Source organism: Shewanella khirikhana (assembly GCF_003957745.1).
Lineage (GTDB): Bacteria > Pseudomonadota > Gammaproteobacteria > Enterobacterales > Shewanellaceae > Shewanella > Shewanella khirikhana.
The window spans coordinates 806,217-863,887 of record NZ_CP020373.1 but is presented as its reverse complement, the minus strand read 5'-3'; the positions used below and the strand labels follow the sequence as shown (position 1 = coordinate 863,887).

General features: G+C 55.5%; 46 protein-coding genes and 1 riboswitch (2 of these 47 cut by a window edge). Of the genes, 15 read left to right on the top strand and 31 right to left on the bottom strand.

Annotated elements, in window-relative coordinates; translation table 11 throughout:
- The 5 genes from oleC to STH12_RS03670 all read right to left on the bottom strand — a co-directional run.
- On the bottom strand, positions 1-209 hold the start of the coding sequence (gene oleC, locus STH12_RS03690; RefSeq protein ID WP_126166309.1) for an olefin beta-lactone synthetase. 1,483 nt of this gene lie to the left of the window's left edge; only the first 209 of its 1,692 coding nucleotides appear in the window; the start codon lies at positions 207-209; the stop codon falls past the left edge of the window.
- Positions 206-1,114 carry an alpha/beta fold hydrolase gene (locus STH12_RS03685; protein WP_126169404.1) on the bottom strand — a complete coding sequence of 303 codons (909 nt, stop codon included), beginning with the start codon at positions 1,112-1,114 and terminating at the stop codon, positions 206-208. The genes oleC and STH12_RS03685 overlap by 4 nt, the downstream gene beginning before the upstream one ends.
- A gap of 14 nt (positions 1,115-1,128) precedes the next feature.
- Complete coding sequence (locus tag STH12_RS03680) at positions 1,129-2,178, bottom strand: 3-oxoacyl-ACP synthase III (RefSeq protein ID WP_126166308.1); 1,050 nt, start codon at positions 2,176-2,178, stop codon at positions 1,129-1,131.
- 695 nt (positions 2,179-2,873) lie between these two features.
- Positions 2,874-4,196 (bottom strand): methyltransferase, encoded by a 1,323-nt coding sequence (locus STH12_RS03675; RefSeq protein ID WP_237158737.1) that lies wholly within the window; start codon positions 4,194-4,196, stop codon positions 2,874-2,876.
- A 109-nt stretch (positions 4,197-4,305) separates the two neighbouring features.
- Complete coding sequence (locus STH12_RS03670; protein WP_126166307.1) at positions 4,306-5,463, bottom strand: chemotaxis protein; 1,158 nt, start codon at positions 5,461-5,463, stop codon at positions 4,306-4,308.
- Between the two features lie 156 nt (positions 5,464-5,619).
- Here STH12_RS03670 and STH12_RS03665 point away from each other — a divergent pair, with 156 nt between their 5' ends.
- The gene (locus tag STH12_RS03665) at positions 5,620-5,847 is read left to right on the top strand and encodes a DUF1289 domain-containing protein (protein ID WP_126169402.1); all 228 of its coding nucleotides are present in this window, start codon (positions 5,620-5,622) and stop codon (positions 5,845-5,847) included.
- An 18-nt stretch (positions 5,848-5,865) separates the two neighbouring features.
- Here STH12_RS03665 and bla read toward each other — a convergent pair whose 3' ends face one another.
- The 4 genes from bla to STH12_RS03645 all read right to left on the bottom strand — a co-directional run bounded on the left by bla (position 5,866) and on the right by STH12_RS03645 (position 10,783).
- A complete protein-coding gene (gene bla, locus STH12_RS03660; protein ID WP_126166306.1) occupies positions 5,866-6,597 on the bottom strand; it encodes a subclass B1 metallo-beta-lactamase in 732 nt (243 codons plus the stop codon).
- Positions 6,598-6,675: 78 nt separating this feature from the next.
- A complete protein-coding gene (locus STH12_RS03655) occupies positions 6,676-8,193 on the bottom strand; it encodes a peptide MFS transporter (RefSeq protein WP_126166305.1) in 1,518 nt (505 codons plus the stop codon).
- Between the two features lie 150 nt (positions 8,194-8,343).
- Entirely contained in the window at positions 8,344-8,700 is a 357-nt protein-coding gene (locus tag STH12_RS03650) for a YajD family HNH nuclease (protein WP_126166304.1), read from the bottom strand.
- An 88-nt stretch (positions 8,701-8,788) separates the two neighbouring features.
- Complete coding sequence (locus STH12_RS03645) at positions 8,789-10,783, bottom strand: BCCT family transporter (RefSeq protein ID WP_126166303.1); 1,995 nt, start codon at positions 10,781-10,783, stop codon at positions 8,789-8,791.
- 510 nt (positions 10,784-11,293) lie between these two features.
- Here STH12_RS03645 and STH12_RS03640 point away from each other — a divergent pair.
- Complete coding sequence (locus tag STH12_RS03640) at positions 11,294-12,661, top strand: glutamine synthetase family protein (RefSeq protein WP_126166302.1); 1,368 nt, start codon at positions 11,294-11,296, stop codon at positions 12,659-12,661.
- 57 nt (positions 12,662-12,718) lie between these two features.
- On the opposite strand, the gene STH12_RS03635 is transcribed toward STH12_RS03640, so the two are convergent.
- On the bottom strand, positions 12,719-13,297 hold the full coding sequence (locus STH12_RS03635; RefSeq protein ID WP_126166301.1) for a thymidine kinase: 579 nt from the start codon (positions 13,295-13,297) through the stop codon (positions 12,719-12,721).
- Between the two features lie 153 nt (positions 13,298-13,450).
- Here STH12_RS03635 and STH12_RS03630 point away from each other — a divergent pair, with 153 nt between their 5' ends.
- Positions 13,451-15,607 carry a M3 family metallopeptidase gene (locus STH12_RS03630; protein WP_126166300.1) on the top strand — a complete coding sequence of 719 codons (2,157 nt, stop codon included), beginning with the start codon at positions 13,451-13,453 and terminating at the stop codon, positions 15,605-15,607.
- 140 nt (positions 15,608-15,747) lie between these two features.
- Here the strand turns inward: STH12_RS03630 and STH12_RS03625 are convergent, their stop codons facing one another.
- The 3 genes from STH12_RS03625 to STH12_RS03615 form a co-directional block, all read right to left on the bottom strand.
- Positions 15,748-17,310: a Na+/H+ antiporter NhaC family protein gene (locus STH12_RS03625; RefSeq protein ID WP_126166299.1), complete on the bottom strand. Its 1,563-nt coding sequence runs from the start codon at positions 17,308-17,310 to the stop codon at positions 15,748-15,750.
- A 77-nt stretch (positions 17,311-17,387) separates the two neighbouring features.
- Positions 17,388-17,587, bottom strand: a riboswitch (Lysine riboswitch).
- Between the two features lie 87 nt (positions 17,588-17,674).
- Positions 17,675-18,598 (bottom strand): electron transfer flavoprotein subunit alpha/FixB family protein, encoded by a 924-nt coding sequence (locus STH12_RS03620; RefSeq protein WP_126166298.1) that lies wholly within the window; start codon positions 18,596-18,598, stop codon positions 17,675-17,677.
- Position 18,599: 1 nt separating this feature from the next.
- Positions 18,600-19,349 carry an electron transfer flavoprotein subunit beta/FixA family protein gene (locus tag STH12_RS03615; RefSeq protein WP_126166297.1) on the bottom strand — a complete coding sequence of 250 codons (750 nt, stop codon included), beginning with the start codon at positions 19,347-19,349 and terminating at the stop codon, positions 18,600-18,602.
- 947 nt (positions 19,350-20,296) lie between these two features.
- On the opposite strand from STH12_RS03615, the gene STH12_RS03610 reads away from it, so the two are divergent.
- The 11 genes from STH12_RS03610 (at position 20,297) to STH12_RS03555 (ending at position 33,001) form a co-directional block, all read left to right on the top strand.
- A complete protein-coding gene (locus STH12_RS03610) occupies positions 20,297-20,692 on the top strand; it encodes an H-NS histone family protein (RefSeq protein ID WP_126166296.1) in 396 nt (131 codons plus the stop codon).
- Between the two features lie 146 nt (positions 20,693-20,838).
- On the top strand, positions 20,839-21,105 hold the full coding sequence (locus STH12_RS03605; RefSeq protein WP_126166295.1) for a hypothetical protein: 267 nt from the start codon (positions 20,839-20,841) through the stop codon (positions 21,103-21,105).
- Between the two features lie 50 nt (positions 21,106-21,155).
- On the top strand, positions 21,156-22,253 hold the full coding sequence (locus STH12_RS03600) for an ISAs1 family transposase (RefSeq protein ID WP_126166131.1): 1,098 nt from the start codon (positions 21,156-21,158) through the stop codon (positions 22,251-22,253).
- Between the two features lie 46 nt (positions 22,254-22,299).
- Entirely contained in the window at positions 22,300-25,107 is a 2,808-nt protein-coding gene (locus STH12_RS03595) for an amidohydrolase family protein (RefSeq protein ID WP_126166294.1), read from the top strand.
- Positions 25,104-26,363, top strand: a complete 1,260-nt coding sequence (locus STH12_RS03590) for an amidohydrolase family protein (protein ID WP_126166293.1) — start codon at positions 25,104-25,106, stop codon at positions 26,361-26,363. Before STH12_RS03595 ends, STH12_RS03590 begins: the two co-directional genes overlap by 4 nt.
- Positions 26,364-26,518: 155 nt before the next feature.
- Positions 26,519-26,914 (top strand): Rcs stress response system protein RcsF, encoded by a 396-nt coding sequence (gene rcsF / locus STH12_RS03585; protein WP_126166292.1) that lies wholly within the window; start codon positions 26,519-26,521, stop codon positions 26,912-26,914.
- 3 nt (positions 26,915-26,917) lie between these two features.
- The gene (tsaA, locus tag STH12_RS03580; protein ID WP_237158734.1) at positions 26,918-27,730 is read left to right on the top strand and encodes a tRNA (N6-threonylcarbamoyladenosine(37)-N6)-methyltransferase TrmO; all 813 of its coding nucleotides are present in this window, start codon (positions 26,918-26,920) and stop codon (positions 27,728-27,730) included.
- Positions 27,720-28,334 (top strand): acyltransferase, encoded by a 615-nt coding sequence (locus STH12_RS03575; RefSeq protein WP_126166291.1) that lies wholly within the window; start codon positions 27,720-27,722, stop codon positions 28,332-28,334. Before tsaA ends, STH12_RS03575 begins: the two co-directional genes overlap by 11 nt.
- A 16-nt stretch (positions 28,335-28,350) precedes the next feature.
- On the top strand, positions 28,351-29,664 hold the full coding sequence (locus STH12_RS03570) for a GGDEF domain-containing protein (RefSeq protein WP_126166290.1): 1,314 nt from the start codon (positions 28,351-28,353) through the stop codon (positions 29,662-29,664).
- 370 nt (positions 29,665-30,034) lie between these two features.
- Entirely contained in the window at positions 30,035-31,753 is a 1,719-nt protein-coding gene (locus tag STH12_RS03560) for a proline--tRNA ligase (RefSeq protein ID WP_126166289.1), read from the top strand.
- 123 nt (positions 31,754-31,876) lie between these two features.
- A complete protein-coding gene (locus STH12_RS03555; RefSeq protein ID WP_126166288.1) occupies positions 31,877-33,001 on the top strand; it encodes a patatin-like phospholipase family protein in 1,125 nt (374 codons plus the stop codon).
- Positions 33,002-33,029: 28 nt separating this feature from the next.
- On the opposite strand, the gene STH12_RS03550 is transcribed toward STH12_RS03555, so the two are convergent.
- Positions 33,030-34,136 (bottom strand): hypothetical protein, encoded by a 1,107-nt coding sequence (locus STH12_RS03550; protein ID WP_126166287.1) that lies wholly within the window; start codon positions 34,134-34,136, stop codon positions 33,030-33,032.
- Positions 34,137-34,207: 71 nt separating this feature from the next.
- Entirely contained in the window at positions 34,208-36,154 is a 1,947-nt protein-coding gene (locus STH12_RS03545) for a monovalent cation:proton antiporter family protein (RefSeq protein WP_126166286.1), read from the bottom strand.
- Between the two features lie 160 nt (positions 36,155-36,314).
- Between STH12_RS03545 and dgcS the strand changes: the two genes are divergently transcribed.
- A complete protein-coding gene (gene dgcS / locus STH12_RS03540; RefSeq protein ID WP_126166285.1) occupies positions 36,315-37,223 on the top strand; it encodes a diguanylate cyclase DgcS in 909 nt (302 codons plus the stop codon).
- A 70-nt stretch (positions 37,224-37,293) separates the two neighbouring features.
- On the opposite strand, the gene tilS is transcribed toward dgcS, so the two are convergent.
- From tilS to uppS, 16 genes are all read right to left on the bottom strand, one after another.
- Positions 37,294-38,766, bottom strand: a complete 1,473-nt coding sequence (tilS, locus tag STH12_RS03535; RefSeq protein WP_126166284.1) for a tRNA lysidine(34) synthetase TilS — start codon at positions 38,764-38,766, stop codon at positions 37,294-37,296.
- Positions 38,766-42,239, bottom strand: a complete 3,474-nt coding sequence (gene dnaE, locus STH12_RS03530; RefSeq protein WP_126166283.1) for a DNA polymerase III subunit alpha — start codon at positions 42,237-42,239, stop codon at positions 38,766-38,768. Before dnaE ends, tilS begins: the two co-directional genes overlap by 1 nt.
- Positions 42,240-42,378: 139 nt before the next feature.
- Complete coding sequence (locus tag STH12_RS21405; protein ID WP_164551135.1) at positions 42,379-42,531, bottom strand: hypothetical protein; 153 nt, start codon at positions 42,529-42,531, stop codon at positions 42,379-42,381.
- 86 nt (positions 42,532-42,617) lie between these two features.
- The gene (locus STH12_RS03525; protein ID WP_126166282.1) at positions 42,618-43,064 is read right to left on the bottom strand and encodes a hypothetical protein; all 447 of its coding nucleotides are present in this window, start codon (positions 43,062-43,064) and stop codon (positions 42,618-42,620) included.
- 23 nt (positions 43,065-43,087) lie between these two features.
- Positions 43,088-45,913, bottom strand: coding sequence for an ankyrin repeat domain-containing protein (locus STH12_RS03520; RefSeq protein WP_126166281.1), 2,826 nt, complete (start codon positions 45,911-45,913; stop codon positions 43,088-43,090).
- Positions 45,914-46,516: 603 nt separating this feature from the next.
- On the bottom strand, positions 46,517-47,155 hold the full coding sequence (rnhB, locus tag STH12_RS03515) for a ribonuclease HII (protein ID WP_126166280.1): 639 nt from the start codon (positions 47,153-47,155) through the stop codon (positions 46,517-46,519).
- A 26-nt stretch (positions 47,156-47,181) separates the two neighbouring features.
- Positions 47,182-48,333, bottom strand: a complete 1,152-nt coding sequence (gene lpxB, locus STH12_RS03510) for a lipid-A-disaccharide synthase (RefSeq protein WP_126166279.1) — start codon at positions 48,331-48,333, stop codon at positions 47,182-47,184.
- Positions 48,334-48,367: 34 nt separating this feature from the next.
- Positions 48,368-49,141, bottom strand: coding sequence for an acyl-ACP--UDP-N-acetylglucosamine O-acyltransferase (gene lpxA / locus STH12_RS03505; RefSeq protein ID WP_126166278.1), 774 nt, complete (start codon positions 49,139-49,141; stop codon positions 48,368-48,370).
- Positions 49,138-49,599, bottom strand: a complete 462-nt coding sequence (gene fabZ, locus STH12_RS03500) for a 3-hydroxyacyl-ACP dehydratase FabZ (RefSeq protein ID WP_126166277.1) — start codon at positions 49,597-49,599, stop codon at positions 49,138-49,140. The genes lpxA and fabZ overlap by 4 nt, the downstream gene beginning before the upstream one ends.
- 44 nt (positions 49,600-49,643) lie before the next feature.
- Positions 49,644-50,669, bottom strand: a complete 1,026-nt coding sequence (lpxD, locus tag STH12_RS03495) for a UDP-3-O-(3-hydroxymyristoyl)glucosamine N-acyltransferase (protein ID WP_126166276.1) — start codon at positions 50,667-50,669, stop codon at positions 49,644-49,646.
- A gap of 3 nt (positions 50,670-50,672) precedes the next feature.
- Positions 50,673-51,170 (bottom strand): OmpH/Skp family outer membrane protein, encoded by a 498-nt coding sequence (locus STH12_RS03490; protein ID WP_126169401.1) that lies wholly within the window; start codon positions 51,168-51,170, stop codon positions 50,673-50,675.
- A 62-nt stretch (positions 51,171-51,232) separates the two neighbouring features.
- A complete protein-coding gene (bamA, locus tag STH12_RS03485) occupies positions 51,233-53,716 on the bottom strand; it encodes an outer membrane protein assembly factor BamA (protein ID WP_126166275.1) in 2,484 nt (827 codons plus the stop codon).
- A gap of 31 nt (positions 53,717-53,747) precedes the next feature.
- Entirely contained in the window at positions 53,748-55,118 is a 1,371-nt protein-coding gene (gene rseP, locus STH12_RS03480) for a sigma E protease regulator RseP (RefSeq protein ID WP_126166274.1), read from the bottom strand.
- Between the two features lie 27 nt (positions 55,119-55,145).
- Positions 55,146-56,333, bottom strand: a complete 1,188-nt coding sequence (gene ispC / locus STH12_RS03475; protein ID WP_126166273.1) for a 1-deoxy-D-xylulose-5-phosphate reductoisomerase — start codon at positions 56,331-56,333, stop codon at positions 55,146-55,148.
- A 2-nt stretch (positions 56,334-56,335) separates the two neighbouring features.
- Positions 56,336-57,193, bottom strand: a complete 858-nt coding sequence (locus STH12_RS03470) for a phosphatidate cytidylyltransferase (protein ID WP_126166272.1) — start codon at positions 57,191-57,193, stop codon at positions 56,336-56,338.
- 24 nt (positions 57,194-57,217) lie between these two features.
- Positions 57,218-57,671: the 3' portion of a polyprenyl diphosphate synthase gene (gene uppS / locus STH12_RS03465; protein WP_126166271.1), read on the bottom strand. It continues 347 nt past the right edge of the window; the window shows 454 of its 801 coding nt (coding positions 348-801); its start codon lies off the right edge, out of view; its stop codon occupies positions 57,218-57,220.

Below are 57,671 nucleotides of genomic sequence, written 5' to 3'. Positions count from 1 at the left end.
TTGTCACCGGCCTTGAGTCCGGCGCTCAGCAGGCCATGGGCAATGGCATCGCTGCGACGATTCAGCTCACCGAGACTGAGCTCATCGTAGCAAAGCTCGCCTATGCCTCTGGGTGGCTTTCCAAATCTGTGCCTTTGCACCGCAACGGCCAGCCCTTCTGGGCGCTCGGTCGCGGCTGTGAGCAAGTGACGGCACAGATTGGCACTCATGATGCCAGCGCCTCGCGGGCGGATGAACGGTCAATAAACTGCTGAATATGGCCAATAACTTCATCGGCCGCATCTTCGAGGATGTAATGGCCGCAGTCGGCAAAGGCGTATACCTCTGCCTTGGGCAGTTTTTGCTGCCATACCTCAAGGAAGTGTTTATCAAACACAAAATCCTCAAGGCCCCAGCAAATCAGGGTCGGCACTTCGGTGAAACCGTCGAGACTGGCTTCAATCCGGCTGACCTCAGCGTAGGCTTTATCGCTTGGCTGCAGCGGAATATCCTGCACAAAACGCAGGGTGGAAATCCGATTCGCCCAGCTGTTGAAAGGCGATACGTAGGCTTTTCTCAGCGGCGCCGACATGGGGTTTCGCTTGCAGCCAATCACAGACGCCAGACCGGCAAAGGCGTTAAAGCCCCGCACCAGCACAGTGCCCAGCCAGGTATTGCGGCAAATTTTAAGCCGCAGTGGCAACGGCTTGCTGGTTGGCAGATGAAATGCGGCGGTATTTAATATCACCAATCTTTCAATGGCCTGCGGATATTTGGATGCCCAGCCCATGCCAATCATCCCGCCCCAGTCGTGTACCACCAGGGTCACTTTCTCATTCACCCCAAGGTGAGCCAGCAGCGCCTCCAAATCGGCAATACGGCTGGTGAGGGTGTAATCGTATTGGCTGTCATCGGGCTTATCCGACAATCCGCAGCCCACGTTATCCATGGCAATGCAGCGGTACTCGCCCTTGAGCGCGCTTATCAGCTTGCGGTAGTACAAGGTCCAACTGGGGTTGCCATGAACCATTACCACAGTGCCCTTTGGCGCGGCAGGCGCTTCATCCACATAGTGAATATTCTGGCCCTTGTGGCGGAAATACTGCCGCTTGAACGGCAGCAGGGTGTCCAGCATTAATTCGTTACTCATTACCAGCGCAGCCCCAACATCATGCAGTTAAGGCCTGAGCCTATGCCAAGAAAACTCACCTGATCCCCGGGGCGCAAAAAGCCCTGATCGTGGGCCATGGCCGCCGATACCGGCAGCGAAACCGTGCCCATATTGCCAAGTTCGGCAAAGGTAGGAAATTCTTTCTCTTCAGGTATTTGCAGCGCAGCAAGCACCTGTTTGCGGTTGGCGGCGCCCACCTGATGACAGATAACTTTATCGACCTGGCTTGCCAGCCATTCGCGCTGCCCGAGGAAGTGCTGCCAGGTTTGCTTGGCTAGCTCCACCCCTTCTTTGAGCAGGGTTACGGCGTCGGTGCGCATAAACTCGCGGTAGATGCGATGTCCGGCTTCCTGCAAGCCCCACTGACACAGCTGATGATGCTCCGGTGCGGTCAATTGACTTGCGCCCAGCAGCTGATGATTGCGCTCGGTGGCCAGCTTGAAACTGCCATCGGTGAGCAGCACTGCCACAGCGCCTGAACCGCCGGTGAGCGTGGCCAGCGACTGGGCAAAATTCTGCATGGTTGGCTCGGCCAGCATACGGTCGATGGTCACATCGACGATATCACGGGCCGATTCACAGGACACCACCAAGCCGGCGCGGATTTGGCCAAGCTCGATGCGGTTGGCAATGTCGAGAATGCCCGACAGCACCCCAAGACAGGCATTGGAAATATCGTAGATAGCACTGTCGCGCCCCACCCCCAGCGCTGCTGCAATACGGCAGGCGGTGGCCGGTTCGTGCTGATCGCGGCACACCCCGGTATAGACCACGGCGCCCAAATCGCTGGCACTGAGGCCGGTCTCAGTGAGGGCCTTTTGGGCTGCGCTGATAGCGCCGTCAGACAACCTGTGACCCAGCGGCCACCAGCGGCGCTCGCGAATACCGGTCAGGGCAGCCAGCTGTCCCATAGGAATACGAAACTTTTGATACAGGGGAGCGAGACGCTGCTCAAGTTCAGAGCTCGACACGACAACAGGGGCCAGTTCGTAGGCCATGCTGTTGATAAATACTCGGGAATATTTCATTCAGTTCTAATTATCTGGGATGCAAAGCACTCGCGGCCGCTTGCCAAAACGGCCTGACAATAGAGGAAGGTGCGAATAAGCCCCGTGCTTACTCTGCGTGGACTAACCACCAATGCAAGCCCACGAATGAACCGCTTATGCGAAGACTCATTCGCACCTTCCCAAAGGTGCCATTATCCAGAGAAATGCAGGTCAAGCCAACCAAAATACTCAACTAATAGCCCCGGACAGGCGCTCATCCGACCCCTTAGCTGTAAAAGGGCCGGGCATGAAAGCGGCTATTCAAACAGTGCTGCCTGAACTGGGCCTGAGAATTTGCCCGATTGGCAGGAATTTCAAATCAAGTGTGCAGAAAACCCGCGTCACCTTTGATAGACCCAAGCACAGGCCATTGACCAGCAAAGAGCGTTAGGGAAGGTGCGAACAAGTCTTCGCACAGCTCTGGCTTTGATAGCAGCGACAGTTCAAGGCATTCAACTGAGGGCATGCCGAGGCCTGCTGCAGTTGAATAACGCTGAAATGGTGTTGCTATCAAAGCCCCGTAGGGCGTGGCTTACAGCGGTATCTGCTGCGTTACCTGCTTTTGAAATCAAAAAAGAAGTGCGAAGGACCAGAGCCATTCGCTGCGAACTGTGTCTTGCATTTATCCACTATAAGCTCACGCAGAGCAAGCACGGGGCTTATTCGCATCTTCCTTAGCGACGCGCTTCAATCAGCGCATTGCGGGGAGTCACTTGCGGCGCACAAAACGCACTGAGACTGACGCGGTAACCGGCCTCCAGCAAAAAGGCCGCCCGATCCAGCAACAAAAACTGCTCAATCAAAGGCCGGAACAAATGCGCGGCCAAATCCAGCCTGCGGGTGAGCTGCTGGCGTTTAAGCCCCAGGGCAAGCCAGGGCTCGGCGTTAAACTCAGCAGGCAGTGTCAGACCGCGGTAATCGGCGGCCCAGTTGCAAAAGTCGGCAAAGCTGCCGGACAGCTGGCTTTGGCGAATCGATGGCAGCGGCAGGTACTCGTCTTGATTGCGAAGGGTGCGCTGCAGGCTGTCAAACCCCAGGCGCCAGCTTACTTCCTTGAGACGGTCAGCGTTGGCCTTCTCCCCCGCCACCAGTGAGTGATTCAAAGGCAATTGCAGGGCCTGGCGCGACAAGCAAAGGCCGGTTTTCCGGCCAGCTGCACTGATGCAGCTATAATCGCCGCTGGCGAAAAGATGATAACAGCAAGGGGAAATACTGATGGCCTCAGTACCAGCGGCCACCGCCTTTCGCATCAGCGTCAGATGCAGCTCGCCGCAGGCATGGAGCGCCAGTGCATGCTGCTCTGCCTCGAGCACATCGGCGCTGTCGCTGAAGGCATCGGCGCACACAAAGCGCTGCTTCACGCCGCGCTTGTCGGCCTCAATACTGCCGGCATCACACAAAGGCTGCTGCCACTCAAGGCTTAATACCGGCATTTGGGTCACAGCGCCCATCAGGCGGCCAAGATGGCCCTTACCGGCGCACCACTCAAACACAGGCAAGGCGGGGCTGCTCGCGGCCGCAATGGCCACAAAACGGGATATTTGCTCCCATTTGCGCCCTTTTATGCCAGCGGCAAACCGGCTTAACGTCTGCGCTGGCAGCAAGGTTTCCGGATGATAACGGGCATTGTCACCCAGGCTGTCCAGCGGATTGGCAGGCAGTGTCCAGTCAAACAGTGACTTAGACCAGACCAGCTCGCCACGCCGAGCCAAGTCGGCTTCCAGCGCTGGCCAAAGCAGCGCACACAAGGTGCGCTGATCTCTATCCAGTGGCTCTATGTGGTCATCGTCGATGGCCCAAAGCACGTGGGCAAGCGCGGGGAAATCGCTCTCCCAGGGCAGGTCTACACACTCGAAAGTACGCAGGTCCCATAGGCTTCGGCCCTGCTCAAGGGTGCTCGCCAGCGACTCAAGTCTGTGTAAAACATCCGCCAGTTCAAGCGCTGGGCTGGTATCTGAGGTCGACTGAGATGTTTGCTGCGAAGACGATGGCGACACGAAAGACCCCTGACAAAAGACTAAAAAAATGGCCTCCACAGAGTGAAGGCCGCTTCATTATACGTGGCTTTAGGCACTGTTCCCACACACAAGGGACAGCCTGGCTTTTTTAGACCGTTTGCGCCTTTTTAAGTGCCATCCGCTTACCCAGCCACACTCCCAGCCCCAGGGGGGCGAAAAACACCACCAGCAAAAACAGTACTATGTACAAAATGAGGCTTTTGAGGGTTTGCGTCAGCTGCTCAAACACCACTTCCACCGCTTTTTGGGTAATGACTTCCAAATCTTTAGCGGCATTGGCGCGCTCGCGGGCCACCATCGCCTCCAGCGCTTCCCGCTCGCGGGCGACCATGGCTTCCAGGGCAACCCGCTCCTCGGAGAGTCTGGCAAGTTTCTCATCTGTGCCAGCGCCCAGCTTTTCCAGCAGTGGCTCCAGCTCCTTGCGCATATCCACGGCAAGCTGCGCCATCATCTCGGGGCTTTGGGCCATCAACGCCTGAAAACGGGCGGCAGTGTCGGCCATTTCACGCAGGGTGCGCTCAATTTCTTTTGGGTCGACACTGGAGTGCATGGCAAAAAGTTCTGCCTTCCAGCCTAAAATTTTCGGCGTTTGACTGCTGATGGCTGCGAGGCGATCGGAAATGTCACTGGCAACTTCAGGCGCTGAGCCAAAGGTGGTCACCGCATCGCTTTCATCTATGCCGCGAAAGGCCAGCCAGTCTGCAAAGGCGCTTTTGCGACCAAAGCCGATATCGGTGAAGGGATTGGTGGCAACATACTGGCTGACAAAGGCACTGTCTTTGCTGAAATCGCCGCTTTTGGCGAAACGTTTTACCCGCTCGGTAAATTCAGCTTCCAGCGCTCGGGCGGCCTCCAGTGCCAAACCCTGACGCTCACCAAACAGTGTCTGCCCGGCGCCGGTCTCAAAGAAGGCACGCATTTGGGCGGTATAGACCCAGGTGTCTATCATGGACGCCACCGGCGATGCCTGATACAGGGTGGTCTGCAGCCCCTGCTCGGCATAAATCTTCCACATCAGCGCGTTGGCCTTGATGCGGTCATCATCCTGCTCCAGCATGATGGCATCGGCGCCACTTTCCACCTGCTGATAAAAGCTGCCGGCAAAATCACGGGTAAACACCCGCATATTCAGTTGCTCCTTGGGCAGCGGCACCACGCCGCTTTCCAGTTTGACTTCCAGCAGCGAACAGCCGCCAAGCAGCACCAATAAGGTCGTGGCCAACAAGGCTGTGAGTCTGTGTTTCATGCAGTGTCGCTCCTTTTACTCTGTTGAGCGCAATTGTACCAGCGGCAAACCAGCGTGACCTATCGGCCAAAGTGATAGAGATCATAAGTTGGGGAAATGCCCACTGAGATGCTAGACTCTGCGTCCAGTTTTTAACCCGTTAGGAGAATGTCTGTGATCCAATCCCCCTGCGTCGCCCGCTGCGGCCTGAACGATGAGGATTACTGCATGGGTTGTCTGCGCCATATCGATGAAATTGTCGGATGGTCCCAGGCGAGTGATGAGCGCAAGCTGGAGATCCTGGCCAGTCTGCCTGCCCGCAAAAAAGCCCTCGAGGGTGAAAATAATCAGCCACTGAGCAGAGCCAAGTGGCTGGAATCAGAAGCCCGGCTGGGACTCGATTAGTCAAACCGACAACCCGGTTTATTGCGCCTTCAGCGCCGCCTCGGCCAGCGCCCGGGTGTGCTCAAGCAGATGCTTATCCCCCAGCGCGCCGTGGCCTGGCACCACAGTGTTCACCTCAGAGAACTTCGCTATCACCCGCGACATGGACTCAGGCCAGGCCTGCAGCGAGCCGTCGCCATAAAATCCCATCGACTGAGTTGACGCTTCCCGCACCAGACAGCCGCCAAACAGCAGTTTTTGGTCAGGAAGGTACACCACCAGATTATCGTTCGCATGACCCGCGCCCGGATAAAACACCTCAATCTTATTGCCGAAGAACTGTATCTCGTCGCCACTGAATGTCTGGGTCGCCAGGGTCTTTTGATGTTGCTTCAACATCGCCTGGGTCGCCTCTGAGCTCAGGGTAGGAATACCCGCTTTCTCATACACGCCAAAACTGCCGGCTCTGTCTTCGTGCCAATGGGTGGCGAGCACGCCTTTAATGGTTAAGCCCTGCGCGTTAGCCCACACCAGCATCGCCTCGGCGTCGGCATCGCTCCAGGGCGTATCCACCACAAAGGCGTCTTTGCCATTCACCAAAATAAGGCCATTGGCCGACACCTTGCCCCAGCCTTCCACGGTTTTCTCACTCTGGTGCAGATAGAGGTTTTCAGACAACGAGGTGATTTCAAGTGCTGCAGCCTCAAAAGACAACAAGGCCATGGGCGAAAAAAATAAGGCGGCAGCGACGACACTTGAGCGAAAAGACATAGATGGCTCCTACAAAAATAAAAGCGCCAGCATGATGCCGGCGCTCGTTAATGACACTAAATCAGCAGCTTGAACAGGTCAACTATCCTGCGCTGCGGTATTGTGACTGTGGTGGGTTTCGGTCAGACGACGCATCAGCGGCAACACTGCCAGCGCAATCAGGGTGCAACCCAGTGCAGCAAAACCCAGCTTATTAAACAGGTTGGTGTAAATAGGCAAGGTCTCCAGCGGATCGGTAATGCCCTGAGGCACACTGGCGAAGTTGGCCACCACACCGCCGAGATACTGGGAAATGCCCGAGGCCACAAAGTAAGCGCCCATCATAAAGCCGCCCATGCGCTCGGGCACATAGCGGGCAATCATCGCGAGCCCCAAACCGCTCACCAAAAGCTCGCCCAGTGAGTAGGAGCCATAGCCCCAAATCATCACCCAGCTTGAGGTTTTGCCATTCACGGCAAACTCACCGGCAATACCGTAAATAAAGAAGCCCGCCGCCACCACCGCAAAGCCGAGGGCAAATTTGGCAGCGATTGAGATGTCTTTGTTATTTTTTCCGCCCCAGGCATACACCCAGGCAAGGATTGGGCTCAGCACCATGATCCAGATAGGATTAAGGGCCTGGAACTGGGCGGGTGACCAGGTCCACAAATGGGTGCCAGCCACCACAAAGTCCCAATCCACGTTGCGCAGAGCAAAGAGCGCCAGCGAGGTCGACATCTGCTGATAGAAGATAAAGAAAAACACCGTTTGCAGGGTAAGCACCAGCGCCGCAATCAGCCCTGCGCGCTCACTCTCTTCACTGGTACGGATAAGGTGAACAAATATCCCCAGCACCACCACACCGGCGCCATACACGAACACCCGCGCCACGTCTTCAAATTCGAGGATAATGGCCGATGCCACCACCGCCAGCAGCGAGCAGCCGAGCACCGCCATCAGCTTGCGCTTGTCCACCGGCAGCTGATCCGGCTCTGAGCCGTATTCATCGAGGGTGTGGCGCATCACCATATAGTTGGCGATACCGACAATCAGGCCCACAAAACACACGGCAAAGGCCGCGTGCCAACCGAAGCCATCGCCATAGTTGGCGTTAACATAATCCTTAATCCAGGGCGTGAGCAGCATCGAGAAGGTGGAACCCACATTCACAGCCATGTAGTAGATGGTAAAGGCGCTGTCGATTTTGGAGTCATCGCCTTCATAAATCTTGCGCACCAGGTTACCGGCATTGGGTTTGAACAGGCCGTTACCGACGACGATAACCCCGAGGGCCGAAAACAAAAACCAGGTGTTGTCGGTGGGCACCGCCATCAGGGCATAGCCCAGGGTCAGCACCCCGGCGCCCAATAGCATGGTGCGCTTGGTGCCCAGCACCTTGTCACCGACCCACCCCCCAATGGCGGGCGAGACATAAATCAGCGCGGCACAGGCACTCCAGACCAGATTGGCCCGGCTGTCCTCAAACCCGAGGCGCTGCACCATAAAGTACACAATCAGTGCCTGCATACCGTAGAAGCCAAAGCGCTCCCACAGCTCAATCAGCGACACAGTCATAAAAGAACGGGTCTTGGAGACCGGCAGATTCCCTGTTGTCATTGCAATGTTCCCATCTTGATTATTGTTATGATCCAGCCCGAGTATAGGGGGATGGCGAACACAAACCAATCAGATTTTGCAGACAATTTATACAGATGCCATACAATAAAAAAGGCGCCGTCAAGCGCCTTTTCCAACCAGCCAGGCTGGCTATTTTTTGTTACCCATCAGGGCTTTGAGATCGGCAAACGGATTGTAGGTCGCCGACTCCTGTTTGGCCTCCTGGGTGCTGCCGTAACGAATAAGCTCTTCAAAGCGTGAGTGCTCATTGTCGTGGCAGTACAGGCATAAGAGTTCCCAGTTGGAACCATCCGACGGGTTATTGTCGTGGTTGTGGTCCCTGTGATGCACCGTCAGTTCAGACAGATTCTTATGGGTAAATTCCCTGGCACAGCGGCCACACACCCAGGGGTAGAGCTTAAGCGCCCGCTCCCGGTAACCACCTTCACGTTTTTCACGGTACTCGCGCTCTGCGGCCAATACCTTATCGAGTTTACTCTGGGTCATATCAGGTCCAAAACGGCCGCTTCACGGCCAATCACGCACACACTTGAGATAATGGCCGCAGCATAACGCGCAGCGGCACGGGGCGCAATCAGCTGTCTTCGCTCACCGATTCACTGACCGACAAGTGCAGGTAGTGCAGGTATTTTTCATACTGGGTCACGGCGTCGGCCTGCAATTGCTCAACTGTGTAACCAAGCACATCATAGTGCTGGCCACCGTGCTCAAGGAACACTTCCACCCGGTGGAACACCTCTTCACCATCGTCGCCAGCCTCGCCTTCTTCGGCGCCGGGCATGGCTACCTTGCTGTATTGCCTGAGCCTTAAGCCATAGACGAAGTCCGGATGCTCATCGCTGGCAATCACCAGCCGCACTCTGTCTTCAAGTTCCATTACCCTGGCATTGACGCCCTCAGCCACCAGGGCTTCGGCCACTTGCCCCAGCGCCTCTTTGGCCGGTCCGCGCAAAAAGGCATTGGCATCATGGGCCGAGGGCTGCGCCACCAGTACCTTCAAGCGTTCGCGCCAGTCCACGTTGGCTTTGGCGTATTGCACACTGGTGTGGTGCAGCTGCACGCTGGAGAGCTTAAGCCAATCATCCTGCAGTGCTTTAAAAAGCCCAAGACAAATCAGTAGCATCACCAACAAAAACGGCATGGCACTGGCAATGGCGGCCGTTTGCAGCGCCTGCAAACCACCGGCAAGCAGCAGCACAGAAGCAACCACGCCCTGCATCAGCGCCCAAAAAATCCGCTGCCACACAGGCGCCGACATATCGCCGCCGGAAGTGAGATTATCAATCACCAAACTGCCGGAATCGGACGAAGTGACAAAGAAGGTCACCACCAGACACAGAGCCACCGCCGACAGCAGGGAGGTCAGCGGTAATTGCTGGAAGAACACAAACAGCGCCACCGATACATCACTTGAAACGGCCTCGGCCAGCACAGTGTTGCCCTGATGCAGGATCTGGTCGATGGCCGAGTTGCCAAACACCGTCATCCACAAAAAAGTAAAGCCGCTCGGCATGAACAGTACCCCCAGCAGAAACTCGCGAATGGTGCGGCCACGGGATACCCGGGCAATAAAGGTGCCCACAAAAGGCGACCAGGAAATCCACCAGCCCCAGTACAGCAAGGTCCAGCCGCCCAGCCAGTCGTTTTTCTGCTGATAGGCATAAAGGTTAAATGTTTTACCAACAATATCAGAGAAGTAAGCGCCGGTGTTTTGCACAAAGGCCTGCAGCAGCGCCACCGTCGGCCCCACCAGCAGCACTACCAACATCAGCACCACCGCCAACAGCAGATTGAGTTCGCTGAGCCGCTTAACCCCTTTATCGAGTCCGGAAAACACCGAGACAGTGGCAATCAGGGTGATGACCACAATCAGCCCCACCTGCAAGCGGGTGTCGATGGGCACACTATCACCGAAGAGGAAGTTAAGCCCGGCATTTACCTGCAGCACCCCAAACCCCAGCGACGTGGCCACCCCGAACATGGTGCCAAGCACCGCAAAGGCGTCCACCGCATGGCCGATGGGGCCGTAAATACGCTCTCCAATCAAGGGGTAAAGCGCACTTCGAGGCAGCAGCGGCAACTTGTGCCTATAGGCAAAGTAGGCAAGGCTCAGGGCCACCACCGCATAGATGGCCCAGGCATGAATTCCCCAGTGGAAGAAGGTGATTTTCATCGCTTCTTTGGCCGCCTCAATGGACTCAGGCGTGGCGTCCGGCGGTGCTATCAGGTGCATCACGGGCTCCGCCACCCCAAAGAACATCAGGCCTATGCCCATACCTGCCGAAAACAGCATGGCAATCCAGCTCTTGTAGCTGTAGTCGGGCTCGGCATGATCGGGGCCAAGTTTGATATCCCCGAAGCGACTTACCATCACAAAAACGATAAAAACCAGGAAGATGGCCACGCCCATTACGTAGAGCCAACCCGCTTTGAGTTCCAGCCAGTGTTGCACGGCACCAAACCATTGCTGTGCCTGCTCTGGCCAGATGGCGCCGAGCGCCACCAACAGGGTGATAAGAAAGAGAGAGCCGAAGAAAACCGGCGGATTAATACTGCGTTTGAATGTCATATTCAGTCCCTTGGCTAAGGAAGGTGCGAACAAGTCCTCGCACGGCTCTGGCATATCAGTGGCGACAGCTTAGGGCAGCCAACTTCAGCAGGCAAAGCCCCGCATCTATCCCTTGGCATGGGCACCACCGACATGGGCAACACCAGCACAGGACGTATTCGCGCCTTCTCCATGGCAGAGCTCTGCCTAAGATGCCGCTGATAGAAACAGCTGCAAATGATGGCCAGACCCTGCACAGATGGCTACAGAGGCGATACAGCATAACACAAACACACCTTAATTTGCGGGAAACACCCGATTTTCAAAGCAATTCCGCCTTGTTGATGAGAGCTCAGACGCCCCAAGCCCGGCAGGTCGACAGGGTGCAATTATCGCCATCGCTGCCCATTGACTTTCGATACAGAGGCAAGAAATACTGTCAAATAAATAAAACAATACGTTCAATATCAATCCAAGTTTGTGGGAGTTCTGTGGTATCCCCGGCTGGGTTCCAGTCAATCCGAGGCCGCTATGCCCTTTGCCAAACCACAGGAAGCGATAGACTTTCTGGATAAACATCCCCAGGTTCAGCACGTTGAAGTCTTTATCATTGACCCCAACGGCATCCCTCGCGGCAAACTGCTGCACCGGGAGGAAGTCTTATCCATGTATCAACATGGCCGCCCCTTGCCAAGCACCATTCTGGGGCTGACCGTCCAGGGGGATGATGTGGAAGATACCGGGCTGGTGTGGGAAGTGGGCGATGCCGACTGTGCTGCTTTTCCCCTCGAAGGCAGTCTGTTGTTGCAGCCCTGGCGCACCCAACCCACAGCGCAAATTCAGCTTGCCATGCACCCTCAAGCCGGTATGCCTGCGGCAGTGGCCGATCCGCGCCTGGTACTCTCCCGGGTGACTGAGGCGCTGAATGCCGATGGTCTTTACCCGGTTATGGCAGCCGAGATGGAGTTTTTCCTGCTGGATCAAAGATTCGATACCAACGGCCGCCCGCAGCCAGCGATGCAACGCGATGGTCATCGCCCCAGCCAAACCCAGGTGTATGGCGTTTTGGAGCTGGAGCAGTTACAGCCCTTTCTCGATGACCTGTACCACGCCTGTGAGGTGCAGGGCATTCCCGCCCGCACCGCCATTTCTGAATATGCGCCGGGTCAGGTGGAAATTACCCTCGAGCACAGATTTGATGTGTTAAAGGCCATGGACGAAGCGGTGCGCTACAAGCGACTGGTGAAGGGCGTGGCCGCAAAACATGGATTACAGGCCTGCTTTATGGCCAAACCCTTTGGCGAACTTGCCGGCAACGGCATGCATATGCACGTCAGCATGGCCGATGCCGATGGCAATAACCTGTTCGCCAGCGAATCGCCCGAGGGTACGCCGCTGTTAACTCAGTCCATCGCCGGTATGATGGCGACCCTGGAAGATGCCCAGCTGCTGTTTTGCCCCAATGCCAACTCTTTTCGCCGCTTTCAAAGTGCAAGCTACGCCCCCATCGCCAAGACCTGGGGCGTGAACAATCGCACCGTGTCCTTCCGGGTTCCCGGCGGCCCGGCGGCAAGTCGCCATGTGGAACATCGCATCTGCGGCGCAGACGCCAATCCTTACCTGGCGGCAGCGGCAATTTTGGCGGCATGCCATCATGGTATTCGCCATCAGTTGTCACCGGGTCAGGCCATTGTCGGAAATGGTTATCAGGGCGAGCACCAGACCCTGCCCACCGACTGGTTGTCGGCGCTCTGCAATTTTGAGCGCTCCGGGTGGATGAAGTCCGTCCTGGGTGAGGATTTCCACCGGATATACGCCAAAATAAAACGCGCTGAGTATCAGCAGTTTATGGCAGAAGTTGGCCAGCAGGACTGGCAGTGGTACTTAACCCACGCCTGATAATGGCTACCTAAAAAGCAAAAAGCGCCCTCGGGCGCTTTTTTGTTGGGGGCTGTGTCAGTCCCACACCAGTTCGCTGAAGTGTTTGCGGCACATGGACTCGTAACTCTCGTTGCCACCAATGGCCACCTGGGCGCCGTCACGCACCGGATTACCTGCGCCATCCCGGCGCACCACCATATTGGCCTTACGGCCACAAAAACAAATGGTTTTCAGCTCCACCAGCTTATCGGCCCAGGCCAGCAGATACTGGCTGCCGATAAAAAGCTCACCACGAAAATCGCTGCGAAGGCCATAACAGAGCACAGGGATATCGAGCTTATCCACCACATCGGTAAGCTGACGCACCTGGGTTTTAGATAAAAACTGGCTCTCGTCCACCAACACGCAGTGCAGTTGCTGCTGACTGTGGTGAGTGGCAATCAAATCCATCAGGTTATCTTCACTGCCAAACACGGTGGCGTCGGCCTTAATGCCGATACGCGAGGCCACCTTGCCCACGCCATATCTATCGTCGATGGCGGCGGTCAGCACCAGGGTATTCATGCCCCGTTCGCGGTAGTTGTAAGAAGACTGAAGCAGCGAGGTGGATTTGCCGGCATTCATTGCCGAGTAATAAAAATAGAGCTGAGCCAACGCGAAGATCCCCTGATAAAAATGCCGGGCTATCTTAGCGCAGCCCCAGCCCCAGTGCCAGTTCCGACAACAATTCAGACTTATTTAAGGCCGCCTCGTTAGCCTAGCCAGTCATCAAAAAACCACAATCACAACAACAAGCAGGAAGAAACCATGCATAAAAGCCTTATCGCCCTTGCCGTAGGCGGCGCGCTCTTGTTGGGCGGCTGCGCCCTTGGTCCATCCGAGAGCGGCGTAAACAATGGCGATGTAGCCACTGCTGTAGCAGGTATCAGTGCCGACAACCCCTTCTTCGCGCCAAGCGCATTGCAATATCAGGCGCCCGATTTTGCCGCCATCAAGGACAGCCATTTCGAACCAGCACTGCTCCAGGGCATTGCCGAGCACAAGGCAGAGATCCTGGCCATTGCCAACAATCCTGAGCCCGCCAGCTTTGAAAACACCCTGGTAGCCATGGAAAAAAGTGGCGCCCTGCTGACCCGCACTTCCAAGGTGTTCTATAACCTGGCGGGCACCGACTCCAACCCTACCCTGCGTGCACTGCAGGCCAAGATGGCGCCCTTAATGTCGGCTCACTCTGACGACATCAACCTGAACCCGACTCTGTTTGCCCGCATCGAAAGCCTGTACAACCAGCGCAATGATCTTGGGCTGACCAAAGAAGAAGTGCGCCTGATTGAGGTTTACCATCAGCGCTTTGTGATGGCCGGCGCCAAGCTTACCGAAGCGCAGAAGACCCAAATCCGTGCCCTGAACGAAGAGCACTCCAAGCTGACCGACGAATTCCAGCAGCGCCTGCGTCGCCTGACCAAGGAAATCGCCGTGGTTGTTGACAGCGAAGCCGAGCTGGCCGGTCTGTCTGACAGCGCTATTCGTATGGCTGCCGCCGATGCCAAGGCCGCAGGCCATGACGGCAAATTCCTGCTGTCTATCACCAACACCACCCGTCAGCCAGTGCTGGCACAGCTTGAAAACCGCGAGCTGCGTAAGCGGGTATTCGAAGCCTCTGCCAACCGTGGCCTTGGAGGCGAGAACGAAACAGCCTCTCTGGTTGCCCGTCTGGCACAGCTTCGCGCCGAGCGCGCTGCCCTGCTGGGCTTTGACAACTGGGCCAGCTACCGTCTGGCGCCGCAAATGGCCGGCAGCCCTGAAGCCGTATATGAGCTCTTTGGTACCATGGTGCCAAAAGTCGTGGCCAACACCCGCAAAGAAGCCGCCGACATTCAGGCGATGATTGATAAAACCGGTGGCAATTTCGAGCTCAAGCCATGGGACTGGGCCTTCTACGCCGAAAAGGTGCGTCAGGAAAAGTACTCTCTGGATGAAGAGAGCCTCAAGCCTTACTTCGAATTCAACCGTGTGCTGGAAGATGGCGTGTTCTACACCATCAAGGAACTGTATGGCCTGACCATGACGCCGCGCCCCGATCTGCCGGTGTACCACCCGGACGTGAAGGCCTATGAAATGTTTGATGAAGACGGCACCAGCCTGGCCATCTTCTACGCCGACTACTTTGCCCGCGACGGCAAACGTGGCGGCGCCTGGAAGAGCTCCTTCGTGGACCAATCCGGCCTGCTGGGTAACAAGCCAGTGGTGGTGAACGTGATGAACATCAAGAAGGCACCAGACGGCGAGCCGACCTTTGTCAGCTACGATGAAGTGACCACCATGTTCCACGAAATGGGTCACGGCACCCACGGCATGTTGTCCAAGGTGAAATACCCAACGCTGGCGGGCACCAAGGTTTCCCGCGACTTCGTTGAGTTCCCCTCCACCTTCGAAGAAGACTGGGCTGCCCATCCCAAGGTACTGGCCAACTACGCCCGTCACTACCAGAGCGGTGAGCCACTGCCCAAGCCATTGCTGGACAAACTACTCAAGTCCCGCAGCTTCAACCAGGGCTTCGACACCCTGGAGTACATGGCCGCGGCCCTGGTGGATTTGGAATGGCACTCACTGAAAGCCGGTGACAGCCTCAAAGATGTTGCCAGCTTTGAAGCCGCAGCGCTCAAGAAGCACGGTGTGGACATTGAAGCCGTGCCGCCACGTTACCGCTCAACCTACTTCGCCCACGCCTTCCCGGGCGGCTACAGCGCCAGTTACTACGCCTACATGTGGTCTGAAATTCTGGCTGCCGACGCCTATGCCTACGTGCAAACCCAGGGCGGCCTGAACCGTGAAATTGGTATGAAGTACCGCAAGGCCATCCGTGAAGTGGGCAACAGCGTGCCGCCGATGGAAGCCTACATCAACTTCCGTGGTCAGGAACCGACCACCGACGGTCTGCTGGAGCGCCGTGGCCTGAAGTAAGCCGTGGCCTCAAATAAGCAACCTGAAATAAGCAGCGGCCTGATATAGGCCGCGCTTTGGTAAGCAAAAGCTCAGCCACAAAAAAGCCGCTCAATTGAGCGGCTTTTCTATTGTTAAACGTCTTGTAAACTCAGCGAGGCTCAGCCCTTCCCGGCCTTGATTTTAAGACCTATCACCGCCAGCACAAAGAGGACTGAAGTGGTGCCAAATCCAGCCCACACCGACTCGGTAAAGCCCATCACCGTATAGCCCACCAAGCTGATGGCCGCCACAATCAGCGCATAGGGCAGCTGAGTCACCACATGGTCGATATGGTGGCAGCTGGCGCCGGTGGACGACAAAATGGTGGTATCAGAAATGGGCGAGCAGTGGTCACCGAATACGGCACCTGCCAGCACAGCAGCGAGCATCGGCAACATCATGGCAGTGTGGCTGCCCATGGCCATGTCGGCGGCAATCGGCAACATAATGCCGAAGGTGCCCCAGCTGGTGCCTGTGGCAAAGGCGGTAAGCCCGGCGAGGATAAACATCACCGCTGGCAGCAGCGCAAAGGGAATATTGCCGCTGGCAAGACTCGCCATAAACTTGCCGGTTTCCAGCTCGCCGATAATACCGGCAATGGTCCAGGCAAACAGCAGGATATAGATGGCAGGCACCATGGAGCGGGCGCCCTGGGTCAGTGCCGTGATAATCAGCTTGCTCTCAACCTTTTGCATCATGGCCTGCACCAGAGTTACCCCCAGGCCCACCAGCGCACCGAAGAACAGCGAACCGCCCACATCAGTTTTCTCAAAGGCGCCAATCAGCGAAAACGGCAGCTTTTCGTCAGCAAGCGCCGAGGCGCCGCTTTGGATCATAAAGAACAGGGTGGCAAATACCAGGGTGCCAATGGGCACGAACAAACCCGCGATACGGCCGCTATCGGCCTCCGGCAGGTCGGCACTGGCGCCCGGCGGTGTGCCCTTGGCTTCATCGTACAAATTACCGCGCATGGCGTTTTGCTCATGGGCCTTCATCGGGCCCACATCCAGCCCCATAAAGGCCACACACAGCAGCAACAAGAGTGCGAAGATGGCGTAGAAGTTCATCGGGATCATCTGGATAAACACCGACAGATGCCCCGCCTCACTCATGCCATGGGTGGCGAGGATGCCGCCAATCAGCGCAATGATGTAGGCGCCCCAGCTGGAAACAGGTGAAATCACGCATACGGGCGCGGCGGTGGAGTCCAGCAGATAGGCAAGCTTGGCACGGGAAATATAATAACGGTCGGTTAAGGGGCGGGAAATGGAGCCCACCACCAGACTGTTGAAGTAGTCGTCGATAAAGACCACACAGCCCAAAAACATGGTCAGCAGCTTGGCGTCACGCTTACAGCGGATGTGTTGTCTGGCCCAGTCGGCAAAGGCGCGGGCGGCGCCGGAGACGGTAATGAGCGCAGTGATCATCCCCAGCAGCACCAAAAAGCCGAGGATATACAGATTCCAGCTATTTAGCGCACCATCGCTCCACACCAGATTGGTAACCCGGTGAGCCAAAAATTCAGCGCTGGCAAGGGGAGCAAAATTATTCAGCAGCAGCGCGCCAACCAGAATACCCAAGCCAAGGGACAAGAGTACCTTGCGGGTCAATACCGCCAGGACGATAGCCACAATCGGCGGCAAAAGGGACAATGCCGAGTCGGCGTAACTTATCAATGTCATTGAAATATCTTCGTAAAAAACGAATGGAGGGCGACTGAACTGGTGGGGAAACGGCAAAGATACCCAAGAACACCTGTCCTATCAGTAGCGCTCCATAGTAAATACAACCTCTGTCATCCCGACAGAAAATACTATGGCAGTGCCGTTTCTTTCGATAACGACCCCAGCGGAAGGCGGTGATACACACATCCACTTCGGCGCCAATGCCCTTTCACAGCCCGTCAACGGCATCACCCTGTTGACTGTTACTGATGCTTGGCGCACCTCTACTCAGGACGCCTGTGTGCAGGCGTGCGGCACATAAAAACACAAGCGGCCCGGGGGAAGCTACCCCCAGGCCGCATATCGTGACCAAGATCACAAATTAAAGCAAGTCTATCAGCTTGGGCACGGCCTCAAACAGATCCGCTTCCAGGGCATAATCCGCCACCTGGAAGATAGGCGCTTCAGGATCTTTGTTGATGGCAACAATCACCTTGGAGTCCTTCATGCCCGCCAGATGCTGGATGGCACCGGAGATACCCACGGCAATGTACAGCTGCGGCGCCACAATCTTACCGGTTTGACCAACCTGCAGATCGTTGGGCACAAAGCCTGCATCAACCGCAGCGCGGGAAGCACCCACGGCGGCGCCGAGTTTATCGGCCAGTTTTTCAAGCAGAGCAAAGTTTTCGCCGCTGCCCATACCGCGGCCACCGGAGACGATAATGCCGGCACTGCCAAGCTCAGGGCGCTCGGAGACAGTCAGCTCCTGGGACACAAAGGCGCTCTTGGCGGTAAACACCTTATCCAGGGCTTCAATGGCGGCGCTGCCACCGTTGCCGGCGGCGTCGAAGGCGCTTGGACGCACTGTCATTACCTTCTTGTCATCCAGGCTCTCAACCGTTGCCAGCGCGTTACCCGCATAAACGGGGCGCACAAAGGTGTTGGCATCGACTACGGCTACCACTTCAGAGAGCTGGGCCACATCGAGCAGCACGGCAACCCGCGGCAGCGCATCTTTACCCATGGAGCTGGCGGCGGCCAGAATGTGGCTGTAACCACTGGCCAAATCCAGCATCAGCGCGGCCAGGTTTTCACCCAGATGCGCGGCATAGGCGGCGTTATCGGCTACCAGCACCTTGGCAACGCCATCGATGGCAGCGGCAGCTTCAGCAACGGCGCCACAGTTATGACCGGCAACCAGCAGGTGGATGTCACCACCGATGGCCTTGGCGGCACTCACAACCTTGGCGGTATCCAGTTTCAGGCTGGCGTTATCATGTTCTGCAAGGACGAGAATGCTCATATCAGATCACCTTTGCTTCGTTTTTCAGTTTTTCCACCAGCTCTTCAACAGAGGCCACCTTGATACCGGCCTGACGGGCGGCAGGCGCAGTCACACTGATAAGCTTCTGGTGTGCCTTTAACGTCACGCCCAGGGCTTCCGGAGTCACGGTATCCAGCGGCTTGCGCTTGGCTTTCATGATATCGGGCAGTTTGGCGTAGCGTGGCTCGTTGAGGCGCAGATCTGAGGTCACAATGGCGGGCATTGGCAGGCGCACAGTTTGCAGGCCGCCGTCCACTTCGCGGGTTACCAGCAGCTCACCGCCTTCCACAACCACTTTGGAAGCAAAGGTCGCCTGAGGCGCGTCCATCAGCGCGGCCAGCATCTGACCGGTCTGGTTGTTGTCACCATCGATGGACTGCTTACCCAGCAATACCAGCTGAGCCTGCTCTTTGTCCTGCACGGCTTTCAAAATCTTGGCGATGGAAACCGGAGCCAGATCGTCGCCGGCTTCCACGTGAATTCCCCGATCGGCGCCCAGTGCCATGGCGGTACGCATCTGCTCCTGCACGGCCTTGCTGCCGACACTCACAACCACGATTTCGCTGGCGTGACCCGCTTCTTTGAGTCTTACCGCTTCTTCTACGGCAATTTCACAAAAGGGGTTAATCGCCATCTTGAGGTTTGCCGTGTCTACATCGGTATTATCGGCCTTCACCCTCACCTTCACGTTGGCATCGACAACGCGCTTTACAGGCACCAGTATTTTCATAGGGTTTCCTTCCTGCACCTTCTTTTGTTGGGGATGTAACCGCGGGCACCATGGCACCCAAGTGGTTACGCAATAGCGCAACTTTACGTGCTGTTAACGTAAACGTCAACCTGAGTCAAACGAGCGTTTGTGAGTTTGTGCATAGGCTCACTGGCCAGTTTTTTGAACACCACTATTACGCCTATTACATGGCAACTGATACATAGCGCCTGCTACGCCCGGCAGACGCCACAATGGCACATGGGATGATGACCCCAGCGGATGATACGCCCGCAGATATCAACCTTGAGTAAAAGCCGACGCTTCCATGGCTTTCGCTGCAGGCAACTCCAAATGCAGGCAACCCCAAATGCAGCCGACCACAAATATAGAAGCTGGGCCGATAAAAGCCCGTAAAGTTAGCAGTAACCCGCAGTGAACCAATAGCCATCATAGAAGCGAAGACTGACAGACAACGCAGAAGAGAAGCAGGCTAAAACTGACGAAAATGAAATCGATGCCGCAATAACAATTCGACTAAAGGCTAAGCAGACTGTTTTGCTCAGGTATCAAACAAACAACTCCCAAGCTGAAATATCAACAAATACAATATCCAATCAATTTATCTGTAATTAATTGTGTCTTGTTAAAGGGCATGCCTGCCCCACTCGTTTCATTAAAAATTCGTATCCAAACAGGCCAATGACGACATCCAGGATGGGGTTCAAGCGCCACTGACAGGATGAAAAGCTAAACCTGAGCAAAGTATCTATTGGAAAAAAGTGGCCTGCTTTTATCACCAACATGCGCAATTTGACCCATTGGCTGGAGCAAAAAGCGGTCGAACTCGCCTATTTTGATGAATATCACTTAATAATTACGGTTTTTTAATTGCAGACTGATTTATTTATTTCTATTATTCTTTTCGATGTTCATTTTAGTTTATTAAACACGGGACCAAATAAACCATGAGCGATTTTCTTGAAATCCTGACCCACGGTCGTCGTCTGAAAGCTGCTGTTAAAGATCTGTCTGTTGATGAGCTGCGTGATCTGGCTGCCAAACTGGAAAAAATCATTAACGAGCGTGAAGCTGAAGCCGAAGAAGAGCTGAAAGCCAACGCCGAGCGTATCGCCAAGATTGAAGAAATCCGTAAGCAGATGGCTGAAATCGGTCTGTCTGTTGAAGATCTGGGTAACGTGGCTGCCAACAAGCCTGCTGGCAAGAAGCGCGCTCCACGTCCTGCCAAATACAAAATCGTTGTAGACGGCGAAGAAATTACCTGGACTGGCCAGGGCCGTATGCCTACTGTATTCAAGAACGCCACCGAGAAAGGCGCTTCTATGGATGACTTCCTCATCTAAGTGAATACTCAAAATATTAAGGCCGATTTCATATCGGCCTTTTTTATTTGTGTGAAAACCTTTTTACAATTCAGTACTGCCATTCAATTGCGTCTTCCGTTACTCTCTTATCTACTTTTGCCTACAGAAAAGACAACACCAGTACGATGAAAAATAACAATAACTTCATCTTACTCCTACTGGGACTATCCAGCATCCCGTTGAGTACAGATGCCAAAACCTTACTGACATCCGATCCGCAGTCACTGATAGCCATCGAAGGCGCCCGATTACATCTGGCTCCCGGGCAAGTCGTGGAGCGGGGAACCCTGGTCATTGAAGGCAATAAAATCAAATCCATATTAAAAGGCCAGGCCGCGCCAGCCGGTGCTACGGCAGGGCGGGATCGTACTTTTCTAGCCAGTGTTGAGTGAGCAGATCAGCTGTGATCTAATAGCGGTTCATTTAATCAGTCGCTGCTCCAATGAACTTGCTCGAACACCTGACCGTTGTAGAAGAAACCCGCTCTGAAGTTAATCAAAGGCATGACCTTGTGGATGTCATGTTCCTCGTACTAAGCGCCATCATGTCAGGTGCCGAGGGCTGGCAGGATATTCAAACTTACGGTGACCATAAACTGCCATGGCTGCGAAAATTTCGCCCGTTTGAGCATGGTATTCCCCGAAGACACACTATTGCGCGGATCCTTCGTACCGTGGTCGCGGAGTCATTGCTCGAAGCGCTGCTGAATTGGGTGAATGAACAGCGAGCCAGCATCGGTAAACCCGTAATAGCTTTTGACGGCAAGGTGCTCAGAGGCTCTTACCGCAATGACTCCAAAACGGCGTTGCAGTTGGTTACAGCCTACGACACCGAAAACGGATTGGTCCTTAGCCAAAAGCCAACCCAAACCAAGAACGGTGAAATCAGCGTGGTTCGGCAGATGCTTGATGTTCTTAACCTGAAAGGCGCGGTGATCACACTTGATGCCTTGCACTGCCAGCGCGAAACGCTGGAGAAAATCAGCGAAAAGAAGGCTCACGTTGTTGTTCAGGTCAAAAATAACCAGCCTGCTCTTTGGGAGGCTGTTCAGTCGCAGTTTCAGACTGTTTTCGATGCGAAGAAAGAGAAAGTTGTCACCGAAATCAAACAAGAAGCCCATGGCCGAAAAGAAGAGCGCTACGTTTTCCAACTGAAGGCAAAGCTGCCTGAAAAGCTTGCAGAAAGATGGCCAACAATCCGAAGCATCGTCGCTGTGGAACGACATCGCTCGCAGAATGGTAAGACAACGACAGATACCAGCTACTACGTGAGCTCGCTATCACCACGGCATAAATTGCTTGGTCATTACATCCGTCAGCACTGGCGGATTGAAAACAGTCAGCATTACGTGCTGGATGTAGTTTTCAAAGAAGACGACTCACGGATAGCACTTGAAGGGGCTGTCGAAAACGTAGCCCTGTTCCGCCGCTTCGTCATGAATATGCTACGGCAATGTGACTGTGGCGCCCCGAGCCAGAGAAACAAGCTAAAACAGGCTGGCTGGTGCGACGATTATCGGGAAAGAGTGTTCTTTGGTTAGAAACTGCTCAAAGTATGCTCCGGCCCTGGGTGCTACGGTAATTAATATGCAGGGCCTGGATATTTACCCGGGCTTTATCGACCCCTTCAGCCAATATGGTATTGGCTTTAGCTATCCCAGCACGGAGAAAACTGCGCCCGTGTATGAAATTGCCCGTATTGGCGGTAATGCTGCCAACGGTGCCATTCATGCAGAAAAAGTCTGGGCACATGAATTTGCCGGCAACCACGAAGAGGCACAAAGCTGGATTAATAACGGCTTTACCAGTGTGCAATCGGCAAAGTTTGATGGCATTTTCCGTGGTCAGGGTGTCCATGTTTCCCTTGCCGATAAAATTGCCAATGAGCTGGTTTACCGCGCCGAAGCGAATCATTTCCTGTCTTTTGATAAAGGCAGCTCTGCGCAGGACTACCCCAACTCACTGATGGGTGCCATGGCATTAATTCGCCAAACCCTGCTGGATGCGAGTTGGTATGGTAAAAACGCCGCCTTGGCCGGCACGGGTGCGCTTGAATTCAATGCCGCCCTTGAAGCACTCTCAAGCAACCAGCCACATTATTATGTATTTGATACTCAGGATTTAAATAGTCAGCTCAGGGCTGCAAAGCTGATGGGCGAATTTAATTTGAAGGGCGCACTTCTGGGAAATGGCCGAGAATATGCGCGTATCGATGAAATTAAAAACACCTCATTTGAGCTTATTCTGCCGCTGAATTTCCCCGCCGCGCCCGATGTCAGCGATCCGGATTTAAGCCATCATCTCAAACTGGCCGAACTGCGCCACTGGGAGCGCGCCAGCACCAACCCCGCCGCCCTGAGTCAGGCAGGTGTTAGTTTTTCCCTTACCCTGCACGGCATTGAAGATAAAAAAGACTTCTGGCCTCGGCTGCAAAAAGCCATCAAGGCCGGTCTGAGCGAGCAAGACGCATTAGCAGCGCTGACCACCAGAGCCGCCGCTATTGCCGGGGTCGCCGGTATGGCTGGCAAAATCGAACCCGGTTTTGTGGCCGATTTGGCGGTGTATCAGGGTAACCCTTTTGTTGACGGCAAACTGGTGAGCGTGTTCCTGCAGGGACAAGAGAACGCCATTATCCCCAAAGACGTGCGAGTCCTGGTTGGCGACTATCAGTTGCAACTTGGCGATACATCCCTGCCACTGAGCCTTGGTTATGACGGCGGCATAAAAGTCACGCTCGATGGTAAACCGCTGGAAGTACAAGGCACAGTCAATGCCCTGCTTGGACGCGCTGAGCTGCCGGGCAGCAACAGCAAATTCAGAGTAAAACTGGATATGACCCGCCTGACCGGACAGGCGGTCAGCAGCGATGGTGCGGCTTTGCCACTGACTCTGACCAAGGCGACAGCCGCCAAGCAAGCCGATGCCAAGAGCGCTGATGCAAACAATAGCGCCGAAGCAACCGACACCTTCGCCGGTGCCCTGACCTTCCCCAACGTAGCCTTTGGCCGCGCCGCCCTGCCCAGCAACGACAAGGTGCATATTCAGGGCGCCACTGTCTGGACCTCGGAAGCCGCCGGCGTGCTGGAAAACACCGACGTTATCATCAGCAAGGGCCGTATTTTGCAAATCGGTCAACAGCTGATGACCCCGCCGGGTTACAGCAAAATTGATGGCCGTGGCAAACACCTCACCGCCGGTATTGTGGACGAGCACTCCCATATTGCGCTTAACGGCGGCACCAATGAAGACACAGACGCAGTAACATCCGAAGTCCGCATCGGTGATGTGCTGAACCCCGAAGATGTTTCCATCTATCGCTCCCTCGCCGGTGGCGTGACCACGGCGCAGCTGCTCCACGGCAGCGCCAACCCCATTGGCGGCCAGAGCCAGCTGATTAAACTGCGCTGGGGCGAGAGCAGTGAAGGTCTTAAGTATCAGGGGGCGCCGGGCAGCATCAAGTTTGCCCTGGGCGAAAACGTCAAGCAGGCCAACTGGGGCGATGATTTTACCATTCGCTTCCCCCAAAGCCGCATGGGGGTAGAGTCAGTTATGGCCGACGCCTTCGATGCCGCACGCGATTACCGCAAGGCATTCGCCAGCTACAACCAGCTTGCTGCCAAAGAGCGAAACCAGCAGTTGAGCCCTCGCCCGAATTTACGACTGGAAGCCATTGCCGAAGTGCTGGAAAGCCAGCGCGATGTGCACATTCACTCCTACGTACAATCCGAAATTCTGATGTTTATGCGCCTCGCCGAAGCTTACGGCTTTAAGGTTAAAGCCTTTACCCACGTGCTTGAAGGCTACAAGGTTGCCAAAGAGCTGGCGGCCCACGGCGCCGGGGCTTCAACCTTCTCCGACTGGTGGGCCTATAAATTTGAGGTGTACGACGCCATAGTGCAAAACGCCTGTTTGATGCAGCAGGCCGGGGTGCTGACCAGCCTCAACTCCGACAGCTTCGAGATGCAGCGCCGCCTCAATCAGGAAGCCGCCAAATCGATGATGTATTGCGACATGAGCCCGGAAGAAGCCTGGAAGATGATCACCATCAACCCCGCCAAACAGCTGGGCATTGACAAAGACACCGGCTCCATCAAAGAAGGCAAGGTTGCCGATCTGGTGCTGTGGGATGCCAACCCGCTGTCGGTTTACGCCCGAACCCATATGGTTTGGGTCGATGGCAAGCGTTTCTATTCCAAAGAAGAAGACGCCGCCATGAGACAGGCGCAGGCCGAGGAAAAACGTGCTCTGGTGCAAAAAATTCTGACGCTGGATGAAAGCGAAAAAGCAGGCGAGACACCGTCTGATGTGCTTGAACCCGAGTGGCACTGCGACACCCACTTTATTTTTGCAGGCCAGAATCGCAGCAACCAGCATCAACACGGAGCCCACCAATGAGACATTTACTTCTGCCACTGGCGCTGTTGGGTGCCGCTGCCAGCGCCCACGATATGGTGCCGGCAAACTCGCAATCTGACGCCATTCTGTTCACCCATGCCACGGTGCATACAGTGTCCGATGGCGTCAAAGAAAATACCCAGGTGCTGATTGAGAACGGCCGTATCAAGGCCATTGGTACTCAGCTTGAGGTTGAAAACGCCCGCATCATAGATGCCAAAGGCAAGCACCTCTACCCCGGCCTTGTCGCCCTGGATACCCAGGTCGGCATGGTGGAGATTTCCATGGTGCGCCCAACCGTAGACACCTTTGATGTGGGACTGAACAACGCCGAGCTCAGGGCGCAATCGGTGTTTAACCCAGACTCGGAAATCATCCCCACCTTAAGACGCAATGGCATAACCCACGCCCAGATTGTGCCCCAGGGCGAGCTGCTGGCCGGGCAAAGCGCGCTGGTGAACCTCGACAGCTGGACAGTGGAAGATGCACTGGTGCCAACACCAATGAGCTTGCACCTTTACTGGCCAGAGCTTGGCGGTTTGCCAAGCAAGCCGGACGAGAAAGCCAAGGCGCTGGAAGAGCACCAAAAAGCGCTGGATGACATTGCCAATCTCTTTGCCAGCGCCCATGCCTTTGCCGATCGTAAAGCTGCCGAACCAGGCCTGAGCCATCGCCGCTTTGAAGCCATGCAGCCGCTGTTTGCCGGCAAGGCCAGGCTGTTTTTACACCTCAACGACAGCCGCGCCATCAGCGAAGCCCTGCCATTGGTGCGCCAATACCAGCTCAAGGCCGTGATTGTTGGTGGTTATGATGCCTGGCGTCATGCCGATGCCATCAAAGAGGCCGGTGTGGCGGTGGTTTATCCTTCGGTACTGAGCCTGCCACGGCACAGGGATGACAACATCGACGAGGCCTTTGTGGTGCCAAGCAGGCTTGCCAAGGCCGGCATCGACTTCGCCATTGCCTACAGCGGCGATTGGGATGCCCGCAACCTGCCCTTTGCCGCCGGTTATGCCGCCGCCAATGGACTGGGTAAAGACGCCGCACTCAAGGCCATTACCCTGGATGCCGCCAAAATTGCCGGTGTCGATGATATGGGTGCTATCAAGGAAGGCTTTCGCGCCAATCTGGTCCTGGCCGAGGGTGATATTCTCGACCCCATGAGTGCCCGCATCCAGCAGGTATTTATTGACGGCCGTGAGATTGATTTGAAAACCCGTGCCGATCAGCTTTATCAAAAGTACTTGAAGCGATAGAATTTTGCAGATTAGCCCGGCGCCGGTTTCCCTCTGTGAGATCTGACTGAAGCCTCGCCGGACACGCAGAATTTTATAACCAATGCCCCGGATGCACCTTGCCGGGGCATGTGCCGCGGCGCAGGAGCGCCCGCCAAACGCCGACAGGACCCATCATGACCCTACGTAATCTGACCACCGCAGCCGGGGTTGCGGCATTGCTGGCCCTCGCAGGCTGCTCATCGGACTATCGCTTTTCCAGCAACCTCGACCGTGAGGCCATCAACGATTACTTCAAGGCCAGTGATGTAGTGCTGTTCGAAGCCAATCAACAACCCTCAGGTCGCTACGAAATTCTGGGCCTGGTTGAAGGCGAAGCCTGTCAGGCAAGCCCTCAGGATGTGCCGGTCAGTCTTGCCGATGCCCGCACCGATGCCCGCCGCAAGGCCGCTGATAAAGGCGCCAACGGCCTTATTATCAAAAACTGTACCCTGATCACCGAGCCCGGCGGCGGTTGCAGCAGCCGCAGCCTGTGTGTGGGTCAGGCCATCCGTCAGGCCAGCGCCGACTAAGTTATGAAGGCGTTCGAAAATCTCATTCAGGCGGTGGCGACCTGCCACACGCCCTATCGGCAAAAATTCGGTATTCCACGGCAACCGGGGCTGGTAAACGCCCACGGTTTTGTGGAGCTGCTGCCACCCTTTAACGATCCCGACACAGTGCGCGGGCTTGAGCAATATTCCCACCTGTGGCTGCTGTTTTGCTTCCATGAAAACCTGTCTCAGGGCTGGAAAAACACAGTGCGACCACCGCGCCTTGGCGGCAATGAAAAGCTGGGGGTGTTTGCCACCCGCTCCACCTTTCGCCCCAATGGCATAGGCCAGTCGGTTGTGCGCCTGCACGGTATAGTGAAACGAAAAGGGAAATTGTGCCTCGAAATCAGTGGCATGGATTTACTTGATGGCACCCCCATCATAGATATCAAACCCTATATTCCCTTCTCCGATGCCATAGTGGATGCAAAGGGCGGCATGGCGCAGGAAGCCCCGGTATTGATTGAGGTAAGCTACAGCGAGACGGCATCGGTGCAAATCGCCTCCCTCGGCCAGGGCGATGCCCGCCCGGATTTGGCGGCGCTGATAGACGGTGTACTGGCCCAGGACCCGCGCCCGGCCTACAAGAAGGCAAAAGACGATCCCAAGCTGTATCAGGTTGCCCTGTACGATCTGGATATTTTCTGGTGCATTCAGGATGGCAAGGCCCATGTGCTGGAACTCAAACCCACCAAGGTTGGCCAGGTTACATCTGAACCAAACACATCTGGACAAAACGTCTCAGGACAAGGCCGCTCAGGACAAGGCCACTCAGGACAAAGCAATGACGCCTGACGACTACCGCGAGCAGCATAAAAAGCGTCTGTCCTGGATGCCCTGGCTGTATTTCTCATTGAAAGACAAGCATAAAGCCTGGGCACAGCCCTGGCAGCAGGAAGTCCAGTCACGGCTGGTGCAGCTCGAAACCGTCACTTTGGGCCAGCATTGCTTTATTGCCCCCGAAGCGCAGCTTTTTGCCGAGCCCGGCCGCGATATCCGCATGGGAGACCAATGTATGATAGCGGCAGGGGTCTTTCTCCACGGTCCGATTGATATGGGCGATGAAGTGGCGATAAATCATGGCGCTTCCCTTGACGGCGGCCGCTCAGGCATCAAAATTGGCAGCAGAACCCGCATCGCCAATAACGTTACCATTTACGCCTTTAACCATGGCATGAGCCCGGATGAAGCCATTTACCGGCAGAAAGTCAGCTCCAACGGCATAGTGATAGGCGAGGATGTGTGGATTGGTGCTCAGGCGGGCATAGTGGATGGGGTGACTATAGGCTCCCAGGCCGTTGTCGGCATGGGCTCTATCGTCACCAAGGATGTGCCCCCCTTCGCCATTGTTGCCGGCAACCCCGCCCGCATCATAGGCGACAGGCGCACAAAAGCTTAAACACAGGGACGATGCAGTGAACAAGGACGCTCAGGTATCCACCTTATCAAAACTCAGGCCGCTGCCAGCGATGAAACGGCGGCTATGGCAAAGCTTTCTGTGCATTGCCCTGCTCGGCATTGCTACTGGATTGATGGCCCTTGGCGCTATTAATCAGCAGGCACAGGAATTCAGCACCAATCAGCAGCGCCAGCTGGAATTTCAGCAACTTTCCCGCGACAGCCTGTTGCAGCAGCTGGGGCTTGAAAATCTCGCCCGCGACTGGAACACCTTGCCGCCAAACAGCCGGCTAAAGCTGATTGATGAGATGCAAAAGCGCCAGACGACGCTGCTTGGCAACTTATTGGAACAGCAAAGCGTTGAGCGGGATATGGCCATCCGGGTCAAGCAAGGACTGGACAGCCTGCAACCCGATAAGGACCGGGTACCTGTGCTGCGTGGCCTGGCTGAGCTGAGTCGGGATTTAGCCATCAGGATAAGCTCACTGCATGTGGCCCAGAGTCAGAAAATTCTCGCCGAAGTCGAAAAGCGCCGCTGGCAGCTCAATATGACTGTGATGTTCCTGTCGCTGTTTTTTATCCTGCTGACACAATATCTTGCCTGGTCGCTGCTGGGGCGTCACTTTATCCGGCCACTGTTGGATGTGGGCCGCCAGTTGCAGGTGATTTCCACCCACGGCAGCGAGCCTGCACCGCCCATTCCTCAGGTTAATCAGGAGCTCAGGGATATGTCGGATAACCTGCGCCATATCCAGCGCCAATTAAGTGGCCAAAAGCGCAACCCCGACGTTGACCCCACCACAGGGCTTGCGTCCCGCAGCGCCCTCAATCAGCACCTGCAGCAAGAGTGGCTCCGCGGCCTGCGCCGGGAAGAGCCGGTATCCATGTTGCTGCTGAGCCCCGATCCCATCTGCCTGCAAAATGGCCATGAACTGGCCGAAGTGCCCGAAGCCAGCCTGCAACAATTGGTGGCCATTGCTACCCAGCACACCTCGCGGGTGCAGGACTTCCTGGCCCGTTTCGAAGGCAATAAGCTGGCGATAGTGCTGTCCTGCACCGACCTTGAGCAGGCCATTAAGCTGGCCCACCAGCTGTGTCACCGAGTCAACCAGGCCCGCATCGCCACGCCGCTGCTGGCAAGTCAGCCCTGGCTCACTGTGTCGGTGGGCGTTGCCAATCAGGTGCCAAGACGCCCCCACAGTTGGGATTGCCTGCCGCTGGAGGCCGAAGAAGCCCTGCTGCAGGCCCGTGCCCAGGGTGGTAATCAGGCCACGGTGGCGCCCTGCCTTTTGCCCGATGCAACCTGGCTTCAGGCCGCCGGTAATAGCTAGGGGCTGTTGACGTTTCACGGTTATTTTTGCAGCAATTTGACTGGTGTTTATGCAAGGCGAAGTCCGTGCAGTGTAGTGACTCTACATAAACGGACGCTAACGCAGCAGAAACATAAGCCAAATGCTGCCCGACGGGTTCGTCTGGCAAGCCCTTTCTCTTTGTCGCTCGTCATTTGAGTAGCATAACTACACATCATTCCTCGCTTCGCGAGCACGGGCTTGCCAGAGCGAACAAAAATTGTTCTCGCAACGTCAACAGCCCCTGGCCCCAAACACGCATCAGCACAGGTTTTTTGCTGCATACCGCGCGTGACATCATGGATGCAGGTGATACAATGGCGCCCACTGTTTTTAACTATGGACACCGGGAATGCGAGTCAGCAAATACCTGCTATCGACACAGAAAGAAACCCCAGCCAATGCCGAGGTAATCAGTCATCAACTCATGCTGCGTGCGGGTATGATCCGCCGCAACGCGTCAGGCCTTTACAGCTACCTGCCCACAGGTCTGCGGGTACTGCGCAAAGTGGAAGCCATTGTTCGTGAAGAAATGAACAAAGCCGGTGCCATTGAGATCCTGATGCCCATGGTGCAGCCGGGTGATTTGTGGGTTGAAACAGGTCGTTGGGATCAGTTTGGTCCTGAGCTGCTGCGCTTTACCGACCGTCACGAGCGTGACTTTGTTCTCGGCCCGACCCACGAAGAAGTGATCACTGACCTTATCCGTAAAGAAGTGAGCTCTTACAAGCAGTTGCCGCTGAACCTGTACCAGATCCAGACCAAGTTCCGTGACGAAGTGCGCCCCCGTTTCGGCGTAATGCGCTCACGTGAGTTCCTGATGAAGGACGCCTACTCTTTCCATTTGGATCAAGAGACCCTGGATGAAACCTACCAGGCCATGTACACTGCCTACAGCAACATATTCAGCCGCATGGGTCTGGCATTCCGCCCTGTGCTGGCCGACACGGGCTCCATCGGCGGCAGCGTGTCCCACGAGTTCCACGTGCTGGCCCAAAGCGGTGAAGACCTGATTGCCTACTCAACCAGCAGCGACTACGCCGCCAACATCGAGAAAGCTGAGTCTCCGCTGCCAACCGAGCCTCGCGGCCAAGCCACCGAAGCGCTGCGCACCGTGGACACCCCCAACGCCAAAACCATCGCCGAGTTGGTTGAACAGTTTGGTGTAGCCATCGAAAAGACCATCAAGACTTTGATTGTTAAAGGCGCGACCGAAGAAGCGCCTCTGGTTGCCCTGCTGGTACGTGGCGACCACGAACTGAACGAAATCAAGGCCGACAAGCTGGAGCTGGTCGCCTCACCGCTGGAATTTGCCAGCGATGCCGACATTCGTGCCGCCGTGGGTGCCGGTACTGGCTCTATCGGTCCGGTAAACCTCAAGATGCCTGTCATTGCCGACCACAGCGTGCTGGTAATGAGCGACTTTGCCGCCGGTGCCAACGAAGATGGCAAGCACCTGTTCGGTATCAACTGGGAGCGCGATCTGCCGCTGGTTCAGGGCGCCGACATCCGCAACGTGGTGGAAGGCGAAGCCACCCCAGATGGCAAAGGCACCTATGCCTTCGCCCGCGGTATCGAAGTGGGTCACATCTTCCAGCTGGGTAACAAGTACTCAGAAGCCATGAACGCCACAGTGCTGGACGAAAACGGCAAGTCGCAAATCATGCTGATGGGCTGTTACGGTGTGGGCGTAAGCCGTATCGTGGCTGCCGCCATCGAGCAGAACCATGACAATCGCGGCATCGTTTGGCCGGAAGCCATTGCCCCGTTCACCGTGGGTATTCTGCCAATGAACATGCACAAGTCACACCGGGTGACCGAAATTGCCGAACAGCTCTACAACGAGCTGACCGAAGCCGGTTTCGAAGTGCTGTTTGATGACCGTAAAGAGCGTCCGGGCGTAATGTTCGCCGACATGGAACTGATGGGCGTGCCCCATGCCGTGGTGATTGGCGATCGCAACATCGATGCTGGCGTGTTCGAGTACAAGAACCGCCGCACCGGCGAAAAGAGCGAAGTACCCTTCGATCAAATCGTCGACTTCCTCAAGAGCCAGTTCACCCGCGCCTGATCTAGAGCGCGCCACTGAACCACAGAAAGCACCCTCCGGGGTGCTTTTTTTATGCCGCACCATTGCCAAGCCCTGCATCAAGCAGCTTTAATTGAATTAACTATCAAGAAATTGGAGCAAGTCTTGCCATCATCCACTGCACTGGTGCTGGGTGGCGGTGGGGCCCGGGCGGCCTATCAGGTCGGGGTACTCAAAGCCATAGTTCAGTTCTATCCAAGAAACCACGGCATTCCGTTTCGGATTGTGTGCGGCACCTCGGCAGGGGCGATTAATGGCACCTCCATCGCCACCCACGCCTCCTGTTTTCACCTCGGCGTGCGTAAGCTCGAGTGGGTGTGGCGCCACTTTGAAACCTCCAAGGTGTACACCAGCTCCCTGGGCGGAGTGATGAAACACTTAAGCCGCATGGCACTCAAAGGCATGCAGCACGACAAGGTCAGCACCGACGCCGGCAGTCTGCTGGATAACGAGCCGCTGCGAAAACTGCTGAATGAGCTCATCGATTTTGGCCGTATCGATCGCAATATCAAATCCGGTGCCCTCACAGCGCTGTCGGTGGACACTTCCTGCTATAACAACTCCCGCTCGGTGACCTTTTTTCAGGCCTCGCGGGATATAGACAACTGGCAGCGCGCGCGCCGAAGCGGCGAGCGCACCCGGCTCAACACCGAGCATTTGCTGGCAAGCTCGGCCATTCCGCTGGTGTTCCCGTCCATCAAGCTAAAGCAGCATTATTATGGCGATGGCTCAGTGCACCAGCTGGCGCCGCTGGCAAGCCCCATTCACCTGGGGGCCGAACGTATTCTGGTGATTAACCTCGACAGTCCCCACAAGCAGGAAACCCGTGAGATGGAGCACCATCCGAAAACGGCCACTGTGGCGGGTCACCTGCTGGATACCATCTTTTCCGATACCCTCAACAGCGACCTTGAACGTCTTGAGCGGATAAACAATACCCTCAAGCTTATCCCACAGGAGAGCCGTGACCGCTTGAACCTCAAGCCCATCACCACCCTGGTTATTAAGCCTTCAGAAGATTTAACCGAGCTTGCAGCCCGCTACTACCGGGAAATGCCTTTTGCCATCCGCAGTCTGCTGGGGCTGATTGGGATCAGTGAAGAGTCGGACTCGAGTATTGTGTCCTACCTGCTGTTCGAAAAGGCCTACACCAGCGCCCTGATTGAACTGGGTTATCAGGACGCCATGTGCCGTATCGATGAAATCAAAGCCTTTTTCAATCTCGACTGACACAGCCACACAAGTGCAAAGGACAGCCTCAAAGGCTATAGATGATCCCGGCAGTAATGAGGATTAAACAGAGCGCCACCACCACAGTGCCAAGCTGGCTCTTGCCTTGCTGAGACTGAGCCGCAGCTTTGGATACCGACGCCTTCGAAAAGGAGTCAGCGGCCACCTGATTGACTGACAGTCCCGCAACTGCATCCTTGTCATCCATTTGCACCTCCACGGCGCCTGGGGGCATCTCGTCCAAGACCAGATAGGCTTTCAGCGGCAGATGAGACTGCTCCTTGCCTGAGACATACAGCTGGGGCTCGCCGTTATCGTCCCGGCTCACCAGTGACGGCAACATGGTCAGCGCATCGGCGCAGTAATCAAAGCTGAGCTCCTTTAGCAGCACCACTTCAATGCCCTTGCTTCGGGCAACTGCAAGCAGTTCACTCGACAGCTCAAAGCGTGCCAGCTCGCCGCCAAGCACCATCAGCTGCCGGGGTAAAACCTCAGCAGCGCCCCGATATGCGGATGAGGATTGGTAAGCAGATGATGATTGGTCAGCAGAGGTGTGGCTCTTGCTTTGACCGGCATGGGCTGTTTGTCCATCGCCTTCTCGGTGCACCTCGGCAAGCCATAAGCAGTCCAACAGCCAGATATGCTCAAGATTGGCATAACGCGCCATTAAATCACTGGCGGTTTGCCAGCCGGGGGCAGCAGCAGAAATCCACTGACGGATTACTTCCACATCATTGCCGCAATGACGCAAAATGCCTTGCTGGCCCTGAAAACTTGCCACCATATGATTCAGGAATGAGTGATGTTCTTCGGCAGACATCGCCTGCATCTCGCCAAGCTCCAGCGGCATCGCCTGATTGGCATAACTCATCAGCATAAATTCCTGCCAATGCATCTGTTTGGGGAAATATGCCGTCGCGGGCTTAAGATGCTCGCGGATGTATCTGCGGGCTTCGGTTTCAGCGCATTCGAGATAACCGACGCACTGGCACTCATTGTCGGCATCATCAACCGGCACAGTGAGCCACAGCGGCGCCTGTTCCTGAGATGAGAACACAACCTGAACCTTGGACGTCAGCAGTTTGAAGAGTTCATCGACGGGGATGGAGAAACTGTCCTGAATGGGGTGTGACACAAAACTTCCTTGTATTCACAGAGAAAAATGACGTGCCAGTATAACGCCATTCAGTGGATACAAACAAATCGTCAGCCTTGCAGCAGCAGCGCCTCGGCTTTTTCCACCCGCCGGGGCTTGCCCAGTAAAATCAGCACATCGCCAGCCTTAAGCTGCCAGTCTTCATCGGGGCTGTCGAATTCTTCCCCGGCGCGGCGAATGCCCCTCAGTTCCACCCTGAGTTTACTCCAGGGAATGTCACCAAGACGCTGACCGACGGCGCTGGCGCCCCGGGGCAAGGCCACGGCGTGCAACAGCTCCAGAGTAAAGTCCATTTCCGTGCCCGAGAAAAAGCCATGCAGATACTGATAATGGTTACGCCGCTCAAGCTCGAGGCGCTTTAAAATGCGGGTAAGCGGCACACCGCACTGGTACAGCACCTGACTCACCAACATCAAACTGCCTTCCAGGGTTTCGGGAATAACCTGGCTGGCACCTGCTTGCTCAAGCAGCTTAAGCTCACTGTCATCCCGGGTGCGCACCAGAATTTTTGACTCAGGCGCCATGGCGCGGCACAGATGCAACACTTCGTCAACGGCGCGGCTTTCACAGAAAGTAAGCACTATCATCTTTGCCTGGCTGATGCCCGCCTGCTTTAAAATACTGCGCTTACAGGCATCGCCGAAATACACAGGCTCCCCTGCCCGCTTGGCCTCCTGCACCCGGGTGGGGTCAAGATCCAGCGCCAGATAAGGTACGGCCTCGGCACGAAGGAAGCGGGCAATGGTTTGGCCCACCCGGCCATAACCGAGAATAAGCACCAGCTCAGAGCCATCTTCAACCTTGGGCAGACCGGCATCACGCTGGGAATTGGGTTTAAGCCCCTGAAACAGCTTGCTGATGTTCACCGCATGGCGCACCAGTGCAGGTGCAAGCGCCATCGACAGCACGGCCACCATCACCAGGGCTGTACTCACCTCACGCTCCAGCAGACGGTAATTTACCGCCAGGGCGAGCACCACAAAGGAGAACTCCCCGACCTGCGCCAGAGTCAGCGCCGTAACCGATGACACCCGAAATGGCTCACCGGCCAGTTTAAGCAGCCCATGCACCACCAGCGCCTTGCCTACCACTACGGCCAGCAAACCCAGCAGGATTTGCCACCAGTAAGCCATCACTAACTGGAAATCCAGCAGCATGCCGATGGAAATAAAGAAAAGCCCCATCAACAAATCACGAAATGGGCGGATATCGGCTTCAAGCTGGCGCCGATATTGGCTCTCACCAAGCAGCATGCCCGCCATAAAAGCCCCCAGGGCCATCGACAGCCCCAGCCACTGGGTAAAGGCGCCGGTCAGTAAGGCGACCACCAGCGCAGAGAGTACAAAGAGTTCGTTGGAGCGCGAGCGCGCCACTTCATCAAACACCTTGGGAAGTGCCCACTTACCAAAGGCCATCAGCGCCATAAAAGCGACAATACCTTTAAGCAGTGCAAACAGAATGCTGTTAAGCGCCACGGCGCCGTCGTCCCCGCCAAGCAGCGGCAGCAGAATAAGCAGCGGCACTACGGCCAGATCCTGAAACAAGAGCACACTCACCGACAACTCGCCGTGGCGGCGACGCAGCGCGCCCTGTTCGTTGAGCAGCTTAAGTACGATGGCTGTGGATGAAAGTGCGATGGCGGAGCCAATCACCAGTGCCTGTGCGGGCTGCTGCCCCAGAGCCATGGCAATCAGCATGACTATCAGGGTTGTCACCAGCACCTGAGCACTGCCAAGGCCAAATACAGTGCGGCGCATAGCCCAGAGTTTGGGGACAGAGAACTCCAGCCCCAGGGTAAACATCAGCAGCACCACGCCAAGCTCGGCCACCGAATGCATCTGCTGCTGACTGAACCAGTCAAAGCCCCCGGGACCGGCCACCACGCCAGTCAGCAGGTACGCCAAAATGGCCGGCAACCCCAAGCGACGCAGCAGTGCTATCGCCCCTATGGCGATAAGCAGCATCAGCAGGATCTTGAGGAGAATGCCGTGTTCCATGAAAAATCCTTGTCAATTTTCCGGCGTAATAAAAAACAAGAATGGTCACTTCAAAGATTAACTGAATGACTAATAAAGACAAATTTATTTAACACTTTTATCGGCACACATTTTGCTTATTTTTATCTGTCTTGAGTCCAAAACCGCTGGAGTAAACACTATGGACTTTGGTTACGCACCGCAGTTATACCCTGAAGAGTATCGCTACACCCCCGAAGGTAGTGCGAATACGGCTTTGCCGACTCCGGATCAGGGCGCGCTGGTCGCCATCATCCAACAGCTGCATTCAAGTTTAGATCCACGGACGGTCTTTGCCTGTTTCGGCAATACCCTTGGCCAATATCTGCCGCTTGCCGGTATTCAGGCACAGTTTGCAGACCTCGCCTTCAGTTGGGGGCGTCGTAGCGGCGTAAGCCTGCGCAGACACCTGAATACTGAGGCGTTTCCAGGCTCAACCCTGGATTACCGCCTGATAGAGCCGCTGACGCCTGCGCAAATTCGCACGCTGCAAACGCTGGAGTCCATGCTCATTCAGCCGCTGCTCAATGCCATCAGCTATCAAAAGATGTCTGAGCAGGCGATGTTTGACTCGCTCACCGGACTCGGTAACCGTCATTTTTATGGCCAGGCGATTAAAAATGCCGTTGCCAGAGCCAACCGCCACCACGATAAGTTGGCGTTGATTGTGCTGGATTTGGACAACTTCAAGCACCTGAACGACAACTTCGGCCACCAGTTTGGCGATGCCGTGTTACGGCAGTTCGGTGCCCTGATAAAAAGTGCCATCCGCAACACCGATCAGGCGTTTCGCATTGGTGGCGATGAGTTTGTGATTATTGTCCGCGGCGAACTGGATTCGGCGGCAATACTGTGTGAACGGGTGCTGGCCAAGCTCAATAAAGGCGGATTCTTCAGTCGTAACCGGATCCATACCAGCCTCGGCGCCGCGCAGATCCTGGCCGGTGAAAACCAGGACAACCTGTACGAGCGCGCTGACAAGGCGCTGTATCAGGCCAAGGCGGCTGGCCGCAATTGCTACCGCTTAAGCTTGGATACCCAAAACACCTAAGCGATTGCGCTGGGCATGGTTAAACATGCCAGTGACTTGAAAACGCCTGCAACCGCAGGCGTTTTTATTTTCAGGGACGGCGGGACAGTTGCACACTAAAGCCCGGCTCTCCGGCTTTGGCACAGGCATCCGCCTCAATCCAGACGCCCATAGCCGCTACCAGCTTGCCATCACACATCAGCATGGGAATTGTCGCTCGAAGCCAGCTCGGCACCCCTTGCTCCTGCCAGAGCTTTTTAAGCTCGCGGGAATGTACCCTGCCTGCGGGTCGCGCCTTAAGGCTCCCCGGCAGGCCATAACCAAGCGATAACTGGCCTTCAAGCGCGGTTGCCGCAATGGCAAACTGAGCCCCCTCAGCTGGCAAAAGCCTTACTTGCCCCTGCGGCGTATCCATTCCAGCCTTCAGCTCAGCCAGGGTGATTGCGCTGTTTACGCCAAGGGTAGCATTGGGTGTGGCATTGCCCGAACGCTCAGGCGATACCGTATCGGCATAGAGCCAGTCCTGAAAACGCCTGAGACGTGTGGCGCCAAATTGCATTTCCACCGACGCATCTGCCCGCGCAGCCAACAGCTGCGACAAGGCTTCATCGAGCTGCACCTCGGATGGCGGTGCCAGGCGATTCTCGAGCAAAAAGTGCCTTATCAGCTGCGCCCGCCAGGGCTTTGACATGGCCGCGAGCGGGCCAAGCTTCAGCCTTGGCTGCACGCTGTAAGGACAGGTATCCAGCAGTGGCGCCAAACGCTGCCTCGCTTCATCATCGAGCAGGCTTTGGCTTTCAGCGCAGAGCCTTGCGGAGCGGCTGGCGGTGGCGGCAATGGCGCCCCAGCGAGCGGTAAGTTTTGGGATAACTTCGAGACGCAGATAATTACGGTCAAACCGGGTGTCGGCGTTGCTCTCATCATTGATATGAACCAGACCCAGGTTGTCTGACGCCTGCTTGAGCTCATCACGGGAAAGATGCAGAAAGGGTCTTAGCTGAAACGCACACCGCGCCCGGCCTTTTACATCATCTGCACCTTGTTCATTTGTTGCAGCTTCGGCTTCATTCGCGCTGTCCAGCCGCAGTGACTGGCACACGCCCATGGCGGCAAGGCCTTTGGGCCCCAGGCCTCGGGTCAGCGCCAGCAGCACGGTTTCCAGTTGGTCGTCCTGATGATGGGCAGTAAGCAGCACATCTCCCGCTTGCAGATGAGCGCAAAGCGCCCGGTAGCGTGCATTGCGGGCTTCGGCCTCAAGACTCAGCCGCGGCCCCTGTTTAACACTGACCTGCTCGACCACCAGTGGTAAACCGTAGATGGCCGCGCGCTCGCGGCAATGGGCCGCCCAGGCATCGGCGTTGGCACTCAAACCGTGGTGCACATGCACCAGCAGACACTCGATGGCGTCGCTGTTTGGCGCCTGCTTGAATTGCCCCAGCGCACAGGCAAGCACTTCAGAATCCAGTCCGCCGCTGTAACCAAGCACTATCCGCTTTGGCAACGCAGCGGTCGGCAACTGCGACAGCGCCGAGTCAATCAGGGCGGCAAGGGCTCCCGGTGTCATCAGAAATCAATCCTGACCTTATCCGGCCCCAGCAGGGTTTGCAGCGCCAGTACCAGCTCATCGGTGGGGTTCACCCGCCACTCATCACCAAGCTGCAGGCGACCACTGGCATCATCACGCTGAAGATTCACCACCAGCGGCACGGCGCCACCTTTCCAGGGACTGAGGGCCTCGAAGAAAGCATCCATCACGGCTTCCGGACACTGGCTCGACAGGATATCCACCTGCAGCGCCTTGGCAAAATGGCTGCGGGCCTCACTGATATCGATAATGTTGCGGGCGGTCATGCGATTGCCGCCGGAGAAGTCATCGAAGCTCACTTCCCCTTCGCAGATAAGAATGCGGTCTTTTTCCAAGAGATGACCAAACTTCTCGAACGCTTCAGTAAAGAGCATCACTTCGAGGCGGGCGCTCTTGTCATCCAAAGTCAGCAGGCCCATCTTGGAGCCACGCTTGGTGAGCATCACCCGGCTTGCCACCACCAGGCCTGCGGCCTTGACTGTCTTGCCTCTGTCGGTGGGGTGAATATCTTTCAGGCGCCCGGAGGTGTAGTTTTTCAGCTCCTTCAGATACTGATTGATGGGGTGACCGGTAAGATACAGCCCCAGGGTCTCACGCTCGCCCTCGAGCCAGACTTTATCCGGCCAGGGCATACACTCCACAAACTGCTGTTTTGCATCTTCCTGATGGTCGTTCAAGAGACCAAACATATCGTGCTGGCCGGTGGCCTGGGCCTTGGCGTGCTGATCCGCCGCCTGCATCGCCTCGGGCAGAGTTGCCATCATGGAGGCGCGGTGTGGCCCCAGGCTATCCAGCGCGCCGGAACAAATCAGTTTTTCAATCACCCGGCGGTTTAGCTTTTTCAAATCGATGCGGGCGCAGAAGTCGAACAAGTCTTTGAAGGGGCCGTCTTTACGGGCTTCAAGAATCGCCTCAACCGGTCCCTCACCCACGCCCTTGATGGCGCCGATGCCGTAAACGATGTTGAGATCCTCGTCCACGGTGAACTTAAACAGACCCTTGTTCACATCCGGCGGGATGATCTTAAGCCCCATGCGCTCACACTCATCGACCAGGGTTACAATCTTGTCGGTGTTGTCCATATCCGCCGACATAACCGCCGCCATAAACTCAGACGGATAGTGAGCCTTGAGCCACAGAGTCTGATACGACACCAGTGCATAGGCGGCCGAGTGCGACTTGTTAAAACCGTAACCGGCGAACTTTTCCACCAGGTCGAAGATTTTCATGGCGAGTTCGCCATCGACGTTATTGTCTTCGGCCCCTTTCTGGAACACAGCCCGCTGCTTGGCCATCTCTTCGGGCTTTTTCTTACCCATGGCGCGGCGCAGCATGTCGGCGCCGCCGAGGGTATAGCCGGAGAGTGTCTGGGCAATCTGCATCACCTGCTCCTGATACAGGATGATGCCGTAGGTGGGTTCCAGAATCGGTTTCAGGCACTCGTGCTGCCAGGTGGCGTCGGGGTAGGAAATCTCCTCGCGGCCGTGCTTACGGTCGATAAAGTTATCCACCATGCCCGACTGCAGCGGCCCCGGACGGAACAGGGCCACCAGTGCAATCATGTCTTCAAAGCAGTCAGGCTGCAGGCGCTTGATAAGGTCCTTCATACCGCGGGATTCAAGCTGGAACACCGCCGTGGTTTCGTAGCGCTTGAGCATGGCGAAGGATTTTGAGTCCACCAGCGGAATGGCGGCAATGTCCACCGGGTCCTTGCCCATTTTGGCAAGCCTCGGGTTTATCATCCCAAGGGCCCAGTCGATAATGGTCAGGGTTCGAAGACCGAGGAAGTCGAACTTCACCAGACCTGCGTATTCCACATCGTTCTTATCGAACTGGGTAACCGGGTTTTTACCCTCGGCGTCGCAATAAAGCGGTGAGAAGTCGGTGATCTTGGTGGGCGCGATTACCACGCCCCCGGCGTGCTTACCGGCGTTACGGGTTACGCCCTCAAGCTTGCGCGCCATGTCGATAAGGTCTTTCACTTCCTCATCGGCATCATAGGCTTCCTGTAGCCCGGGTTCGACCTCAAAGGCCTTGGCCAGGGTCATGCCAGGCTCAGGCGGGATCATCTTGGAGATGCGGTCTACAAAGCCGTAGGAGTGGCCCAGCACCCGGCCCACGTCACGTACCACCGCCTTGGCGGCCATGGTACCGAAGGTAATGATTTGCGACACCGCCTCGCGGCCGTAAAGCTCGGCCACGTGATCAATCACTTCATCGCGCCTGTCCATACAGAAGTCGACGTCGAAGTCGGGCATAGATACCCGTTCAGGGTTCAAAAAGCGCTCGAACAGCAGGTCGAATTCCAGTGGATCAAGGTCGGTAATTTTCAGCGCATAGGCCACCAAAGAGCCCGCACCCGAGCCCCGTCCGGGACCCACGGGAATGCCGTTATCCTTACCCCACTGGATAAACTCCATTACGATAAGGAAGTAACCGGGGAAGCCCATCTGGTTGATTACTTTAAGTTCGATATCGAGGCGCTCATCGTACTCTTTGCGCCGCTCCGCTCTCACCTCGGGATCAGGAAACAAGAACTCGAGACGCTCTTCCAGCCCTTCTTTGGAGCGCACTACCAGAAAGTCTTCGGTACTTAAATCGCCTGTGGGGAAGTTGGGCAGGAAGTACTCGCCGAGGCGCACAGTCACGTTACAGCGCTTGGCAATTTCCACCGTATTGGCAATGGCTTCTGGGATGTCGGAAAATAGCTCACACATCTCATCTTCGCTGCGAAGATATTGCTGGTCGCTGTATTTCTTGGGACGGCGGTTATCGGCCAGGGTAAAGCCGTCATGAATGGCCACCCGAATTTCGTGGGCCTCAAACTCTTCCGGGTTCAAAAAAACCACCTGGTTGGTGGCCACCACCGGCAGGTCGAATTCGGCAGCGTGCTTCACCGCCATGTGCAGGTAGGTTTCTTCGTCTGCACGGCCGGTACGGATAAGCTCAATAAAATAGCGATTGGGGAAATGCGTCTGATAAAACTCGGTCAGACTGGCGGCCTGAGGGGCATTGCCCTTAAGCAGCGCCTTGCCAAGGTCGCCTTCTTTGGCGCCCGAGAGCAGCAAAATGCCTTGGTTAAATTCCAGCAACCATTCCTGATCGATAGCCACCCTGCCCTGCACCTGACCACGCAGATAGGCGTGGCTGATAAGCTGGGTCAGGTTCTGGTAGCCCTCATTGTCCATCGCAATCACTGTGATGGCACAAAACTCCTCTTCAAACCCCGGCACCAACATCCAGAAGTCGGCGCCGATAATGGGTTTGATGCCCTTTTCATGGCAGGTGCCATAGAACTTTACCAGACCACAGAGGTTGTTCTGGTCGGTGAGCGCAATCGCCGCCATTCCCAGGGCTTCGGCTTTGCCGAGGATGGGTTTGACCTTGGCCAGACCATCGGTCATGGAGAAGTCGGAGTGCACTCGCAGGTGAACAAACTTGGGCTGAGACATGGGCAATGAAGGCTTTTATGGCACGAAAAATCAAAGGAGAAAGATAACATGCCCGCAGGACAGGGCGAAAGACTTTACTGAGAAACGCCGCCTGAGAAGCGGCGTTTTTGCACAGTTTACACAAGGGCTGCGCCGGCGCTCAGGTCGCCCTGAGATGAGCCACAAGCAAAGGCATTATTCGCGCCAGCAGCGCTTTGGCAGCGTCGGAGTGCAAATCCAACGCGCGCCAGCCATCGGTACTCATAAAATCGGCTTCGCTGACACAAATGTGCTCAGGTGCACTTGTGTCCATTTCACCGCTCAAGCGGAAAATCCCGGCGTCAGTATGAATGCGGCTGATATGAAACGGTTTAACCGGCATCGGCTAGCCCAAACTCTTTATGCGGGCACATATGGGCGCCACAGGGGCTCGGTCGCCGAAAGCGCCAGTTTGATACCAACCACATAAAAGCTAATGGGGATCAGATGACCCAGGGTGTTAAACAATAAGCCGGTTTCCTCGCCATCGTCCTCATCTTTCCCCTTGGGATTTTTAACGAATTGGATCACCTGCTCCAGGGTAAACCCAATACCAACCGGCAAGGTACAAAGAGCTGCGATAACAAGGGGCCAGTACACCAAAGGATGACTGCTGTCCTGGTAGCTCAACACCGCAAGCAACATCAGGGCGACAAAATAAAGCTGCCGCCCAACAAACAGCAGAAAATCCGAGGTGGTCTCTTCCTCAAGTCCTTCGTGGGATGTCTGCGCCTTGATTTCGTAGGCGATAATAACCAATGCCGCCAGCACGAAAATCGATGCCCACCAACTCATTCCAAAAAGCATGTTCTCTCCCTCAGTATTCTGTCTCAGTCATTCCATGAATTGATAATGGCTTGATTTTTAGCCTGCTTCTTTTCGTTGTGAGCAACCGTCTTGGTAATAGCGGATAGCGCGAGCTCAAGCCCTTTAGGCTGCGCCTCTTGTGTCTTTCTGGCCGCCATTAAACCGCGTACCAGCTTGAACAGCAGCAGCGCAGCAACTAGGGACAGCCCCCAGGTCGCCAGAGTTTCGCTGAATATCGCCACAATAGAGAACACCAGGTACGCAGGGATAATCACTTTAATCAGCAGTGGACGGCTGCGAATCAGCCACTTTTTGATGCCAATGAACTTTTGCCGGGGTTTTAACTCATCAAGGGAAAACTGTTCTGCCTCAATGCTATGGGCGCTGAAATAATCAAAGGCGCAGTTGCCTTCCATATCGACGTGAGAGGGAAAGCCCCCTACCGCCAACAACGCCTTGATTGCGGGCTGATCCGCAGCCATACAGGCATGGATAAGCGGCGTTTTACCGTCTTTATCAACAAAGCCTGTGTGCGCATTGGCCGCCAGCAGCGCATCCATGGCGGCGGTATTACCGGCATCTCCACTGCCAATGGTTGCCAGCAACAAGGGCATGGTGTCTTCGTCAGGGTGCTCAGCATCAGCGCTCACACCGGCCTTTAGCAGGGCCTTAATGGCGTAGACATTCGACACCAGAGCGGCAAAATACAGATAGCGGCCGTGAGCGTCTTCGCCCTGCGCTGCAAAATCTGGTTGACCAATGAAGAAATCAGCGCAGGTATTCTGCCCCTGCACAATGGCATACATGAGCGCATCCTTTTTGCCGGCATCCCGCTGCCAGATAGCCGCGCCGTGTTTGATTAACAGCCGGCAGAGGCTCAGCTCGCCCTGGCTGGCGCAGTACATTAAACAGCTGGCATCTGCTGCCAGTTTTTGTGCCTGGTCGCGCTGTTTGAGCAAGGCGTCCGCTGCTGAATCCTCAAAGCCGAACAGGCGAAGCAGTGCGGCGCTGCCCTCAGCTTCCTCCTCTTCGTCATCTTCATCCTCATCGTCATGCTCTGCTTCGTGTTCATCGTCCGCAACCGCGGCCGCCTGGCCTGTGGAATTGACCGATGCGGTGAGCAAGGCGTTGGCATCGGCGCCAGCGGCCAATAACAGCGCGGCACTCTCGGCCTCTCCGGCAAGGAGAGCCTGCCCCAGCGCCGAATTCAGCAGTTCAGTTTTCGCGGCAAGCTCAGTGATCTGGCCCAGTAAAAAGCGAACAAACTCAGGACCTCCCCTTGCAGCTGCCAGCAGCAGCGTCGCCGGGTCGCCATTTACTTTGAACTCTGGCCAGGCACGCTTGAACGCCCCATAGTCACCGCTGGTCATATAGATAGACAGCCGCTTTTCTACCGGCAAGTCTTTGGCATAACCAGCCAACAGACGCTTGACCGGCGTTGAGCAATCACTGCGGTTCAGACAGTATTCGAGCAGGGTTTCGCCATCTTCATCTGCTGCAAGATCCAGCCCAGCATCTAGCAGTGCCCGGGTGCAGGCTACATCGAGATCATCCAGATAATACGCCAGAATGCTGCATTCATAGTCAGCGGCAAATGCATCGAACGGCGCCTTGTGCTTTAACATGGCTGCGAGGTTATCGGCCTTGCGAGCGTAGATGGCACAGCCAAGCTCAGAAGCGGTGACCGCATCGGGATAATGGCCGAGCAGCACATCGATGGCGGCAGCAGCGGCGGGTTTATCCGCCAGTTGGTAAAGGTAGTTTTCGGCCTCTGTGCCGCAGTCGTGTCCTTTTTCACGGGCAAGATTAAACACAAACAAGAAGCTCTGGCCGGTTGGCGCCGATAAGGCCGCATCAAACAAATTGGCAAAGGTATTGGGCTCGACTTCACCCGCCAAAAAACCGTTTTTAATCAGGGTAGTGACTAACCCAGGCACATCGTATCGCAGCGCATTGATGGCGATATCCAGCCAGCTTTCACGATGTGTAACGGCCTGTTTGAAGAAACTGACGATATTGGCTTTATCAAAATACTCGCAGGCGATTGCCAGTGCATCGACGGGAGCCTGGTGCAGATAAACACTGTCTGGACGACTGAGCACAGCGCCGCGCCTGGCAAGCAGCTGATGCAGCTCACGGTTAAGTCGCCCCATATACCAAAGCACTGAGCCACCACTTTTGTCGATGGCAGAAATGTCGGCGCCATGTTTTACCAGCAGCAGGGCAAACAGGCTATCACCCGGCTCGAGCTGTTTGGCGGCGTACAGCAGCAGGGGCTCACCACTGCTGGCGGCCGCATTGGCATCGGCGCCATGCGCCAGTAGCAGCTTAAATGCCTCACTCTGGCGGTTCTCCATGGCAATTTCGAGCAGGCTGCGCTCGTCAAACCGCAGTGAAGCATTCAGGCCGCTGTTAAGCAGCGCGCCAAGCGCCTCAGTGTCACCGGTTTCCGCTGCAGTCGCGGCAGGTAACAAGGGCTCATATCGCTGGATAAGCTCCTCACGGGTGCCGGCATCTACCTCCTGACCACGCAGTAAATAAAGCCGGTCCGATTCGCCCACCTGGCTATTAAACATATCGACAATACAAAATTCGCTGCCAATTTCTTTGGAGGCTCGAATTAGTCTGTGATTCAAATCGGAAGAGGCACTGGCAGAAATCGCAAGTTCACAATATTCAGAGCTCAGGGTGACAGCGTCCAGATATTCTCTTTCCTCCAAACAGGATAAAAAACCCAACTGTTTGGCCACGGCTTCATAATCATTCAAATCCGCAATGCGAGCCCGTACTGCATGGGCTTGCCGATTAGTGGGGAAAAAGAATCTGTAGCGATAATGGCTTTCTGACATAGCGATTCCGTTCTGCTAAATAATCATCAAAATAACACTGCGGTTTCGGCAGTGGCTGAGCTTGGGCTCAGATTGCTTGGGCTAAAGCTGCACGAGCACTGGCAGGTGCAAGGCAAACAAGCATCCCGTAGATTAAGTGAAAAATTATCCTTAAAGACAATCGGTTAACCTTATCTTTGCAATAAAGCCCTGCTGAATATACGAAGTATCGACAACAAGAGATAAGAAACGACTGAGGCGAGAAAGGGACCTACCTGCCACAATGAATTTCCTTATTGGCGCTCTTCCTTAAATTTCTGAATGACTACTCTAAAGAGATGTGCCGTTTGAAGCAAGATTAAAAAGTCGCCAGCAAACAGGATGGCCGCCGCTTAATTTATCAGTGTCGATATCATCTATTTAATCCCAATACTGACGACCAAATATCCGCCCTGCAATCAGGAGGCAGCAAATATCGGCAACAAGCTGAATACTGAAAAGCAGGTGCAAAAAAGCTGCCAGGGAACAGGAACTGGCTGGGAAAAAGAAACTGGCTGGGCACGTAAAAATAAAGGCAGCCTGAGCTGCCTTTATTTGTATTTTCAGTATTCCCGGTTATGCCAATCAGTCGCCGCCGTTGGCTTCAAGCCACTCGCGCACCGGGCGAAAGCTGCGTCTGTGTTCGGGCAATACGCCGTGGGCATCGAGCGCCTCGAAGTGCGCCTTGGTGGGATAACCCTTGTGGGCAGCAAATCCGAACTGTGGATGTTTGGCATCAAGCTGCGCCATCTCACGGTCACGGGTTATCTTGGCAACCACGGAGGCAGCGCTGATGGCTGCGATGAGACCATCGCCCTTCACAACCGCATCGGCCTGAACGCCAAAGTCCGGGGTGCGGTTACCGTCAACCAACACCCTGCCGGGCTTGATGGCAAGACCGGCCACGGCACGCTGCATTGCCAGCATGGTCGCGTGGAGGATATTGAGCTCATCGATTTCCCGCGGACTGGCGCGGCCGATGGACACCGCAAGCGCCTTTGCCATGATCTCAGGGTAAAGGGCTTCGCGTTTTTTCTCACTCAGCTTTTTGGAGTCATTCAGCCCGGCAATGGGGTTGGCTGGGTCCAGAATAACCGCAGCCGTCACCACATCGCCAACCAGTGGCCCACGGCCCACTTCATCGACCCCGGCCACCAGACCAAACTGGGTCTCGGCTTCCAGCGCCGCCGCAGCCTCGGCTGTCAGGTTTTTATATACCGCCATCGTCGCTCCTTAAACCGAATAGCTAATCAAACCGAACTGCCAATCAGCGCATCCACCGCATCGGCTGCGCGTTCGCTGGCGTTTTGACGCAGGCTGTGGTGCAAGGCGGTGAATTCGCCGATAAGCGCCCTGTTATCGCTGTTCATCATCTTGATAACCGCATCGGCAATCTTCTCGGGGGTGCAATCTTCCTGAATCAGCTCAGGCACCAGATCCTTGCCGGAAAGCAAGTTAGGCAGCGAATAGCGTTTAATCAGCATCATCCGGCTGGCAATGCTGTAGGTCAGCGGCGCCACCCGGTAGGCCACCACCATAGGACGCTTCACCAACATGGCTTCGAGGGTCGCGGTGCCTGACGCCAGCAAGATGCCGTCGCTGGCTGCCATCAGCTCACGGCTATGGCCGTCGAAGAGCTGAATTTCCAGTTCTGGGGCATGGGCCTCAAGGGCCGCAAGAAACTGCTCACGGCGCTTTTCATTGACCAACGGGGTGATAAAGCGGACATCGGGCAGCGCTTCTTTGATGGCAACAGCGGCCTTGATAAAGGGTTCGCTGAGCATCTTGAGCTCACCACCACGGCTGCCTGGCAGTATTGCCAGATACTCGGCGTCCTTATCCAGCCCCAGGGTTTCACGGGCTTCCGTTTTACTGAGCTCCAGCGGAATATCATCGGCCAGGGTATGCCCCACGAAAGTACAGGGCACCTGATGCTGGTCGTAGAAGGCTTTTTCAAACGGCAGCAAGGACAGCACCATATTGGTGGCTTTGGCGATTTTGAAGATGCGCTTTGGTCGCCAGGCCCACACGGAGGGGCTGACATAGTGTACGGTTTTAATGCCCTTTTGCTTCAGCTTCAGCTCGAGCCCTATGTTAAAGTCCGGGGCATCGATACCGATAAAACAGTCTGGCTTGAGAGCAGTTATCTCTTTCACCAGCGTCGAGCGTACCTTTAACAGCCTTGGCAGCCGTGACAACACTTCGACTATGCCCATCACCGCCAGCTCTTCCATGGCAAACAGGGACTCGAAGCCGAGGGCTTCCATACGCGGGCCGCCGATCCCGATAAAGCGTGCGTCGGGGTGACGGGTCTTCAGTGCCTTGATTAAACCGGCACCTAAAATATCGCCGGAGAGTTCTCCGGCGACAATGGCAAATATACGTTGCTTGGACTGGCTCATGGCGTTCCTGTCAACGGGATAAAATTAGCTACTCTTAGCCGCGGATAATACCCCGGCCAGAGTTCGCTACAAAGTCCATCATCATCTTCACCTCGGGGATGGCAGCGGATTCCTCTGCCAGGGCCGCGGTGGCCTCTTCCACAGTGAGGTTATTGCGATAAAGGGTCTTGTAGGCGCGGCGCACAGCGAGCTGGGCTTCTTTGGAGAAACCGCGACGCTTCATGCCTTCGCTGTTTAAACCACGGGGAATCGCAGGCTGGCCGGCGGCCATCACGAACGGTGGCACATCCTGCAGAATAAGCGAAGCACCAGCGGTAAAGGCATGGGCACCGATATGCACAAACTGATGCACGCCGGTCATGCCACCCAGAATCGCCCAGTCGCCCACGTGTACGTGGCCGGCGATGGAGGCGTTGTTGGCCATAATCACATTGTTGCCAACCACACAGTCATGGGCGATGTGCACATAGGCCATAAACAGGTTGTTTGAGCCGATGCGGGTTTCGCTGTTGTCCTGAATGGTGCCACGGTGCATGGTCACGTTTTCGCGGATGATGTTGTTGTCGCCAATAATCAGCCTGGTTGGCTCACCGGCGTACTTCTTGTCCTGGCAGTCTTCGCCCACTGAGGCAAATTGGAAGATCCGGTTGCCCTTACCTATCACGGTCGGGCCCTTCACTACCACGTGGGAGTGAATGATGTTGTCATCACCGATTTCTACGCCTGCACCTATGTAGGTCCAGGGGCCGATGCTGACATTGTTCCCGATTTTGGCGTCGGGATGGACGAAGGCTAATTCACTGATCACTTGCTAATCTCTCTGCGGGCACACATGATTTCTGCGCTGCAAACCAACTCACCATCCACTTTGGCCTCACCGTAGAATACGCCAATCCCGCGGCGCTCTTTGATCATTTTTACTTCAAAATGCAACTGGTCACCTGGCTCTACCACGCGCTTGAAGCGGGCATTATCGATGCCTGCAAAGTAGTAAAGCACATCCGGAGATGGCTCGCTGCTCATGGTTTTGAATGCCAGCAGACCCGTGGCCTGCGCCATGGCTTCCAGAATAAGCACGCCGGGCATGACCGGAGCGACCGGGAAGTGACCCACAAAGAATGGCTCGTTAATGGTCACATTTTTAATTGCGTGCAGGGTTTCACCGGGGGTGTAATCCAGCACACGGTCAATGAGCAGAAACGGATATCTGTGGGGAAGATACTTAAGGATCTCCTTGATATCCATGGTGTTCAATTGATTCGACACAGGTTGGTTCCTCAGGATGCGCCTAAGCGCATTTGCTACTGCGTTTACTCTTCTTCTTTGAGTTTGCCTTCCAGCACCTTCACGCGCTGGAACAGCTCATCCAATTGCCGGAAGCGCACGGTATTACGGCGCCACAGCTTGTTTTCCATGGCGACTGTGGCGGACGAATACACGCCTGGCTCACGGATCACGCTGGTCACATTGGTGCCACCGCTGACATGGGTGCCATCGGCAATGGTCAGGTGGCCAGCGACGGCGCTGTTACCACCAATGATACAGTATTTGCCGATAGTCACACTGCCGGCAATGGTGGTGCTGCCCGCAATGGCGGTATGGGCACCAATAATATCGTTGTGGGCGATCTGCACCTGATTGTCCAGGATCACGCCATCATGAATTTCGGTATGGGACAGGGCACCGCGGTCTATGGTGGTACTGGCGCCAATTTCCACATTGTTGCCAATGCGCACGCCGCCTGTCTGAGGGATTTTAACCCAGGTGCCACGCTCGTTGGCGTAGCCAAAACCATCTGAGCCAATCACGGCGCCGGAATGCACTATGCAATCCATTCCCAGATGTACATCGTGATACAGGGTAACATTGGCCCACAAACGGGTTCCCGAACCAATGATGGAGTCCTGCCCCACCACACTGCCGGCACCAATCTGCACCTTGTCACCCAAAATTACATTGGCACCAATCACGGCATTGGCGCCAATAGCAACCCCTTCACCCAATCGGGCGGAGGGGTCAATTTGCGCCGAAGGATGAATGCCTTCGGCGGCTTTGGGCGTTGTATCGAGAAGTTGTGCAACCCTGGCAAAGCCCACGTAGGGGTCTTTAAGGATCAGGGCATTGCCATCAAAGCTGTCGGCATCTTTGGCTGACAGCAATACGGCGCTCGCTTTGGTTCCTTCCAGCTGAGCGCGGTACTTGGAGTTGGCCAGAAAACTGATTTGGCCTTCGCGGGCATCTTCAAGGGTGGCCACGGCATGGATTTCCAGCGCGGCATCACCTTTGACTTCTGCCCCCAAGAGTTCTGCCAATTGGCCAAGGGTCACAATCTTCATCTATTACTTGGCCTTGCTCAGCGCTTCTACAACCTTGCTGCTGATATCAGTCTGAGGCTTGGCAAATACCACGGCGCCGCTTTGCAGTACCATGTCGATTTTCTCTTTTTCAGCGATATCTTTGATAACCTGCTGAACTTTAACCAAAATCTTGTTTTGCTCTTCGGCCTGACGACGACGTACGTCTTCTTGCAGGGCCTTACCTTTCAGTTGCAGATCGGCCTGCAGGGATTCCATCTTGCGCACAGCTTCGGTCTTCTGAGCTTCGCTCATCAGGGCTGCATCACGTTGGTTCTTTTCCATCAGGCTGCGCAGCTCGCCCTGCAGCTTTTTCACTTCGGCTTCACGATCGCCGAACTCTTTCTCCAGCGCCTTGCCAATGGCTTCGCGCTGAGGCAGTTGTTCAAACACGGCACCCATGTCCACTACCGCCAGTTTTTCAGCGTTGGCGGCCAGCGGGGCGCCAATCAACATCAGTGTCATCAGGGCACGGTTAAGCATCTTGTTCAAAATAAACTCCTTGTTGTGGTGTTTTTTCACAATCGTCGCCGAGTGTATGTGTTTTAGAATGTTTTGCCAATATTGAAGGAGAAGATCTCAGTTTCGTCGTCTTCGTATTCCTTAATTGGCCAGGCGAGGCTGAATACCATGGGCCCCATGGGTGACAACCACTGTACGCTCATACCCCAGGAGGCACGGATACGGCTTGGATCGCTATAGTCTTCCAGCTTGGCAAATTCCTCTGCTGGCAGGGTGCGATATTTGTCGTAATCGAACTCGGTATCCCAAACGTTACCGGCATCTACGAAGAAGCTGGTACGAACTGAGTTGCTGTAGGCTTCATCCAGGAACGGCGTTGGCACAATCAGCTCGAGGCTGGCAGTGGCCACGGCGTTACCACCGATGGAGCGGCCCTGGCTCACCTGAATTTGGTTAGGATCGCCCGGCAAACCACAGCCGTCGCCGCTTGGGTCAGGCGAGCAAGGCTCGCTGCCACGCACCACGTAGAAGGAACGTGGGCCGACCGAGTTGGACTTGAAGCCACGCAGGCTGCTGGAGCCGCCCGAGTAGTAGTTTTCCCAGAACGGCAGGATTTGGTCGTTGCCGTTGAAATCACCGTAGCCATTACCGTAACCCAGACGGGCGCGGGTCAGCACCACAAAGTTGTGGCTGCGGGTAATAGGAAAGTAGAAGCTGGTATCAAAGTCGGTCTTGAAGTACTGCAGATCCGAACCTGGCGTCGACATCTTACCCGACAGACGTTGGCTGGAGCCATCAGTTGGGAAGGTGCCGCGGTTCAAGGTACTTCTGTACCAACCGGCGTTCAGCTCGAAGTTGTTAAAGCTCAAGTCAGCGTTCGGATCGTCAGCATCACGGTAGATGTTGTAGAAACGCAGTGCCTGTTCGTAAGCCGAAATTTCCGAAATAGTGTTGTGACGGAAACCAATACCACCGTTGATACGGTTGTATTCGTTGATAGGGAAGCCGCTGCTCAGCGCCACACCGTAGGAACTGTTCTTATAGCGCTCGAGGTTAGCCTCGTTGGCGTCAAACTCGTTCCAGTAGATGTTACCACCCAGGCTTACACCGTCTTTGGTGAAGTAAGGGTCGGAGTACGACAGACTCACGTTCTTGGAGTACTTGTTGGTATTGACGTTAATACCCGCCTGATTACCAGTTCCCAGGAAGTTGCTCTGCTGCACACCAAACTGCAGGCTGATCCCCGACTCGGTACCGTAGCCGATACCGGCGTTAAAGGAGCCTGATGGCTGCTCTTTCACCTTGAAGGCCACATCCACCAGATCGTCGGTGCCGGGCACCTGTACGGTTTCAGTGTCGACGGTTTCAAAGAAGCCCAGACGGTTGAGACGGTTTTTCGACAGCTCCACGTTGGCGGAGTTAAGCCAGGCACCTTCCATCTGACGCAGCTCGCGGCGCAGCACTTCATCCTTGGTCACTGTGTTACCGGTGAAGTTGATGGAACGTACATACACACGCTTACCGGGCTTAACGTTCACATTGAGGGTAACCTCTTTGTTCTCGTCATCGATTTCCGGGAAGGTCTTCACCTCAGGATAGGCGTAACCGAAGCGGCCCAGGTACTTGGAGTACATTTCTTCGGTAAAGGTCACGTCGGCACCGTTGTACTGATCGCCGGCCTTGATAGGCAGAATAGCGCGCATCAGCTCTTCGCGGCCCATCAGGTCGCCGGTAAGGTTAACGTCCTTCACCTTATACTGCTCGCCCTCATCCACGTTGATGGTGATGTACAAGCCCTTGCGGTCCGGGGTCATCGCCACCTGGGTAGAGGTCACTTCAAAGCGGATAAAACCGTTGTTGTGATAGTGGGTCTTGATGGTTTCAAGGTCAGCCTGCAGCTTTTGCTTCTGGTAGCGACGCTCACCGAACAGATCCCACCAGGCCACGTAATCTTTCAGCTCCAACATGCCAATCAGTTCGGCGTCAGAATACTGGCTGTTACCCACGATATTGATCTGACGAATTTCTGCCGCCAGACCTTCGGTAAATTTGAACTTCAGTTCAACCCGGTTACGGGGCAGGTTAATCACCTGGGCTTCAACCTTGGCGCCGTATTTACCCACGCCGTAGTAGAAGTCCTGCAGGCCTTTTTCGATACCTGACAACATGGTGCGATCGAGGGCTTCGCCCACCTTCACGCCACTGCCATCCAGGCTTTCCTGCAGCTGTTCGTCTTTGATGTCCTTGTTGCCTTCGAAGGTCACCTCACTGATGGTGGGACGCTCTTTTACCGAGACAACCAACACCCCGTTGTCATTACTGACCGAGACGGTGTCGAAGTTGGTGGTGGCATACAGGCTCTTGATAGCCTGTTGCAGCTTGAGTTGGTCAACCCGGTCACCCACCTTGATGGGAAGGCTGAGCAAGGCGGCACCCAGTGCTACACGCTGCAAACCTTCTACTTGAATGTCGGTGACTGTAAATGGCGTAAAGGTGTCTGCCAGGCCGGTCCCTGAATACGATGCGCCGAGGAGCATCATAGAGGCAAAAAGTTTATTCAATCTCATAGAGCACTTCTGATTATTTGTCTGTCCTTGCTCAGAGTCGGGCAAAATCATTGAAAAGGGCGATACTCATCAACATTAGCAGCAGCGCTGCCCCAAATCTGAATCCTATTTCCTGCACCTTTTCAGGTACAGGCTTCCCGGTGATCACTTCCACAAAGTAATACAGCAAATGGCCCCCATCGAGTACGGGTAAAGGCAGCAGGTTAATGATGCCCAGGTTCACACTGATAAGAGCCAAAAATCCCAAAAAGTACACCAAGCCGAAGTTGGCGCTGTTGCCGGCGCCCTGAGCGATGGAAATGGGTCCGCTCAGATTCTTCACCGACACATCGCCGGTAAAGAGTTTTCCGATCATCTTGACGCTGACCACCACCAGCTGCCAGGTCTTATCGGCCGCAACCGCCAAGGAGTCTATCACGCCATACTGCAGCTGAATACGCATTGACTCAGGCAGCTCGCTGGCCTGGGGCACTATGCCTATCAAACCGACAGTTTTGCCGTCGGCGCCTTTGCCGGGCCTTGGGGTGGCGGTCAGTACCTTCTGCTCGCCATTGCGTTTAATGGTGAGCTGAATCGATTTGTCGGCCGAGCTTTGGATAGTGGTAACAAACCACTCCCAGCCAGCGTAACTCACCCCGTCGATACCGACGATTTCATCACCCACCTGCACACCAGCTGCTTCAGCGGCGCTGTCTTTGGAGACCTGAGCCACCACAGGCAAAATTTGCGGCCGCAGCATGCCCAGTCCCAACGTGCCGATGGCTGACTCTTTTTCAGGGTCGAAGCGCCAGTTGCGGGTATCCAGGGTAAAGGTGCGCTCGTCAGCGGTTTGGCCTTCAAGGCGATTTAAGGGGGCCAGTGTCAGGCTCAGGCTGTCGTCACCAATGTGACCGACCAGAGCCAGATTCACTTCTTCCCAATTGCGTACCTTCTGTCCTGAGACAGCAAGGATTTGCATCGGTTCCTTAACATTGATAACAGCGGCGGGAGAATCTGCCTGGGTGCTGTTGATAACCGGTTTAACCGAAGGCACACCAATCAGGTACATGATGTAGAGCGCGAATACCGCAAAAATGAAGTTGGCGATAGGGCCTGCGGCCACAATGGCAATGCGCTGCCACACGGATTTGCGGTTAAAGGCTTGATTTGCCAGTGCAGCGGGGACCTCGTCAACCCGCTCGTCGAGCATCTTCACATAGCCACCCAGGGGGATCATGGCGATGACATACTCGGTGCCATCTGCCCCCTGGCGTCGCCAAAGCGGCTTGCCAAAACCGATAGAGAATCGCTCCACTTTCACGCCACAGCGACGGGCAATATAGAAATGTCCATATTCGTGGGCGGTGATCAGTAATCCCAGCGCCACAATGAAGGATGCGGCATTCCAGAGGATGTCGAACATAGTTCTCCTTCGATTAAGTCCTTAAAATCAGTGGCGTGCCACCAGTTGCATTGCCAGTCGTCTGGCTTCACTGTCGAGTGCCAGAATGGCATCCAGTGAATCCAGATGAGTTTTGGCTATCTTACCCAGACATTCGCCATTAATCACAGCGATATCGGTAAAACCTATCTGACCGTTCAAAAAGGCCGCCACAGCCACCTCGTTGGCGGCATTGAGCACTGTGGTGGCTTCCTGCCCTTGCTGGCAGGCATCCATTGCCAGTTTCAGGCAAGGAAAACGGGCAAAGTCTGGCTCGCAAAAACTTAAGTGTCCGACTTTGAAAAAGTCCAAAGGTTCCACCCCGGCAGAAATTCGCTCTGGATAGGCCATTGCATGAGCGATGGGCGTGCGCATGTCGGGGTTCCCCATCTGTGCCAGCACACTGCCATCGCGGTACTGCACCATCGAGTGAATAACGCTTTGCGGGTGGATGACCACTTTAAGCTCATCTTTGGCGGTATTGAACAGCCAGCGGGCTTCAATAAATTCCAGCCCTTTGTTCATCATGGTGGCGGAGTCCACCGAGATTTTCGGGCCCATGGACCAATTGGGGTGTTTGCAGGCCTGGGCCGGGGTCATTGCGGCCAGGGAGTCCAGCGGTGATGTTAAAAATGGGCCACCTGAGCCAGTCAGCAAAATATGGGAAATACCGGCGGCCGATAAATCACAGCGGCCTATTTCGCGCTGCGCCTGTTCGGGCAGGCACTGGAAGATGGCGTTGTGCTCGCTGTCCACAGGCAGCAAGGTGGCGCCGCTCTTGCGGGTTTCTTCGATAAAAAGCTCACCGGACATCACCAGGGCTTCTTTGTTGGCCAAGAGTACCCGCTTACCGGCACGTACCGCCGCCAGGGTTGGCACCAAACCGGCGGCACCCACAATGGCGGCCATCACAGTGTCGACCTCGGCGGCCGACACCAGCCCAAGCAGCGCCGCTTCACCGGTACTGACTTCAATGTTGAGCTCGGCCGGTAAACCCGCTTTCAGCTCGGCTGCTGCCTGCGGGTCAACCATGTGGGCATAGCGGGGGCGATGCTCAAGGCACAGCTCGTGCATACGGGCCACGCTGCTGGCGGCCACCAAGGCAAAAGCCCGGTACGCACCGGGGTTTCGCTTAATCACATCGAGGGTACTTTTTCCAATGGAGCCCGTGGCCCCCAGGATCACCAGATTTTGCATGCTTACATCCAAAAGGCGATGTAGATAAGGGTGAACACAGGCAGCGCCGCAGTCAGACTGTCGATACGGTCAAGCACGCCGCCGTGACCCGGTAAAATGGTGCCGGAATCTTTGATATTGGCAACCCGCTTGAACATACTCTCGGACAAATCGCCAAGGGCCGACGCCAGCGCAGTAAACAGGGTAACAGCAATCACCAGTCCCATTTCCTGTTGCGGTGACAGGGTCATCACAATGGCCACCACTATCATGGTGGTGATAAGCCCGCCCACCAGACCTTCGATGGTTTTGGCAGGGCTGACATTGGGTGCAAGCTTGGTGCGTCCCAGCGCCTTACCGGCAAAGTAGGCCCCGCTATCGGCCGCCCACACCACCAGCATCACCAAAAACACCAGGGCACCGCCAAAATAGGGCTCGCTGGCGGTGCTCAGTGACTTAAGCGCCACCAAAGACACAAAGCATGGCAGCAAGGTGAGCTGACCAAACATGGATTTCAGCATATGACTGCGCTGCCACAGACGGGCGCTCTTGGGATAGGTCACCACCAACCCCATGGCAATCAGCCACCAGAGGCCACCGAGCAAGGTGACAGCAAGGAAGATAGGATGCAGATGTCCTGTGTTCCACACTTCCGCGCTGGGCACCAGAATATTCAGTGCAACCAAGAGGATGGCGAGCGTAATGGTAAAGCTCCACTGGGTCATCTGACAGTCGGCGTCGATAATCCGCCCCCACTCTTTGGCGGCAATCAAAAACACCCCAACCAAGGCCCAGGCAAAGTAGTCAGACGGCAAATAAAAGATGGCACCGAAAACCAGCGGGATAAGCCAGATTGCTGTTATTATTCGTTGTTTTAGCAAAAAACGTCCCTCGTAAAAGAAAACTCAGGCGCGCATTTCTTCGATTTGACTTCCAGTCAATCCGAAACGGCGCTGACGACTCGCAAACAGGGCGATGGCGTCTTTAAAACACTGCTCGTCGAAATCAGGCCACAGGGTGTCAGTAAACACCAACTCAGCGTAAGCCGCCTGCCAGAGCACAAAGTTGCTGATGCGGAAGTCGCCACCAGTGCGGATCATTAAATCAACTTCCCCTTGATTTTGCATGCACAAATGCTGACTTAATGCCTCTTCGGTAAACTGACTGCTGTCGATTTCACCAGATGCGAGCTTTTGTGCCAACTGATTCGCTGCCTGAAGTATATCCCAGCGGCCGCCGTAGTTGGCTGCCACGTTCAACACCAGCTCGGTATTGTTGGCCGTTTTGGCCTCGGCATCGCGAATTTGCTTTTGCAGACGCTCGGAGAAACGGCTGGTATCGCCAATGATGTTCAGGCGT

Excerpts from the sequence above, each read along its gene's own strand:
- ispC (WP_126166273.1), bottom strand. The coding sequence starts at position 56,333 with ATGCAAAATCTGGTGATCCTGGGGGCCACGGGCTCCATTGGAAAAAGT.
- STH12_RS03670 (WP_126166307.1), bottom strand. The coding sequence starts at position 5,463 with ATGAAACACAGACTCACAGCCTTGTTGGCCACGACCTTATTGGTGCTG.
- STH12_RS03650 (WP_126166304.1), bottom strand. The coding sequence starts at position 8,700 with ATGACCCAGAGTAAACTCGATAAGGTATTGGCCGCAGAGCGCGAGTAC.
- tsaA (WP_237158734.1), top strand. The coding sequence starts at position 26,918 with ATGAAGGCGTTCGAAAATCTCATTCAGGCGGTGGCGACCTGCCACACG.
- STH12_RS03630 (WP_126166300.1), top strand. The coding sequence starts at position 13,451 with ATGCATAAAAGCCTTATCGCCCTTGCCGTAGGCGGCGCGCTCTTGTTG.
- STH12_RS03595 (WP_126166294.1), top strand. The coding sequence starts at position 22,300 with ATGCAGGGCCTGGATATTTACCCGGGCTTTATCGACCCCTTCAGCCAA.
- dnaE (WP_126166283.1), bottom strand. The coding sequence starts at position 42,239 with ATGTCTCAGCCCAAGTTTGTTCACCTGCGAGTGCACTCCGACTTCTCC.
- rcsF (WP_126166292.1), top strand. The coding sequence starts at position 26,519 with ATGACCCTACGTAATCTGACCACCGCAGCCGGGGTTGCGGCATTGCTG.
- bamA (WP_126166275.1), bottom strand. The coding sequence starts at position 53,716 with ATGAGATTGAATAAACTTTTTGCCTCTATGATGCTCCTCGGCGCATCG.
- STH12_RS03620 (WP_126166298.1), bottom strand. The coding sequence starts at position 18,598 with ATGAGCATTCTCGTCCTTGCAGAACATGATAACGCCAGCCTGAAACTG.
- STH12_RS03615 (WP_126166297.1), bottom strand. The coding sequence starts at position 19,349 with ATGAAAATACTGGTGCCTGTAAAGCGCGTTGTCGATGCCAACGTGAAG.
- STH12_RS03685 (WP_126169404.1), bottom strand. The coding sequence starts at position 1,114 with ATGCTGGACACCCTGCTGCCGTTCAAGCGGCAGTATTTCCGCCACAAG.
- STH12_RS03680 (WP_126166308.1), bottom strand. The coding sequence starts at position 2,178 with ATGAAATATTCCCGAGTATTTATCAACAGCATGGCCTACGAACTGGCC.
- STH12_RS03625 (WP_126166299.1), bottom strand. The coding sequence starts at position 17,310 with ATGACATTGATAAGTTACGCCGACTCGGCATTGTCCCTTTTGCCGCCG.
- STH12_RS03490 (WP_126169401.1), bottom strand. The coding sequence starts at position 51,170 with ATGCTTAACCGTGCCCTGATGACACTGATGTTGATTGGCGCCCCGCTG.
- STH12_RS03645 (WP_126166303.1), bottom strand. The coding sequence starts at position 10,783 with ATGACATTCAAACGCAGTATTAATCCGCCGGTTTTCTTCGGCTCTCTC.
- dgcS (WP_126166285.1), top strand. The coding sequence starts at position 36,315 with ATGGACTTTGGTTACGCACCGCAGTTATACCCTGAAGAGTATCGCTAC.
- rseP (WP_126166274.1), bottom strand. The coding sequence starts at position 55,118 with ATGTTCGACATCCTCTGGAATGCCGCATCCTTCATTGTGGCGCTGGGA.
- STH12_RS03545 (WP_126166286.1), bottom strand. The coding sequence starts at position 36,154 with ATGGAACACGGCATTCTCCTCAAGATCCTGCTGATGCTGCTTATCGCC.
- lpxD (WP_126166276.1), bottom strand. The coding sequence starts at position 50,669 with ATGAAGATTGTGACCCTTGGCCAATTGGCAGAACTCTTGGGGGCAGAA.
- STH12_RS03610 (WP_126166296.1), top strand. The coding sequence starts at position 20,297 with ATGAGCGATTTTCTTGAAATCCTGACCCACGGTCGTCGTCTGAAAGCT.
- STH12_RS03575 (WP_126166291.1), top strand. The coding sequence starts at position 27,720 with ATGACGCCTGACGACTACCGCGAGCAGCATAAAAAGCGTCTGTCCTGG.
- STH12_RS03605 (WP_126166295.1), top strand. The coding sequence starts at position 20,839 with ATGAAAAATAACAATAACTTCATCTTACTCCTACTGGGACTATCCAGC.
- STH12_RS03590 (WP_126166293.1), top strand. The coding sequence starts at position 25,104 with ATGAGACATTTACTTCTGCCACTGGCGCTGTTGGGTGCCGCTGCCAGC.
- bla (WP_126166306.1), bottom strand. The coding sequence starts at position 6,597 with ATGTCTTTTCGCTCAAGTGTCGTCGCTGCCGCCTTATTTTTTTCGCCC.
- STH12_RS03655 (WP_126166305.1), bottom strand. The coding sequence starts at position 8,193 with ATGACAACAGGGAATCTGCCGGTCTCCAAGACCCGTTCTTTTATGACT.
- lpxB (WP_126166279.1), bottom strand. The coding sequence starts at position 48,333 with ATGAGCCAGTCCAAGCAACGTATATTTGCCATTGTCGCCGGAGAACTC.
- STH12_RS03600 (WP_126166131.1), top strand. The coding sequence starts at position 21,156 with ATGAACTTGCTCGAACACCTGACCGTTGTAGAAGAAACCCGCTCTGAA.
- STH12_RS03560 (WP_126166289.1), top strand. The coding sequence starts at position 30,035 with ATGCGAGTCAGCAAATACCTGCTATCGACACAGAAAGAAACCCCAGCC.
- STH12_RS21405 (WP_164551135.1), bottom strand. The coding sequence starts at position 42,531 with ATGGACACAAGTGCACCTGAGCACATTTGTGTCAGCGAAGCCGATTTT.
- STH12_RS03525 (WP_126166282.1), bottom strand. The coding sequence starts at position 43,064 with ATGCTTTTTGGAATGAGTTGGTGGGCATCGATTTTCGTGCTGGCGGCA.
- tilS (WP_126166284.1), bottom strand. The coding sequence starts at position 38,766 with ATGACACCGGGAGCCCTTGCCGCCCTGATTGACTCGGCGCTGTCGCAG.
- rnhB (WP_126166280.1), bottom strand. The coding sequence starts at position 47,155 with ATGGCGGTATATAAAAACCTGACAGCCGAGGCTGCGGCGGCGCTGGAA.
- STH12_RS03520 (WP_126166281.1), bottom strand. The coding sequence starts at position 45,913 with ATGTCAGAAAGCCATTATCGCTACAGATTCTTTTTCCCCACTAATCGG.
- STH12_RS03640 (WP_126166302.1), top strand. The coding sequence starts at position 11,294 with ATGCCCTTTGCCAAACCACAGGAAGCGATAGACTTTCTGGATAAACAT.